The organism is Streptomyces sp. NPDC020917 (assembly GCF_044333795.1).
Classification (GTDB): Bacteria; Actinomycetota; Actinomycetes; order Streptomycetales; family Streptomycetaceae; genus Actinacidiphila.
In genome coordinates this window covers 1-56,487 of record NZ_JBIRRR010000004.1, presented here as the reverse complement: position 1 = coordinate 56,487, position 56,487 = coordinate 1, and the positions used below count along the sequence as shown (strand labels likewise).

Below are 56,487 nucleotides of genomic sequence, written 5' to 3'. Positions count from 1 at the left end.
CCGCCGCGTATCTCGTCCGACGTCCGGTTGCTCATGACGGTCACGTCGTACCCGTGGGCCTGGAGCCCCAAGGCGAGTTGGAGCCCGGCCTGGCCGGCTCCGACGATGAGGATCTTGCGCACGGCGGCTCGCTATCCGGAGGTACGTGAGGGCGGTGTGGAGTGGCCCCAACCTATCGCCCAACCACCGCCGCTACAGGGGTTGTTCACTCAACGCATGGGTCACGAGAGTGAGCATCGCCTCGATCACCGAGTGCCGCTTGCGGGCGTCGATGACCGTCACCGGGATGTGCGACGGCACCGCGAGCGCGTCCCGGACGTCGTCCGCCGAGTACTCCGCGGTGCCCTCGAACTGGTTGACCGCCACGGTGTAGGGCAGGCCGGTGCTCTCGAAGTAGTCCAGCGCGGGGAAGCAGTCGGCGAGCCGGCGGGTGTCGGCGAGCACGACCGCGCCGATCGCGCCGCGCACCAGGTCGTCCCACATGAACCAGAACCGCTGCTGGCCCGGCGTGCCGAACACGTAGAGGACCAGGTCGCTTTCGAGGGTGATGCGGCCGAAGTCCATGGCGACCGTGGTGGTCGTCTTGTCGGGGGTGGCTCCCAGGTCGTCCAGCGCCTCGCTGGCCTGCGTCATGACCGCCTCGGTGGTCAGCGGCGTGATCTCCGACACGGCGCCCACGAACGTGGTCTTGCCCACGCCGAAGCCGCCCGCGACGACGATCTTGGTGGAGACCGGCGCGGTCTCGCGCACGGTCTGCCACTCCTGCAGGCCCTCCTGCCGGTCAAAGCCTGCGAAGTCCACTGAGCACCCTTTCGAGCAGCGCGCGGTCAGGGCTCCCGGACCCGTGCCCGGTGCCGTACACGCGGATTCTCCCCTGGTCGGCCAGATCGCTGATCAGGACCCGGACGACACCGAGCGGCATCCGCAGCAGGGCGGAGATCTCGGCCACCGACCGCATCCTGCGGCACAGTTCGACGATCGCGCTCAGCTCCGGCATGACCCGCTCGGCCCAACCGCCCCTGGTCAGGGCAGGTGGTCGGTCCGAAGCGTCGATGGTAGCCACGAACGTCTCGACCAGCAGCACGTGCCCGTACCTGGTGCGGCCGCCGGTGAGCGCGTAGGGGCGGACCCGGGAGGTCCTGCGGTCGGCTCCGCGGTGGGGAAGAGCGGCCATCAGCGGCCACTCTCCATGGCCTGGCTCAGTTCACTGCGCAGCGCCGGAGTGAGCACATGGCCGGCCCGGCCCACGAACATCGCCATGTGGTAGGCCACGATGCTCATGTCGCAGTCGGCGGTGGCGTGCACGCCGAGCAGCGAGCCGTCGCTCACCGACATCACCAGGAGCATCCCCTCGTCCATGGCGACCGTGGTCTGCCGGACCCGGCCGCCGTCCATCAGCCGGGCGGCGCCGTCGGTCAGCGAGGCCAGGCCGGAGACGACGGCGGCCAGGTCCATCCGCGCCTCGGACGGCCGTGCGGCGGGCTCCCCCGCCGTGACGGGTCCCGGCTGCGAACTCAGCAGCAGCAGGCCGTCGGAGGAGACCACGGCGACCGAACGGACGCCCTGCACCTCGTCGATGAAGTTCTGCAGGAGCCACTGCAGGTTGCGGGCCTCCCGGCTGAGCCCGGTGGACCGCGGGTTCGGCTCGGGCGCCGGGGCCTGACCCGGGCGCGGGTCGAGTCCGGTGCCGATGTGCATGCGGACCGCGTTCAACGGGTCGCCTCCTCGGTTGCTGCTGGGCTTGCTACCACTTGACCCGGCTCCCCCGGGACTTGTGACGGACCGGACGCCGGTCCGGTCGTTCCGCCTGTCTCGCGCTCGGCGTCCCGGCGCCCGGCCTGCAGCCCCTGCTGCAGACCGCCCAGCCGCTGCCGCAGCCGGTCGGCGTCCACCGGCCCCCGCGCCACGCCTCCCACCGCCCTCTCGCCGCCACCTTCACCCGTCCCGCCCGACGTGCGGGTCCGCGGCACCCGTTGGGGCAGCCCCTTGGCCGTCACCCGCCCCCGAGCGGCGGGCCCGGCCGGGGCGGCCTGGGCATGCCCGGCCTCCGGCGCCACATCCTGCGTGCTGCCGGGAGCCGGAGCGGGACGCGCGGCACGCGCCACGTCCCGCGGACCGCCGGAAGCGTTCACGGCATCCTGCGCGCCTCCGCGGTCCTGCGCAACGTTGCGCGCTTCCTCGGACCCCGACGCCGGGCTCTGCGCGGCCGTTTGAGGCCGGGTCAGGTCGCGGACGGGAAGTGATCCCAACTCCGGTCCCTGCGTGCCCTCTTGGGGCCCTGAGGCGCCTTGACGGCCGCTTGGCCCCGATACCCGTCCCTGCGCGTCTTCGTGCACCTGTGAGGCGTCCGGGGCCCCCGCCGGGCGTCCCCTGCGGGACGGCAGCGGTGCGCGTCCATCCGCCGGGGCCGCGGCGGTTGCCGACTCCGCGGGTGCGGCGGTTGCCGGGTTCGCGGCCGAGCGGCGGGTGGGCAGGGGCGGCAGTCCGGCCGTGGATGCGGGCCGTGCGTCGGCACTCGGCGCGGGCGTTCCCGGTTCCGCCCCGGACCCGGCCCTCGCGTCGGCCGCAGGTGCAGATGCGGAGGGACGTCCGGGGCCGGCGAACGGCGCGGTCTCGGCGGACAGGCCGGGGCCACCGCCCGGTCCGGGCTGCGCGGCGGTGCCGAACGCGCCGCCCGCGCCCGGCCCGGCGAGCGGGCCGAAGTCACCGGTCGCCGCGGGATCGGAGAGCGGGCCGAAGTCGCCAGGTGCCGCCGGATCGGCGAGCAACTCGAAGTCGCCAGGTGCCGCGGATTCCGCGAGCAGGCCGAAGTCACCCGGCGCCGCGGGATCGGCGAGCCCGTCGAGGTCACCGGGTGCGGCGGCCCCGGCGGGCGCGCCGAACCCGACTCCCAGGCCCGGCTCGGAGAGCAGCCCGTACTCGTCGGACACCGCGGGGTGCGCGGGGCGGGCGCGCTCCGGGGCGGTGTCCGGGGTGCGCGGGGCGGGGATGCCCGGCAGCGGGAGGCCGGTCTCCGCGGAGGGCGCTGCGAAGGGGGCCGGCGTCACCGGGGTCACCGGCGGCGCCTGCGGGTCGAGTGAGGGCAGCAGCAACTGCGGCAGGACGACCACCGCGGCGGTCCCGCCCTGCGCGTGCGGCCGCAACTGCACGCGCACGCCGTGCCGGTGGGCCAGCCGCGCGACGACGTACAGGCCCATCCCGGAGGCCGCGCCGGGCGCCGCCGGGTCGGGATCGGCGAGCATCTCGTTGAGGTCGTCGAGGCGGCCGGCCGGGACCCCGATGCCGGTGTCCGACACCGAGAGCATCACCTCGCCGGTCTCCATCAGCCAGCCGGACAGCAGGATCTCGGCGGCCGGGTCGGAGAACGCCGTCGCGTTGTCGAGGAGTTCGGCGATCAGGTGGCTGACGTCGTCGGCCGCCCGCCCGGCCACCCCGGCGTCCGGGACGCTGTCGATCCGCACCCGCTCGTAGCGCTCGATCTCGGACACCGCGGCGCGGGCCACGTCGACCAGCGCGACCGGCCGCGCCGTCGCGCCGTGCGCGTGCTCGGTGCCGGTGAGGACCAGCAGGTTCTCGCTGTTGCGGCGCATCCGGGTGGCCAGGTGGTCCAGCTTGAACAGGCCCTCCAGCCGGTCCGGGTCCTGCTCCTGGTCCTCCATGCCCTCGATGAGGGTGAGTTGCCGCTCGACGAGGCCGAGGGTGCGCAGCGACAGGTTGACGAAGGTGATCTGCGCGGCGTTCTGCGCCGTCGCGGCGGTGAGCCGCCCGGCGAGTTCCTCGCGGCTGCGCAGCAGGTCCTCCTGGGTGCGCAGCAGGCCCTCGCGTTCGGCGGCGAGCGCGGTGCCGGCGTCGGCCGCCGCGGTCCGCGCGGCGGTGAGCTCCTGGGAGCGGGCGCGCAGCGCCTGCGCCTCGTGGGTCAGGGCGTTGACCCGGCGGGCGACGGCGGCGAACTCGTCGTTGCCGAGCACCTCCGCGCCCTCGCCGCTCTCCGCGTCGGAGCGCGACCAGCGGTGCAGCGCGGCCAGCGGCCGGGTGACGCTGCGGAAGAGGTTGACCAGCACGCCGACGAGCAGCAGCAGGCACAACAGGGCGAGCGCGATGCGCAGTTCGAGCACGGTGACCTGGTGCCCGCGGTGGCCCGCGGCGGAGTGCGCCTCGTCGGTGGCCGCGGACGCCTCGACGCTGCGCATCAGGCTCAGCCGCGCGGACAGCGCCGAGTTGACGCCCGGAGCGCCCAGCGCCCGTCCCGCGGGGGTCAGTTCGGTGCCGGCGAGCAGCACGGTCAGGTCGTGCTCCGCACGGTCGGCGTCGGGCCCGGTGACCGTCTGGTCGTAGCGGGCGCGCAGCGCGGCGGACGCGGTGGCGCGGAACTCGGCGACGGCGGCCCGCTCCTGGATCCTGGCGGCCTGGGCGGCGGTCACCAGCGTGCGCTGCGGGCCGCCCGCGGTGAGCGCGGAGACCAGCAGCGCGCGCTCGACGGAGGCCGCGTCCGCGGCCCGGCCCAGCGGCGCGGTGACCGGTCCGGTGACCTGTGCCAGCGCGTCGATCAGCGGCTGGTAGGCGGTGACGACGGCCTGGGCGCCGCCGTGGCCGGTCAGCGCCGTGCTGCGGACCGCGGGCAGCCCGGCGAGCGCGGTGCGCACGGCGGCGGGGGCGCCCGGGGTGACCTCGCCGGCCTGGCGGTCGGCGCGCTCGCGGTCGGCGGCGGCCAGGCCGGGGCCGTGCGCGGCGGGCCGGCCCGCCGCGGCGAACACCGCGAGGGTGTCCCGCTCGTCGGCGAGGGTCTGGGCGAGGACGGTGGCGCGGGTGGCGAGCCCGGCCGCATCGACGCGCCGGCGCGCGTCGGAGAGGTCACCCACGGCGAGGGCGATCCCGGGGGTCGCCGCCGCCAGCACGGTGGCGGCACACAGCAGCAGCGCGGCGAGCATGCGCGGTCTGGTCCGCTCGGTCTTCCTGCTCACTGCCTGCGCGGACGGCCTCGTACCTCCACCGGCCACTCCGCCAGCTCGGTCGTCAGCCCTGGGCCTGGCCCGCTGCTCGCGGCGCGGGTGACGTCGTTCACGCAATGTGGGTGCTCGCAATCACGTATCGCCCGGTCCCGGGGTTGCCGGTTGTCCCCCGGGAATATGCAGAAGTCCTTCCGACCCTTGCAGTCTTGACGGGAGGGGGGCCAGGCGTCCCTCCTGCGGACACTCGAACGAGTGAATCGCACTGGCAAGTTGACCGACAAGTCCGGTACGGAACGCCTGCTTCCGGGCAAGGTTGCCGTTGCTGGCGTCCCGCGCCGAGCTTTGGCAGGATGCCCGGCCGCATCCCGCCGCCGCGCGGTCCGGACCAATCCCCGTCAGACGCCGGCCCGGCACCCCCGGCGGCTGCGGCCCTGCTCAGCCCGGGTCGCGCCGGGTCCTGCACACTGGCCCCATGCGCATCGAGACGGCCAGCGAGCCCGGCACCAGGGACGTACCCAACGAGGACTTCGTGTCGGTGGCCCTTCCGGCGTCCGGCGCGGGCGGTGCACTGGTGCTGCTGGACGGCGTCACGCCGCCGCCGGACAACGGCGGTTGCGTCCACTCGGTGCCCTGGTTCACCGCCAGGCTCGGCGGGGCACTGCTCGAACTGTCCGTTTCACGGAGGGACATGACGCTTGCGGCCTGTCTGTCGGCGGCCATCTCCCGCACCGCTGACGCCCATCGCGAAACATGTGATCTTTCTCACCCACTCACCCCTCAGGCCACAGTGGTCACAGTGCGCTGGGACGACGCCTGGGTCGAGCACCTGGTGCTGTCCGACTCCGCGCTGCTGCTGGAGGCGCCCGACGGCACGCTGACGCCGGTCCTGGACGACCGGATCGAGCGGCTGCGGGCGGCCGGCGTGCGGGTCGCGCCGCTGCGCAACCTCGAAGGCGGCTTCTTCACCGCCGCGGCCGACCCGGCGGTGACCGCCCGCGCGGTCACCGGACGCACCCCGCGCGCGTCGGTGCGGGCCATGGCGGCGCTCACCGACGGCGCGGCGCGCGCCGTGGAGCGGTTCGGCGCGGACGACTGGCAGGGCACCTTCACGCTGCTGCGCAAGGCCGGCCCCGAGGCGCTGATCGCCCGCGTCCGGTCACTGGAGGACGCCGACCCCGCGGGCGACGAGTTCCCCCGCGGCAAGCCGTACGACGACGCGACGGCGGTGCTCGTCGAGCTGGAGCGCCAGGGCCAGAGCTGAACCCGGGGACGCGGCGCGGCGCCGGGCCGCCTCAGGGCTGGCTGTCGCCGAGCTGGAGGTCGTTGAGCCGGTGCAGCAGCCGCGCCAGTTCGGCGATCTCGGTGCGGTCCCAGGAGGCGAGTTGCTGGAGGTAGCGCTCGCGGCGGGCGGTGCGCACCCGGGAGAACCGCTCGCGGCCCTCGTCGGTGAGCCGCACCAGGAACGCCCGGCCGTCCGCCGGGTCGGGCTCGCGGGCGACCAGGCCGAGGTCCTCCAGCGCGCGCAACTGGCGGCTCATCGTGGCCTTGCCGACCCCGAAGTACGCCGCGAGGTCGGTGGCCCGCTCGGGCTCGGCCTCGGCGAGCCGGACCAGCAGCCCGTACGCGGACGACTCCAGCTCGGGATGGACGGCCCGCGCCAGTTCACCCGAGGCCGCGCGCGCCCGGCGCAGCAGCACGGTGATCTCCCGCTCCAGCGCGTCGGTGGTGCTGTCCCGCGCGGTGCCGGTCGCTTCGCTCACAGTGTTCCCGCTTTCAATGCAAGAAAGTTTTTTTCAGCCAGGGCGGTTCTCGCAGCACGTCAAGTATTTCGCAGGCGTAGACCAAAGGCGTTTTCAGGGGCTCTTTCCCGTCACTCCGGGCCACCCGTACCTTCGGACCTGTCATGGCCATTCCAAGGTCATGCCGAGTCACCCCCAGCGCCACCCCCACCCTGGAGGCAGCATGTCCCACGGAGGTCTCTCCGTCGTACACCGCACAGGCTCGGCCCGGACCAGAGTCGCACTGCTGGCCGGTCTCTTCATCGCCCTGCTCGCCCTGGTGATGGGCGCGCCCGGCACGGCGCACGCCGCCGGCAAGGGCCACGTGAGCCACCCCGAACTGGACTGGATGGGCTCCACCGTGCGGGCCCACGAGGGCTCCAGCTCGGCCGGGAACGTCGTCACCCCGATGGTGACGCAGACGGCCGGCATGGACGTCTCCGGCTACCAGGGCAACGTCGCGTGGTCGACGGCCTGGAGTAACGGCGCGCGGTTCGCCTACGTCAAGGCCACCGAGAGCACCACGTACACGAACCCGTACTTCGCGCAGCAGTACAACGGTTCGTACAACGTCGGCATGATCCGCGGCTCATACCACTTCGCGACCCCGGACACCTCAGGCGGCGCCACGCAGGCGGACTACTTCATCGCCCATGGCGGCGGCTGGTCGGCGGACGGCAAGACGCTGCCGGGCGCGCTCGACATCGAGTACAACCCCTACGGCGCGACCTGCTACGGCCTGAGCCAGGCGAGCATGGTCAGCTGGATCCACGCGTTCGCCAACGAGTACCACGCCAAGGAAGGCGTGTACCCGGTGATCTACTCGACCTACGACTGGTGGTCGACCTGCACCGGCAACAACAGCGGCTTCGCGACGACCAGCCCGTTCTGGATCGCCAAGTACGCGAGCAGCGCGGGGACCCTCCCGGCGGGTTACACGTACTACACGTTCTGGCAGCACGCGGACTCCGGCACCTTCCCCGGTGACCAGGACTACTTCAACGGGGACACGACCCGGCTGAAGGCCCTCGCCCTCGGCTGACGAAGTCCACCCACCCCACCGGGTGAACGCCACAGGGCGGGCCCTGACAGATGCAGGGCCCGCCCTGAGCGGTGCCGCTCACCGCGTGGTGGGCGTCAGGCGGCCAGCGGGACGGAGGGGGCCTCCGCCTCGGCGGGTTCGAGCGCCAGCTTGAGGACGTGGCGGACGTCGCTGACCGCGTGGACCTCGAGCACCTCGAGGACCTCGGCCGGGACGTCGTCCAGGTCCGGCTCGTTCCGCTTCGGGATCACCACCGTGGTGATCCCGGCCCGGTGCGCCGCCAGCAGCTTCTGCTTGACCCCGCCGATCGGCAGCACCCGGCCGGTCAGGGACACCTCGCCCGTCATCGCCACGTCGGTGCGGACCCGCCGCCCGGACAGCAGCGACGCCAGCGCCGTCGTCATGGTGACGCCCGCGCTCGGCCCGTCCTTCGGGACCGCCCCGGCGGGCACGTGCAGGTGCACGCCGCGGTCCTTCAGGTCGCCGACCGGCAGCTCCAGTTCGGCGCCGTGCGAGCGCAGGAAGGACAGCGCGATCCGCGCCGACTCCTTCATCACGTCGCCCAGTTGGCCGGTGAGCTGCAGGCCCGCGCCGCCGGTCTCCGGGTCGGCCAGCGACGCCTCGATGTAGAGCACGTCGCCGCCCGCGCCGGTGACCGCCAGGCCGGTGGCCACACCGGGCACCGCGGTCCGCCGCTCGTCCGGGTCCTGAGCGGACTCCGGGACGTGGTGCGGCCGGCCGATCAGGCCCCGCAGGTCGTCCGTGCCGACGCTGAACGGCAGCTCCTGGTCGCCCAGTTCGTGCCGTGCCGCGATCTTGCGCAGGATGCGGGCGATGGTCCGCTCCAGGGTGCGCACGCCGGCCTCCCGGGTGTACTCCCCGGCGAGCCTGCGCAGCGCGTCCTCGGACAGCGCGACCTCGTCCGTGCCCAGGCCGGCCCGCTCCAGCTGGCGCGGGAGCAGGTGGTCGCGGGCGATGACGACCTTCTCGTCCTCGGTGTAGCCGTCCAGCCTGACGAGCTCCATCCGGTCGAGCAGCGGCTCGGGGATGGCCTCCAGGACGTTGGCGGTGGCCAGGAACACCACGTCCGACAGGTCGAGTTCGACCTCCAGGTAGTGGTCGCGGAAGGTGTGGTTCTGCGCCGGGTCGAGGACCTCCAGCAGGGCGGCCGCCGGGTCGCCCCGGTAGTCCGAGCCGACCTTGTCGATCTCGTCGAGCAGCACCACCGGGTTCATCGACCCGGCCTCCTTGATGGCCCGGACGATCCGGCCGGGCAGCGCGCCCACGTACGTCCTGCGGTGGCCGCGGATCTCCGCCTCGTCGCGGACGCCGCCGAGCGCCACGCGGACGAACTTCCGGCCCATCGCGCGGGCCACGGACTCGCCCAGCGAGGTCTTGCCGACGCCGGGCGGGCCGACCAGGGCCAGCACCGCGCCGCCGCGCCGTCCGCCGACCACGCCGAGGCCGCGGTCGGCCCGGCGCTTGCGCACCGCCAGGTACTCGGTGATGCGCTCCTTGACGTCCTCCAGGCCGGCGTGGTCGGCGTCGAGCACCGCCCGCGCGCCGGACACGTCGTAGGTGTCCTGGGTCGTGGTGTTCCACGGCAGCTCCAGGACGGTGTCGAGCCAGGTGCGGATCCAGCTGCCCTCGGGCGAGGCGTCGGAGGACCGCTCCAGCTTCTCGACCTCCTTCAGCGCCGCCTCCCGGACGTTCTCCGGCAGGTCGGCGGCCTCGACGCGGGCGCGGTAGTCGTCGCTCTCGTTGTCCGGGTCGCCGTTCAGCTCGGCCAGTTCCTTGCGCACGGCCTCCAGCTGCTGCCGCAGCAGGAACTCCCGCTGCTGCTTCTCCATGCCTTCCTGGACGTCCTTGCGGATGGACTCCGCGACGTCCTGCTCGGCGAGGTGGTCGCGCAGCCACTGGGTGGCCAGCCGCAGGCGGGCCACCGGGTCGGCGGTCTCCAGCAGCTCGATGCGCTGCTCGGCGGTCAGGTACGGCGAGTATCCGGAGTTGTCGGCCAGCTGGCTCACGTCCTCGATCTGCTGGACGCGGTCCACGACCTGCCAGGCGCCGCGCTTGCGCAGCCAGCTGGTGGCCAGGGCCTTGTACTCCTTCATCAGCTCGGCGACGGTGCCGGGCGACTCGGCGGGCTCGGGCTCCTCGACCGAGGTGCCCTCGACCCACAGGGCCGCGCCGGGGCCGGTGGTGCCGGCGCCGATGCGGACGCGGGCGCGACCGCGGATGACCGCTCCGGGGTCGCCGTCGGACAGCCGGCCGACCTGCTCGACGGTGCCGAGCGTGCCGACCGCGGCGTACTTCCCGTCCACCCGCGGGACCAGGAGTACGCGGGGCTTCCCCGAATCGCTCCCGCGGTGGGCGGCCTGGGCCGCCTCCACCGCCGCGCGCACCTCGCCGTCGGTCAGGTCGAGGGGCACGACCATGCCCGGCAGGACGACTTCGTCGTCCAGGGGCAGGACGGGGAGCGTGAGAGTGGGGGTGCCGGGCTCAGAGGCCATGATCTCTCCCTAAGCAAGCAAATTGAGTACACCCGACTCAACCCATGCCCCCCGTCCGGTGTTCCCACCCCCTGTTCGCCCACAGCGATCGCCCCCTCGCGGCCCGCGCACGGCCCGCGTTTCCCGGCGGCCGGGGCGCCCGGGGCGCCGGGATAACCCCTTGCGGGGCCCCGTAGCGTGGGCCGGGTGACGCACGCGGGCCGACGGCCCGGCAGCCGAGGAACCGGGGGGACGCCATGACCGACACCGCAGCGCTGCTTGCGGCCTATGACGCACAACTGCGGGGAGCACCCGCCGTACTCCCGGCGGGCGTGGTCTGCGAGCAGGACGGGCCGCTGACCCGGATGGTGGGGCAGGTCCGCGGCTTCGTGCAGGCGCCCGCCGACCTCGGCCTGGAGGGCGCCGCGCTCGACGCCCTCATCGCCCGCCAGCGCGACTACTTCGCGGCCCGCGGCGAAGGCGTGGAGTGGAAGGTCCGCGGCCACGACCGCCCCGCCGCCCTCCCCGAGCGGCTGCACGCGGCCGGCTTCCGCCCCGAGGACCGGGAGACCGTGCTGATCGGCCGCGCCGACCGGCTGACCGGTGGGCCCGATCAGCACGCTCTCCCGCCCGGCATCACGATCCGCCGCACCTCGACCGACGCCGACTACACGGCGATCGCCGCGCTGCTGACCGACGTCTGGGACATGGACATGGCCTTCCTCGGCGAGGACCTGCGCAGCCGGGTGGCCACCGCGCCGGAGGACGTCGTGGTGTTCCTGGCCGAGGCGGAGGGCGTGCCGGTCTCGGCCGCCTGGATCGTGTTCCGGCCCGGCACCGACTTCGCCGGGCTGTGGGGCGGCTCCACCCTCGCCGCCTGGCGCGGGCGCGGCGTCTACCGCGCCCTGGTCGCCGCCCGGGCCCGCCTGGCCGCCGCCCGCGCGGTGCCGTACGTCCAGGTCGACGCCTCCGACGACAGCGCGCCCATCCTGCGCCGCCTCGGCTTCGAAGCGGTGACGACCACGACTCCCTACGTATGGACCCCGCCTGTTCCCCCGGGCACCCCCGCTTGACGGATCACCCCCCGCCCGATCCCTCGGGCACCCCGTCCTGACGGCCGATCCCCCCTCCAGCCGTTCGACGGCAACGCCCCCCAGCAGGGCAGGCGGTGCCCCGTAGGGGCGCGGGGTCCCCCAGTGCTGCGCCTGGGAGGTGCCCCCAGCGCGACCAGCCCCGCACCGGCCGTCCGACGGCAACGCCCCCTTGCGGGGCAGGAACGCGCCCCTGATGGTGGCCCCGCACCGTCAGGTGAACCCAAGCAAGGCCGCAGGCCAAAGGGTTGCCCCGCACCGCAAGGTGAACCCAGGCCGGGACGCAGTCCGGAGCGGAGGGGCTACCGGGTGGCGCGCAGAAAGGCCGAGGTGGCGACCCGGCCGATCAGCTCGAAGCGGCTGCCGCCGGCGCCCAAGTGGCGGTCGGCCGCCTCCTGGACGCCCAGCCAGCTCTCGTCGCCGTAGTCGTCGAGCACGACCACGCCGCCCGGCGCGGCGATCTCCTCGGCCCACTCCAGGTCGGCGGCGACGCCCTCCGCGGAGTGGTCGCCGTCGATCACGATGACGCCGTAGCGCCGGTCGGAGACCGCGGCGCGCACGTCCTCGTCGCCGGACAGGCCCTGCTGCACCCGGGCCTCCTCGCCGGCCCGGCCGCCGAGCGCCAGGTTGGCGCGGACCACGTCCATGCGCACCGGGGTGCCGGTCGGGTCGCCGCCCATCGTCGCACCGGGCTGCAACTGGCTGCCGGCCAGCGGGTCGACGATGGTCAGCCGCGGCTCCATGCCCGCGCGGTGCAGCATCCGCATCAACGTGGCGGCGAACAGCCCGTGCAGGGTGCCGATCTCCAGCACCTCGTTGTTGGGCGGGTCGAGCAGCGGGACGGTGGCGAGCTTGCCGCAGACGTTCTCGGTCGTCCCGGCCAGCCGGCCGACCGCCAGCGCCTCCAGGGCCACCACGTTGCGGAACGCCATGGTGACGTTGCGCCGGGCGAAGGCGGCGTCCTTGCCGGAGACCTCGGCGACCTGGGCCACCAGCGTGTCGATCTCGGCGGGCGTCGGGACGCGGTGGCCGCTGCGGCCGGTCCGCTCGAAGAGCAGTCCGACCGCGTACTGCCGTCCGCGCAGGTCCGCCACCTCGCGGCGCAGCGCCTCGAGTTCACCGCGCAGCGCCTCGCGGTCGCGCCTGGCGGAGTCCCGCTCGGCGCGGGCCGCCGAGTCGACGTCGCGCCGCAGCCGGGACACCGGCTTCTGGACGCGCGCGTCGACCAGGTCGGCGGCCGGGCGCAGGATGCGCCGGGCCAGGGGGTTCTTGAGAAGGGAGGACATGCCGCGGAACCTACGCCCGCCGCCACCATCCCTGAACGAGCTCCAGATGCCGGAATCGTGAACTCCTCGGGGGCATCGGATGGACATCCTGTGCACAGGCGGGCCCGCCTCCGCCGCGGACACCCCAAGGGGTCGGCAAAGATGGTCCCATGGCGCACCACGACCCCGCCGCGGCCCACACCGCGGATCCCGCCCCGGCACAGTTCCCCTCCGACGACGGCCCGGTGGTGCTGGACCGCCGCGACGGGCCCCACGGGGAGGTGGTGCTGCGGCGACACGCCGAACGCTACGAGATCATCGCCAACGGATGCTTCCTGATGGACACCTCCGACGGCCGCTCGGAGCGGCTGCTGATCGACGCGGCCCTGGACGCGCTGGACGCTCCCGGCGGTCCGCGCACCGGTCTGCGCCTGCTGATCGGCGGGCTCGGCGTCGGATTCTCGCTGGCCAGGGCGGCGGCGGAGCCGCGCTGGGGCGAGATCGCCGTGGTGGAACGGGAGGGCGCGGTGATCGACTGGCACCGCTCGGGACCGCTTGACGCGTACTCCGCACACGCGCTGGACGACCCCCGGGTACGGGTCGTCGAGGCCGATCTGGTGGGCTATGTACGGGACGCGGAGACCCGTTTTGACGCCCTCTGTCTGGACATCGACAACGGTCCCGACTGGACAGTAACCGAGAACAACGGCACTCTCTACAGTCCCAGCGGCCTTGTCGCATGCCGGGAGCGGCTCGAACCGGCCGGCGTGCTCGCCGTCTGGTCCGCGCAGCCCTCGGCCGGCTTCGAGGCAGCGCTGCGGGAAGCGGGGTTCACCGACGTGCGCACGCTTCAGGTGCCCGTCGCCCGCGGTGTGCCGGACGTGGTGCACATAGGCGTCAAGGCGTGAAGGCGTCATAGTCAACGCTTCGACCCGCCCCGTACGCTGCCCAGGGATCTCCCAGGTGGGCCGCGCTCGCTGATCCGTCCCGGGTCACCGGTGGGATCCGACAACTGAGACGACCTTGTGGGGCGGAAGTGGACAGCACGCAGACGGCCGGCGCTCAGCGCCGAGTGCTGGTCGTGGAGGACGACCAGACGATAACGCAGGCGATCGCCGCCAGGCTCCAGGCAGAGGGATTCCAGGTGAGGACCGCCGGCGACGGCCCCTCCGCGGTGGACACCGCCCACGCCTGGCAGCCCGACCTGCTGGTCCTCGACGTGATGCTGCCGGGGTACGACGGGCTGGAGGTCTGCCGCCGGGTGCAGGCGGACCGGCCGGTGCCGGTGCTCATGCTCACCGCCCGCGACGACGAGACCGACATGCTGGTCGGCCTGGGCGTCGGCGCCGACGACTACATGACCAAGCCGTTCTCCATGCGGGAGTTGGCGGCCCGGGTGCACGTGCTGCTGCGCCGGGTGGAGCGGGCGGCGGTCGCCGCGTCCAGCTCGCGCGGCGCCAGCATCCAGCTCGGCGACCTGGAGATCGACCACGCCCAGCGGCGGGTGCGGGTGCGCGGCTCCGACGTCCACCTGACGCCGACCGAGTTCGAGCTGCTGGTGTGCCTGGCCCAGCAGCCCCGCGCGGTGCTCTCCCGCGAGCAGCTGCTGGCCGAGGTGTGGGACTGGGCCGACGCGTCCGGCACCCGGACCGTCGACAGCCACGTCAAGGCGCTGCGGCGCAAGATCGGCGCCGAGCGGATCCGCACCGTGCACGGCGTCGGCTACGCACTGGAGAGCCCCGCGCCGTGATCGCCGCGGGGAGCGAGGCGCCGGCGGGCCGCGGCGCCCGGTCGGGACGCTGGCTGCGCCGGCAGCGGCGGCGGCTGTGGGCCGCGCTGCGCCCCTGGGACCCGTTCCGCTCGATCAAGGCCGCGCTGCAGGGCCTGGTGCTGCTGTCCGTGGGGATCACCACGCTGCTGGTGGTCGTCGCCATCCACTCGGCGACCGAGATCCGCGTGATCACCATCTTCTCGATCATCGCCTGCCTGCTGATCACCCAGATCATGGCCACCGGGCTGACCGCGCCGCTGCGCGAGATGACCGCGGTCGCGCGCGCCATGGTGGCCGGCGACTACAGCCGCCGGGTGACCCGGGTGCGCCGGGACGAGGTCGGCGAGCTGGCCGGCACCTTCAACCAGATGGCCGCCGACCTGGCCGCGGCCGACCGGCACCGCAAGGAACTCGTGGCGAATGTCTCACACGAGCTGAAAACGCCGATCGCGGCGCTGCGCGCGGTGCTGGAGAACGTGGTGGACGGGGTGTCCGCCGCCGACCCGGAGACCATGCGGCTGGCGCTGCAGCAGACCGAGCGGCTGGGCAAGCTGGTCAGCCAGCTGCTGGACCTGTCGCGGCTGGACAGCGGGGCGGTGCGGCTGGACGCCAAGCGGTTCGAGGTGTGGCCGTACCTGTCGGCGGTGCTGAAGACCGCGAGCCTGGGCATGGAGAGCTCCAAGGCCACCGGGTCGCGGTCCCGGCCGCGCGCCGACGTGCACCTGCACCTGGACGTGTCGCCGCCGGAGCTGGTCGCCTACGCCGACGGCGAGCGGCTGCACCAGGTGGTGGCGAACCTGGTGGACAACGCGGTCAAGCACAGCCCGCCCGGCGGCCGGGTCACGGTCAGGGCCCGCAGCGGGCCGCTGCCCGGCAGCCTGGACCTGGACGTGCGCGACGAGGGCCCCGGCATCCCCGAGGCCGACCGGAGCCGGGTCTTCGAGCGCTTCCACCGCGGCTCGCACCCCGGCGGCGACGGCGGCACCGGACTGGGCCTGGCGATCGCCCGCTGGGCGGTGGATCTCCACGGCGGCCGGATCGAGGTGGCTGAATCTCCACGGGGCTGCCGGATCCACGTCACCCTTCCGGGCGCACCCGTGGCCACCCGTTGACGCCCCGCCACCGTCCGCGGCGGGAGAGAGCGGGAAGTCAGGCCGGGCGGCCGCGTCCGGTGGCTGGAACAACCCTGAAGAGGGACCACTTTCCCGCCAGGAAAGGGCCGCAAACCCCGAATACGGTGTGACTTGCGCGACGACTGGGCCCCGGGCCTGCGGGAAGGGTCCCGGTAGGCGTAGCCTTTATTCCCGCTGTCCACCATCTTGTGAAGCGGAAGAGGGCGGTTCTCGCCGTGTCGCCACAGTCCCCCAATAGCTCGAGTGTCTCGACCGACCACGAAGGTCAGGGCGAGGGCCCTGCAGCGGGCTTCGGCCCGAACGAGTGGCTGGTCGATGAGATCTACCAGCAGTACCTCCAGGACCCGAACTCGGTAGACCGAGCCTGGTGGGACTTCTTTGCCGACTACAAGCCGGACGGCTCCGCCGCTCCGGCGGCCCCCGCGGGCCAGGGCGGGGCCTCCGGTGCCGCCGCCCGCGCGAAGGCGGAGCCCACCGCCGCCCCGGGCGTGCCCACCCCGCCGGCCGCAGGGTCGGATTCCGGCCAGTCCGCGCCGGCTGCCCCGGCTGCCCCGGCCGCCGCCGCGCCCGTCCCGGCGCCCGTCGCCCCGCCGGCTCCCGCCGCGCCCGCGGCCCCGGCTCCGGCCGCCCCGGCTCCGGCCGCCGCCGCGCCGGCCGCGCCCGCTCCGGTGACGCCGGCCGCGCCTGCTGCGCCCGCCGCGCCCGCCGCGCCCGCCGCCGTGAACGGTGCCGCCCCGGCCAAGGCCGCCAAGGCCGAGCAGCCCGCCGGCACCGAGTTCGTGACGCTGCGCGGCCCGGCCGCCGCGGTCGCCAAGAACATGAACGCCTCCCTGGAGCTGCCCACCGCCACGTCGGTGCGGGCCATCCCGGTGAAGCTGCTGTTCGACAACCGCATCGTCATCAACAACCACCTCAAGCGCGCCCGCGGCGGGAAGGTCTCCTTCACGCACCTGATCGGGTACGCGATGGTGCAGGCCCTCAAGGCCATGCCGTCGATGAACCACTCCTTCGCACAGAAGGACGGCAAGCCGACGCTGGTCAAGCCCGACCACGTGAACCTGGGCCTGGCCATCGACCTGGTGAAGCCCAACGGCGACCGCCAGCTGGTCGTCGCGGCCATCAAGAAGGCCGAGACGCTGAACTTCTTCGAGTTCTGGCAGGCCTACGAGGACATCGTCCGCCGCGCCCGCAGCGGCAAGCTGACGATGGACGACTTCACCGGCGTCACCGCCTCGCTGACCAACCCCGGCGGCCTGGGCACCGTGCACTCCGTGCCGCGGCTGATGCCCGGCCAGTCGATGATCCTCGGCGTCGGCTCGATGGACTACCCGGCCGAGTTCCAGGGCACCTCGCAGGACACCCTGAACCGCCTGGGCATCTCCAAGGTCATGACGCTGACCAGCACCTACGACCACCGGGTGATCCAGGGCGCCGCCTCCGGCGAGTTCCTGCGGATCATGAACCAGCTGCTGCTCGGCGAGAACGACTTCTTCGACGACATCTTCGCCGCGCTGCGCATCCCGTACGAGCCGGTCCGCTGGCGGACCGACATCGACACCGCGCACGAGGACGACGTCACCAAGGCCGCGCGGGTCTTCGAGCTGATCCACTCCTACCGGGTCCGCGGCCACGTGATGGCCGACACCGACCCGCTGGAGTACCGCCAGCGCAAGCACCCCGACCTGGACGTGCTGGAGCACGGCCTGACCCTGTGGGACCTGGAGCGCGAGTTCGCCGTCGGCGGCTTCGCCGGCAAGACGCTGATGAAGCTGCGCGACATCCTCGGCGTGCTGCGCGACTCGTACTGCCGCACCGTCGGCGTCGAGTACATGCACATCCAGGACCCCAAGCAGCGCAAGTGGATCCAGGACCGGATCGAGCGCCCGCACGCCAAGCCGGAGCGCGAGGAGCAGCTGCGCATCCTGCGCCGGCTGAACGCGGCCGAGGCGTTCGAGACCTTCCTGCAGACCAAGTACGTCGGCCAGAAGCGCTTCTCGCTGGAGGGCGGCGAGTCCGTCATCCCGCTGCTGGACGCGATCCTGGACGCGGCCGCCGAGTCGCGGCTGGACGAGGTCGTCATCGGCATGGCCCACCGCGGCCGGCTGAACGTGCTGGCCAACATCGTCGGCAAGTCGTACGCGCAGATCTTCCGCGAGTTCGAGGGCAACCTCGACCCGAAGTCGATGCACGGCTCCGGCGACGTGAAGTACCACCTGGGCGCCGAGGGCACCTTCACCGGGCTGGACGGCGAGCAGGTCAAGGTCTCGCTGGCCGCCAACCCCTCGCACCTGGAGACCGTCGACCCGGTCATCGAGGGCATCGCCCGCGCCCGGCAGGACGTCATCAACAAGGCCGGCACGGACTTCACGGTGCTGCCGGTGGCGCTGCACGGCGACGCGGCCTTCGCCGGCCAGGGCGTGGTGGCCGAGACGCTCAACATGTCGCAGCTGCGCGGCTACCGCACCGGCGGCACCGTGCACGTGGTCATCAACAACCAGGTCGGCTACACGGCGGCGCCCGAGGCGTCCCGCTCCTCGATGTACGCCACCGACGTGGCGCGCATGATCGAGGCGCCGATCATCCACGTCAACGGCGACGACCCGGAGGCCGTGGTCCGCGTGGGCCGGCTGGCCTTCGAGTTCCGCCAGGCGTTCAACAAGGACGTCGTCATCGACGTGATCTGCTACCGCCGCCGCGGCCACAACGAGGGCGACAACCCGCAGTTCACCAACCCGCTGATGTACAACCTGATCGACAAGAAGCGCTCGGTGCGCAAGCTCTACACCGAGTCGCTGATCGGCCGGGGCGACATCACGCTGGAAGAGGCCGAGCAGGCGCTGCAGGACTTCCAGGGCCAGCTGGAGAAGGTCTTCGCGGAGGTCCGCGAGGCGTCCGCCGCGCCGTCCCCCGCGGTGCCGGCGCTGGACCAGTCGGAGTTCCCGGTCACGGTGCCGACGGCGGTCTCCCCCGAGGTGATCAAGCGGATCGCCGAGTCGCAGGTCAACATCCCGGACAACATCACCGTGCACCCGCGGCTGATGCCGCAGCTGCAGCGCCGCGCGGCGTCGGTCAGCGACGGCACGATCGACTGGGGCATGGGCGAGACGCTCGCCATCGGCTCGCTGCTGATGGAGGGCACCACCGTCCGGCTGGCCGGCCAGGACTCCCGCCGCGGCACCTTCGGCCAGCGGCACGCGGTGCTGGTGGACCAGAACACCGGCGAGGAGTACACCCCGCTGCTGTACCTGTCCGAGGGCCAGGCGCGCTACAACGTCTACGACTCGCTGCTGAGCGAGTACGCGGCGATGGGCTTCGAGTACGGCTACTCGCTGGCCCGCCCGGACGCGCTGGTGATGTGGGAGGCCCAGTTCGGCGACTTCGTCAACGGCGCCTCCACGATCGTGGACGAGTACATCTCGGCGGCCGAGCAGAAGTGGGGCCAGACCTCCGGCGTCACGCTGCTGCTGCCGCACGGCTACGAGGGCCAGGGCCCGGACCACTCCTCGGCCCGCATCGAGCGGTTCCTGCAGCTGTGCGCGCAGAACAACATGACGGTGGCCTTCCCCACCACCCCGGCCAACTACTTCCACCTGCTGCGCTGGCAGGTGCACAACCCGCACCACAAGCCGCTGATCGTCTTCACCCCGAAGTCGATGCTCCGGCTCAAGGCGGCGGCGTCGAAGGCCGAGGACTTCACCAGCGGCCAGTTCCAGCCGGTGATCGGCGACACCACGGTGGACCCGGAGGCCGTGCGCAAGGTCGTCTTCTGCACCGGCAAGGTCTACTACGACCTGATCGCCGAGCGGGAGCGGCGGGGCGCCAACGACGTGGCCTTCCTGCGCATCGAGCGGCTGTACCCGCTGCCCGCGCTGGAGATCCAGGCCGCGGTGGCGCCGTACGCCAAGGCGCAGAAGTTCGTCTGGGCGCAGGAGGAGCCGGCCAACCAGGGTGCCTGGCCGTTCATCGCGCTCAACCTGATCGACCACCTGGACCTGCTGCTGGGCGCGGCCCCGGACAACGCGGACCGGCTGCGGCGGGTGTCCCGCCCGGCGTCGTCCTCGCCGGCCGTGGGCTCCGCCAAGCGGCACCAGGCCCAGCAGGAGCAGCTGGTGACGGAAGTCTTCGAGATCTGATCCGGCTTCCCGCCGCTCGCACCGGCACCCCGCCCGGGGCCCCGTACCGTCGCGGTACGGGGCCCCGGGCCGTACGGGCGCCCCGTCTCACCCCCATGTCCCCGTCCATCCCCCTATGACACCCCTCCGGAGCACACCGTGTACTTCACCGACCGCGGCATCGAGGAGCTGGCCGACCGGCGCGGCGAGGAGGAGGTCAGCCTCGAATGGCTCGCCGACCGGCTGCGCGAGTTCGTCGACCTCAACCCCGAGTTCGAGATCCCGGTGGAGCGGCTGGCCACCTGGCTGGCCCGGCTGGACGACGAGGACGAGGAGTGAGCGGCCGGCCCGTCGGGCGCCGCGGTGGGCGCGTCGGTGGGTGCGTCGGTGAGCGGCTCGACAGGCGGACGACCGCTTGACTTACGCGTCACGCGATATATCGTGTCTCCTTGGAGAACGCGATATGTTGCGTTCGCGAGCACCCGGAGGGGCAGTATGAGCGGCACGGCGGAGCGGACCGTCACCGGTCCCGAGACCTTCGTGTTCGACGAGACCGTGGACGCCCTCAACGTGAGGATCGTCAACGGCGCCGTCAACGTGGTCGGCACCGACTCGGGCCCGGCCCGGGTGGAGGTCACCGAGATCGAGGGCCCGCCGCTGAAGGTCCGGCTCAAGGGCTCGGAGCTCACCGTCACCTACGAGGACCTGCCGTGGAAGGGCCTGCTGAAGTGGCTCGACCGCAAGGGCTGGAAGCGGCATGCGGTGATCTCGCTGGCCGTCCCCGAGCACACCCGCGTCGAGGTGGGCGTGGTCGGCGCCAGTGCGGTGGTCTCCGGACTGTCCGGGTCCACCACCGTGCAGGGCGTCCACGGCGACAGCACCCTGGTCGGGCTCACCGGCCCGGTGCGGGCCAGCACGGTGTCCGGCAGCGTCGAGGCCCAGTCGCTCTCCGGTGAGCTGGTCTTCGGCACCGTCTCCGGCGACCTCACCGTGGTGGAGGGCAGCGGTCCCGAGGTCAAGGCCGACTCGGTGAGCGGCAACATGGTGCTGGACCTGGACCCCTCGGCCGGCGCGGACGTCCAGCTGACGACGGTCTCCGGCGAGATCGCCATCCGCATCCCCGAGCCGGGCGACGCCGACGTCGACGCCAGCACCACCAGCGGCCGCGTCTCCTGCGCCTTCGACGAACTCCAGGTGTCCGGCTGGGGCCCCAAGCGGATCAGCGGCCGGATCGGCCAGGGCAGCGCACGGCTGCGGGCCACCACCGTCTCCGGGGCGCTCGCCCTGCTGCGCAGGCCACCCCTGGAGGATCTCCCGGCCGACGGCCACTCGCTGCGGAAGGACGCCTGACATGGCCCCCGTCTTCGCCCACGGCCGGCTCCGGCTCTACCTGCTCAAGCTGCTCGACGAGTCGCCGCGCCACGGCTACGAGGTGATCCGGCTGCTGGAGGAGCGCTTCCAGGGCCTGTACGCGCCCTCGGCCGGCACGGTCTACCCGCGGCTGGCCAAGCTGGAGAAGGAGGGCCTGGTCACCCACTCCACCGAGGGCGGCCGCAAGGTCTACTCCCTCACCGACGCCGGCCGCGCCGAACTGGCCGAGCGCGCGGACGAGATCGCCGGGCTGGAGGCCGAGATCCGCGAGTCGGTGTCGGCGCTGGCCGCGGAGATCCGCGAGGACGTCCGCGGTGCCGCGGGCGACCTGCGCCGCGAGGTCCAGGCAGCCGCCCAGCAGGCCCACGCGGCCCAGGTCGGCGCCGATCGCGCCCAGCGGCAGCAGTGGAAGGAGCAGGCCCACCGGGCGAAGGAGGAGAGCCGCCGCGCCAAGGAGGAGGCCCGCGACGCCCGCCGCCAGGCCAAGGCGGCCCGCGACGCGATGGACAGCGCCCGCGAGGAGGTGCAGCGCATCGCCAAGCAGGTGCAGGAGCAGGTGCAGTCGCACAGCAGGGCCGGCGACTGGCAGGCGGGGCTGCGCGAGGGGCTGGCCGAACTCACCCGCGAGCTGGGCCAGTTCGGTGGCGGCCACGGCTGGGGCGGCGGCATGGGGGGCGGCATGAACGTGCCCACCACGCCGTGGGGCCAGGCGACCGGCCCGGTCCCCCCGGCGAAGGACGCCGGCGACACGTCCGGTGAGGCCCCTGCGGAGGCCGAGGCGGACGAGGACGCCGGCGAGGCCGTGGACGAGGCACCCGTCTCGGAGAACCCGCTGCGGGACCTGGAGCGGCTGCTGGACCGCTTCCGGGACGACGTCCGGGACACGGCCCGGGACCGCGGCGTCAGCGACGGGCAGCTGCGCGAGGTGCGCCGCCACCTGTCGTCGGCGGCGGCCCACATCACGGCGGCCCTGCACGGCGGCCGGCGCCCCGAGGGCTGAGCCCCGGGGCGCGGGGCTCCCCGCCGGCCCGCGCCCGCCTCAGGGCCGCGTCACGGCGTCACGGCGTCACGGCGTCACGGCGTCACGGCGTCACGGCGTCACGGCGTCAGCACGATCTTGCCGAACACCTCGCCCGCGGCGAGGTGTTCGAAGCCCTCGCGAGCCCGGTCCAGCGGCAGCACCGAGTCGATGACCGGGCGCACGCCGGTGACCGCGCAGAAGGACAGCAGGTCCTGCAGTTCGTCCTTGCCGCCCATGGTGGAGCCGACCACCTTGAGTTCGAGGAAGAAGATCCGGGTCAGCTCGGCGGAGCGCGGGTTGGGGCCGCTGGTCGCGCCGGAGATCACCAGGGTGCCGCCGGGCCGCAGCGACTTGACGGAGTGCGACCAGGTGGCCGCGCCCACCGTCTCGATCACCGCGTCCACCCGCTCGGGCAGCCGCGCGCCGGGCTCGAACACGCCGTGCGCGCCCAGCTCTTCGGCCCGCTTGCGCTTGGCCGCGTCGCGGCTGGTGGCGTAGACCCGCAGGCCGCCGGCCCGGGCGAGCACGATCGCGGCGGTGGCGACGCCCCCGCCCGCGCCCTGCACCAGCACCGAATCGCCGGGCCGCACACCGGCGTTGGTGAACAGCATCCGGTACGCGGTCAGCCACGCGGTGGGCAGGCAGGCCGCCTCCTCGAAGCTGAGCTCCTTCGGCTTGGGCAGCAGGTTCCAGGTGGGCACCGTCACCTGCTCGGCGAACGTGCCCTGGTAGAGCTCGGTCAGGATGGACCGCTTCTCGTCCGGCCCGACGCCGTGGCCGCTCTGGCCGATGACCGAGTGCAGCACCACCTCGTTGCCGTCCTCGTCGATCCCGGCCGCGTCGCAGCCCAGGATCATCGGCAGGCTCTCCTCGCCCAGGCCGACGCCCTTGAGGGACCACAGGTCGTGGTGGTTCAGCGAGGCCGCCTTCACCGTGACGGTGGACCAGCCGTCCCGGGCGCGCGGCGCCGGCCGCTCCCCCGACTCCAGCCCGTTCAGAGGTTGCTCGGCATCGATGCGCGCGGCGTAGACAGCAAACATGGCCCGACCCTACGACCGACGCGGCCCCCGCGAAACCGCCCCGTGATGTGACCCGCACCGCGCGTCACCCGCACCGGAACCACGAAGCCGCCCCCGGTGCGGTCGCACCGTGGGGCGGCTCGAGGACGGGTACAGGACCCGTGCAGGACCGGTTCAGGCCGGGTCAGGCCTTCTTGGTCTCCCAGAAGATCTTGTCGATCTCGGCGATCAGGTCCAGAGCCTTCTGACCGGTCGCCGGGTCGTTGGACGCCTTGGCGGCGCTGAGCGCCTTCAGGGTGTCGTTGACCAGCTGGTGCAGCTGCGGGTACTTCTCGAAGTGCGGGGCCTTGAAGTAGTCGCTCCACAGCACCGAGACGTGGTGCTTGGCCAGCTCCGCGCGCTGCTCCTTGATGAGCACGGCCCGGGTGCGGAAGTCCGCGTCCTCGTTGGCCTGGTACTTCTCCTGGACCGCCTTGACGGACTCGGCCTCGATGCGGGCCTGGGCCGGGTCGTACACGCCGCAGGGCAGGTCGCAGTGGGCGCTGACCTTGACCTTGGGCGCGAACAGGCGAGTGAACATGGCTGTCCTTCCTCGTGATCGTCTTTCAGGTGGGACATTACTCCCTGGAGGAGTCGTTTTCTCGGGTGCCCCAGGTGGCTTAGGCCAAAAGTCTGGTGTCACCCTGGGGGCGGTGGAGGAACGAGCCAGGAGGCGGAGGATGCGGGAGCAGGGGGCCGGCAGGCTGTCGTGGCAAGTTGTCGAGGTCACCGGTCCATCGATGGCACCCACGTTGCTGCACGGGGACTGGCTGCTGATCCAGAAGGTCAGCAGCGGTGCCGAGCTGGTACGCGAGGGAGATGTGGTGGTGCTGCGGCACCCGCTGCAGCAGGACCTGCTGATCGTCAAGCGCGCCGTGGAGCGGCGTGACGGCGGCTGGTGGGTGATGGGCGACAACGCGTTCGTGGAGAACGACAGCCGGGAGTTCGGCACGGTGCCGGACGACCTGGTGCTGGCGCGCGCCCGCGGCCGGTTCCGGCCGGCGCAGAAGGTTCAGCGCTCGCTGACCGGGGTGGCCTCGCTGGCCTCCTGGGCGGCGTCCTGCGTACGGCCGCTGCGCGCCGACCGTTCGTTCTCCAGGCGCTTGCGGGCCCGGTAGGCCGCGACGTTCGCGCGGGTCGCACAGCGGTCGGAGCAGTACCTGCGCGATCGGTTTGTCGATGTGTCGACGTAGGCGTTGCGGCACGGTGCCGCCTCACAGATGCCCAGCCGGTCCACGCCGAGCGTGGCGAGCTGGAAGGCCAGGCCCATGCAGGCGATGGCCGAGTAGGCGGCACCCGCGGTGGCCGAGTGGTCGGCCAGGTGCATGTGCCAGTCGGGGCGGCCGGTGGCGTCGTCCAGGTGGTCGTGCCCGGAGATCTGCGGGCTGACCGGGAACTCCAGCATCAGCGCGTTCAGCAGGTCCACCGCCCGGACCTCGTCGCCCTCGTCGGCGGCCTCGAAGACCCCGCGCAGCCGCGTGCGCACCGTGCGCAGCCGCGCGACGTCGGCCTCCGCCGCGCGGGCGGCCAGATGCGTGCTGGAGCCGAACAGCTCGCGCGCGGCCTCCAGCGAGGTCAGGGAATCGGTACCGCGCTCGGGCTCCTCGCTGTTGACGAGACGCACGGCGTAGTCCGCGTAATAGGCCAGTTCCACTTGCAGTCCTTACGACACACGGTCTAGGCTCGGTAATGACTGAACGTGCTTACAGGGTATTACAGATCGGAGCGTTCGATGGGATCGACGGTGCCCGCGACCGACTGGCGCGCCTGGCAGCGCAGCTGGGACCGCCAGCAGGAGTGGTACATGCCCGACCGGGAGGAGCGCTTCCGGGTGATGCTCGACATGGTCGAGGCCACCGCCGGCAGCGCGCCCAGGGTGCTGGACCTCGCCTGCGGTACCGGAAGTATCACCGACCGGCTGCTCGCCCGGCTCCCCGAGGCGGCCAGCACCGGCGTCGACCTCGACCCGGCGCTGCTCGCCATCGCCGGCGGGTACTTCGCGGACGATCCGCGGGTCGCCCTGGTCACCGCCGACCTCAAGGACCCCGGCTGGCCGGCCCTCCTGCCCCACGACGGCTACGACGCGGTGCTCACCGCCACCGCCCTGCACTGGCTGCACTCCGACGCGCTGCGGGCGCTGTACGGGCAGCTGGCCGCCCTGGTGCGCCCGGGCGGGGTGTTCCTCAACGCCGACCACATGCCGGACCCGTCCACCCCGCGGATCAACGCGGCCGAACGCGCCCTGCGGCACGCCCGGATGGACCGGGAGAAGGCCGCCGGCGTGCTCGACTGGGCGGCCTGGTGGCAGCTGGCCGCCGCCGACCCGGTCCTCGCCGAGCCGACCGCCGAGCGGTTCCGGATCTACGGCGAGCACGCCGACGGCGACACCCCGTCCGCGGCGTGGCACGCCGCCGCCCTGCGGGACGCCGGGTTCGCCGAGGCCCGCACGGTGTGGAGCTCCCCGTCCGACGCCATGGTCCTGGCGCTGCGCTGAGCGGGCCACCCGCACGGCACGGCAGGAGGGGGTACGGGCTCCGCGCCCGCACCCCCTTGTTACCTGACGACCTGTCACAGTACCTTTGATAGGAAGGACTTCGTGCGCTCGTGCTGCGGCTTGAGCAGGACGTCCCGCGGGTGCCCGGACTCCACGACCATGCCGTCGTCCATGAACACCAGTGCGTCGCCCACCTCGCGGGCGAACCCCATCTCGTGCGTCACGACGATCATCGTCATGCCGTCCTCGGCGAGACCGCGCATCACGTCCAGCACGTCGCCGACCAGCTCCGGGTCGAGCGCCGACGTCGGCTCGTCGAAGAGCATCAGCTTGGGCTCCATGGCCAGCGCACGGGCGATGGCCACCCGCTGCTGCTGGCCGCCGGACAGCTGGGACGGGTAGTTGTCCGCCTTGTCGGCCAGGCCGACCCGGTCCAGCAGGGCCTTCGCGCGCTCCCGGGCGACCGCCCTGGACTCCCGCTTGACCTGGACCGGGCCCTCCATGACGTTCTCCACCGCGGTCATGTGCGGGAAGAGGTTGAACCGCTGGAAGACCATCCCGATGTCGCGGCGCTTGGCCGCGACCTCGCGGTCCTTCAGCTCGTACAGCCGGTCGCCGCGCTGCCGGTAGCCGACCAGCTCGCCGTCGACCCACAGCCGGCCGGCGTTGATCTTCTCCAGGTGGTTGATGCAGCGCAGGAACGTGGACTTGCCCGACCCGGACGGGCCGATCAGGCAGAACACCTCGCGGGGCGCGACCTCCAGGTCGACGCCCTTGAGGATGTGCGCGGCCCCGAAGGACTTGTGAACGGCTTCCGCCTTCACCATCGGCTGGACACTCATCGGTTCAGGCCACCTTCGGTCGGCGCAGGGTGGTCAGGTTCGCCCGGACCTTCTGCCACGGGGTGAGCGGCAGCGACCGCTGCGAGCCGCGGGCGAAGCGGCGCTCCACGTAGTACTGGCCGATGCTGAACACGCTGGTCAGCACGAGGTACCAGATCGACGCCACGAAGTACATCTCCATGATCGCCGTGGTGTCGCTGCCGATGTTGGAGGTGGCCCGCAACAGCTCGGTGTACTGCACCACCGACACCAGCGACGAGGTCTTCAGCATGTTGATGAACTCGTTGCCGGTCGGCGGGATGATCACCCGCATCGCCTGCGGCAGCACGATCCGCCACATGGTGCGCGGCCCGGTCATGCCGAGTGCGTGCGCCGCCTCGGTCTGGCCGTAGTCCACCGACTGCACGCCGGCCCGGACGATCTCGGCCATGTAGGCGCCCTCGTTGAGGCCGAGGCCCAGCAGGGCGGCCACGAACGGCGTCATCACCGCGACGGTGTCGTTCTTGTACAGCGGCATCAGGTTGATCACCGGGAAGATCAACGAGAGGTTGAACCACATGAGCAGCTGCACGTACACCGGGGTGCCGCGGAAGAACCAGATGTACAGCCAGGACACCGCGCTGGTCACCGGGTTCTTCGACAGCCGCATGACCGCGAAGACCACCCCCAGGACCAGGCCCATGGCCATCGCGCAGACCGAGATCAGGATGGTGTGCCAGGCACCCTGCATCACGGTGCGGTCGAAGAGCTTGTCCCCGACCGTGCCCCACAGGATGTTGCCCTGCGAGAACGCGTAGCCGAGCCACACCAGCAGCGCCACCACCACGACCGCACTGATCCAGCGGCCGTAGTGGCGTACCGGCACGGCCCGGATCGCCTCGTAGGGGGACCCGGTGACGGCGGGTCCCTTGTCGAACGTGTCGGTCACTTCAGTCACGGCGACTGCCCTTCACCACTGCCGGCCGGTCAGGATCCGCCGTTGACGGTCACCGTCTTGATGGCCCCGCTGGAGGCGTTCCACTTCTGCAGGACCTGGGCGTACGACCCGTCGGCGATGATCGCGTCCATGGCGGCCTTCAGGGCGTCGCGCAGCTGGGAGTTGCTCTTGTCGGTGGCGATGCCGAACGGGCCGGCGTCGGCCGGGTCGCCGGCGATCTCGAAGTCGTTGCCGTTGCCGGACTTCTGCGCGATGTACGCGGCGACCGGCGTGTCGTTGAGGTCGGCGACCGCGCCGCCGGCCTTGACGCGGGTCTGCGCCTCGGAGTCGGTGTCGAACGCCTGGATGGTCAGGCCCTTCGAACCGCAGGCCGTCTTCTGCTTCTTGAAGGCGTCCTCGTAGATCGTGCCGCGCTGCACGGCGACCGTCTGGCCGCACAGGTCGGCGAGCGCCTTGACGCCCTTGGGGTTGCCCTTCTTCACCAGAAGGGAGGAACCGGACATGTAGTAGTCGACGAAGTCGACGCCCTTGCCGACCTTCTTGCCCTTGTCGTCCAGGCCCTGCTGACGCGCCTTGGTGTCGCTCATGGCCGACATCGCCACGTCCTCGCGGCCGGTGTACAGCGAGGTGATCAGGCCGTCGAACTGGCCGTTGGTGAACTGGAACTTCACGCCGAGCTGCTTGGACAGCGCCTGCGCGATGTCCGGGTCGATGCCGACGATCTGGCCGTTCTGGGTCTGCTCCATCGGAGCGTACGAGGCGTCGGTACCGACCTTGATCACACCGGAGTCCTGGTACTTCTTCGGCAGCTTGTCGAAGAGCGGGGCCTTGGCGCTGGTGGCGGAGGCGGAACCGCTCGGCGCCGCGCTGCTCCCCGTGTCGGAGCCGCTGTCCTTCTTCGTCTGGTCGCCGCACCCGGCGAGGACCAGGGTGCCGGCAACGGCAAGGGCGGCGACCGCGCTGAGACGGGAGAAGGCGGCGGATCGCCGGGGGGTACGTGCGGTCATCGCGGTGTCCTCCTGCGGAATGTGGGGTGGTGGGTGCAGGGGCCACGGCGCGCGACTTCGAGCACCGCCACCCTGTGTGATCTGTGCATCTTGCCATCCGGACAGCCGCAGTCAGGGTTCTGGTTGTGTCAAAATCGGATAACGGGCGATCCCCGGGCACCCATCGGGCCGGTACACCAAGGCCGGACCGCGATGGGGCCACCTTCGGATCGGTCTTCTCCGATCGCATTTCACTCGTCACCGGAATCCCCTTTCCGGTAGAACGGGTCCTTCACCCCTCATCCGGGGCCCACGGCGTGCGTGCGGCGCGCCCGGCTTCCGGCTTCCGCCACGGTCGATCGTTCCTGGCGGCACGGACGCCGAGCCCACCTCCTCCGCTCATCGCGAGGAGTATTCTCCCTCATCAATTCCGACAAAGGGGTCAAAAAGTGGCAGCGGAGATCGTCAATCCCCGGACCGACACCGAACAGCCGTCCCAGGGCGCGTTTCCCATCGATCCGGTCTTCGCCCTGCACCGCGGCGGCAAGATGGAGGTCGCGTCCACGGTTCCGGTGCGCAACGCCGACGACCTGTCGCTGGCGTACACGCCCGGGGTCGCCGAGGTGTGCACGGCCATCGCGAACAAGCCCGAACTGGTCCACGACTACACCTGGAAGTCGCAGGTGGTCGCGGTCGTCACGGACGGCACCGCGGTGCTGGGCCTGGGCGACATCGGCCCGGAGGCGTCGCTGCCGGTGATGGAGGGCAAGGCGATCCTGTTCAAGCAGTTCGGCGGGGTCGACGCGGTGCCCATCGCGCTCGCCTGCACCGAGGTCGACGAGATCGTGGAGACCGTGGTCCGGCTGGCGCCGTCCTTCGGCGGGGTGAACCTGGAGGACATCTCCGCGCCGCGCTGCTTCGAGATCGAGGAGCGGCTCAAGGAGCGGCTGGACATCCCGGTGTTCCACGACGACCAGCACGGCACGGCCGTGGTGACGCTCGCCGCGCTCCGCAACGCCTGCCTGCTGACCGGGCGCCGACTCGGCTCGCTGCGCGCGGTCATCTCCGGTGCCGGGGCGGCCGGGGTCGCCATCGCCAGGATCCTCGTCGAGGCCGGCATCGGCGACGTCGCGGTCAGCGACCGCAAGGGCGTGGTGCACGCCGGCCGCGACGACCTCAACCCGGTCAAGCGGGAACTGGCGTCGTTCACCAACTCCACCGGCCTGACCGGCTCCCTGGAGGACGCGCTGGCCGGCGCCGACGTCTTCATCGGCGTCTCCGGCGGGACGGTGGCCGAGGAGGCGGTGGCCGCTATGGCCGAGGGCGCCTTCGTCTTCGCGATGGCCAACCCCACCCCGGAGATCCACCCGGACGTGGCGCACAAGTACGCGGCGGTGGTCGCCACCGGCCGCAGCGACTTCCCCAACCAGATCAACAACGTGCTGGCCTTCCCGGGCATCTTCGCCGGCGCGCTCCAGGTCCGGGCCTCCGCCATCACCGAGGGCATGAAGCTGGCCGCCGCCGAGGCGCTCGCCGCGGTCGTCGCCGACGAGTTGTCGCCCACCTGCGTGATCCCGTCCCCGTTCGACCCGCGGGTGGCGCCCGCGGTCACCGCCGCGGTGGCCGCCGCGGCCCGCGCGGAGGGCGTCGCCAGGATCTGACCGGAGAGGTGTGACGCACGGCACACGCCGGTACATGTCACACCTGACCCCCCTCCGTCCCTCTTACATAGCGCCGGGTCCCCCGTCCGGCCGCAGAGGTCCCCGTCCACCGGTCCCCCCGTGCCGGTGGACGGGGACTCTTTCGTTCCGGACCCGGCCGGATCCCGGCACCGCGCCTTCCCGACCCGGGACGTTCCGGACCCTCACCTCCCGGCCCCTTGCTTCCGGTTGGCAAAAAGTTCCATGACTTACGTGCGAACGGTTGCTTTCTGCCAACACCAATCGCCAGGCTGCGGCCAGCACTTGTGCGCAACCGTGATCGAGGAACCGCACTGGCAACGCAAGGAGCCTGGATGCACCGCCCGTTCAGACATCGCAGAACCATGACCCTGGCCGCGGCCCTGTCGCTGCTGGCCGGGCTGTCGCTGACCGCCGCCGGGGCCGTCACCGCCCACGCCGACGATCCGCAGAGCACGCGGCAGGCCGAGTTCACCGCCGCCGCGAAGGAGTTCGGCGTCCCGCTGCCCGTCCTCGAGGCACTGTCGTACAACGAGACCCGCTGGGAAGCGCACGCCGGCCAGGAGAACGCCGAGGCGGGCTACGGCCCGATGAACCTCACCGACCTCACGGCGAAGGAACTCGACGCCGACGGCCTGACCACCCAGTCGCCGCGCTACGCCGACCTGTTGAAGGCCCCGGCCGAGCACACCGCGGCGGCCGCCGCGGCGCTGGCCGGCACCGACCTGACGGCGGTCACCACCGACGAGGCGCAGAACATCCGGGCCGGTGCCGCGCTCCTGGCCTCCTACGCCCGCGGCTACGGCCACGGCAAGCTGCCCAGGGACACCGACGGCTGGTACGCGGCCGTCGCCCGCTACGGCCAGCCCACCGAGGACAAGGTCGCCCAGGCCTTCGCCGACGTCGTGTGGGACACCCTGCGCACCGGCGCCTCCCGCACCACCCAGGACGGCCAGCGCATCACCCTCGCGCCCACCGCGGGCCTGCACCCGAACCGGAACGACGTCAGGAAGCTCGGCCTGAAGGACGTCACCCCGCCCGCGAGCAGCGCCAAGCCCGAGTGCCCCAAGTCGCTGGACTGCGACGTCGTCCCGGGCGCCTACACCCTGCTGGACCCGTCGGACCTCGCGGACTACGGCAGCCACGACCTGGCCGACCGCCCCAACGGCGGTCTGGACATCCGCTACATCACGCTGCACACCACCGACGAGACGTACGACGGCACGCTGGACCTGTTCCGCGACCCGACGTACGCGGCCGGCGCGCACTACGTGGTGCGCTCGCAGGACGGCCATGTCACCCAGATGATCCCGACCAAGGACATCGCCTGGGACAGCGGCAACCGGTCCTTCTACCAGCACTCCATCGGCATCGAGCAGGAGGCCTGGGCCACCCACGGCGCCAGCTGGTTCAGCGAGAACCTGTACCGCTCGACGGCCGCGCTGGTGAAGTACCTCTCCGCGAAGTACGACATCCCGCTGGACCGCGCCCACATCCTCGGCCACGACAACGTGCCCGGCACCACCGAGAGCGGCGTGGCCACCCAGCACTGGGACCCGGGACCGGGCTGGGACTGGGAGCACTTCTTCGACCTGCTCGGCGCCCCGATCCAGGCGAGCGCGCCGCAGGGCAGCGACGTCGTGGCCATCAAGCCGGGCTACCGGAACAACCTGCAGACCACGACGTACTGCGACGACGTCCAGGGCTACAAGCAGTTCCCCGGCCCCTACCGCAGCTTCGACTGCCCGGTCACCGCGCCCGCCGCGCCGGCGAGCTTCGTGCCGCTGTACACCGCGCCCAGCACCGGCGCCCCGCTGGTCTCCGACCCGTACCTGCACAAGGACGGCTCGGCCGGCACGAACGCCATGAACGACTGGGGCGACAAGGCGCCGGCCGGCGAGCAGTACGTGGTGGCCGAGCGCAAGCCGGGCTGGACCGCGATCTGGTGGGGCGGCAAGGAGGCGTGGCTGCAGGACTCGGCGCAGCACCCGGCGACCGTGCCGGTGAAGGCCGAGCGGATCGTGCCCAAGGCCGGCCGCACCTCGATCCCGGTGTACACCACCGCCTACCCGGAGGCGTCCGTCTATCCGCCGGACTTCGTGGCCTTCGAGGGCGGCGCGCCGCGCGCGCAGGTGGCCCGCACGCTCTACAGCATCCCGGCCGGGCAGTCGTACGTGGCCTCGGGTCCCGCGGTGAACACCGACTCGTACTTCGCGATCTACTACGACGGTTCCGCGCCGTACGACCAGCACGACTTCATCGGCAAGACCAAGGTCTACGAGATCGTCTACAACCACCGGATCGCGTTCGTGAACGCCGACGACGTGGACGTGGTCCAGCCCTGACCGCAGGCCGTTTCGGCCTAGTGCGCCCGGTCGCTCTCCAGCGCCTGGTGCGTGATGCGCAGCGCACGGCTCGACGTGTCGAACGTGCGCTGCGCCACGCATACGAACAGGCAGTCCACCACGACGAGCTGGCTGATCCGGCTGGCCATCGCGCCGGGCCGGAAGGTGGTCTCGCGGCCGGCCGACACCAGCACGAAGTCGGCGAGCTTGGCCGCCGTCGACAGCGGGTGGTTGGTGATCACCACCGTCGTCGCGCCCTCCGCGGCGGCCCGGCGCAGCGGTTCGAGCACGTCGCGGCTCTCGCCGGAGTGCGACACCGCGAGGAACACGTCGCCCTCGCCCAGCAGCACCGCGCTGGTCAGCGCCGACTGCGAGTCCCCGTGCGCGTGGCAGGGCCGGCCGATCCGCGCCAGCTTCTGCTGGAGGTCCTGGGCCACCAGGCCGGACGCGCCGACCCCCGCGATGTGCAGCTGCCCGCCCTCGCACACCGCCTTGACCGCGCCCGTCAGCTGCTCGGGATCGAGCTGCGTGGCCGTCTCCAGCACCGCCTGGGACTCGGTGTGCACCAGCTTGGCGATCACCTCGGCCGCCGAGTCCTCCGGCGTGATGCCGGAACTCAGCGTGGAGCGCGGCGCCTGCCGGGCGGCCGACGCGGCCAGCGCAAGCCGCAGTTCGGGGTAGCCGGCGAAGCCCAGCGCCCGCGCGGTGCGCACGATGGACGACTCGCTCGTGCCGGCCAGCGCGCTCAGCTCGGAGATCGTGCTGCGCGCGACCTGCGCCGGGTCGTCGACGATCAGCGAGGCGATCCTGGCCGCGGCCGGAGTGAGCGAGGGCAGCAGCCCGCGCACCGTCGCGGTGAGCGCGTCTCCCGCGTCACTGGCCGCAGTGGCGATCCGTGGTGTGGGCCCCGCAGGTCCCGGGACGTTTTCCTGCACGGGAGAAGGATGCACCGGGAAGGGCCCTCATGGGACCGGGTGCGACGAAATCCGGTCGCTCTGCGGTCATCCGCGGGCCTGAGGTCCTCCCGGCCGCACTGTCACCGGCACGGGTGACAATGAAGCCGTGGCCGCCGCTGACCCTCCCCCCGCCTCCGGCAGGGGCACCCCCGCGCCCTGCCCCGCCGTGGCGCCGCCGGCCGTCCGGCTGCCCTCGCCGCTGGTCGAGGTCGAGGACCCCGAGCTGGGCCGGTACGGCGTGCGGCTGCTGCTGAAGCGGGACGACCTCATCCATCCGCAGCTGGTCGGCAACAAGTACCGCAAGCTGCGGCTCAACCTGGACGCCGCGGCCGCGGCCGGCCACCGCACCCTGCTCACCTTCGGCGGCGCCTACTCCAACCACCTGCGGGCGACCGCCGCGGCCGGCCGGCTGTGCGGCTTCGCCACGGTCGGCGTCGTGCGCGGCGAGGAACTGGCCGGCCGCCCCCTCAACCCGTCGCTGGCCGCGGCCGCCGCCGACGGCATGCGGCTGGAGTTCACGGACCGCGCCACCTACCGCCGCAAGGCCGAGCCGGAGGTGCTGGCCGCGCTGCTCGACCGCCACGGCCCGGCGTACGTGCTGCCCGAAGGCGGCTCCAACGCGCTCGCCGCCCGCGGCTGCGCGGATCTCGGCCGGGAGCTGGCCGGCGCCGCGGACGTGGCGGCCGTGGCCTGCGGCACCGGCGGCACCCTCGCCGGCCTGGCCGCCGGGCTGCCGGCCGGCGCCGAGGCCCTCGGTGTCGCGGTGCTGCGCGGCGGCGCCTTCCTGGACGCGGAGGTCGCCCGGCTCCAGCACGCCGCGTTCGGCGGCCGCCGCGGCCGCTGGCGCGTCGAGGACCGCTTCCCTCACGGCGGCTACGCCCGCACCACTCCTGACCTGGAACGCTTCGCGGACGCCTTCACCGAGCGGCACGGCCTGCCGGTGGACCGGGTGTACGTGGCGAAGATGCTGTACGGCGTGGCGGCGCTGGCCCGGGAGGGCGCGTTCGCCCCCGGTACGCGGGTCGCCGCGGTCATCACCGGCTGAACCGACCGGCAGCTTTACGCACGTCACACCTGCCACCCGTAACCTGGGGGACATGATCCGCGCCGCGATCCCCGCCGACCTGCCGGTCATCCATGACCTGATCCGCCGACTCGCCGCCTACGAACGGGCGTTGGAGGAGGCCAGGGCCACGCCCGAGCAACTCCAGGAGGCGCTGTTCGGCGCCGACCCGGCGGCGCACGTGCTGATCGCGGAGGACGAGGAGAGCGGCGAGGCGGTGGGCTTCGCCCTGTGGTTCCGCAACTTCTCCACCTGGACCGGCACCCCCGGCCTCTACCTGGAGGACCTGTTCGTGCTGCCCGAGGCCCGCGGCGCGGGGCACGGCAAGGCGCTGCTGGCCGCCCTCGCGGCGATCTGCGTCGAGCGCGGCTGGTCCCGCTTCGAGTGGTCGGTACTGGACTGGAACGAGAAGGCGCTGGCCGTCTACCGGGCGATCGGCGCACGGCCGCAGGACGAGTGGACGGTGCAGCGGCTGGCCGGTCCCGCGCTGCAGGCGCTGGCCGCCCAGGCCGCCCCCCGCGCGGAGGCGGCCCCCCGTACGGGGGCCGGTCCGTACAACCGGGCGATTTCGCATGCGAATTGAGACCTGGGATCACTACCCACCGTCCGTACCCATGCGCTTACCATGGGTGACAGAAGCGGATGCCGCCCATGCTCCGTCCGGGCGACACCGATGGACCGAGCACGATAGCGTCACTGCGAACCAGAGCAATCACCGTGTGCCACCTTGGAGGTGTGGGTGTCCCAGATCGCAGGCGAGCCCGGGTCGAAGGACTTCGTCGAGGTCCGGCTGCCCGCGGCAGGGGCGTATCTGTCGGTGCTGCGTACGGCCACGGCCGGACTCGCGGCACGGCTGGACTTCACCCTCGACGAGATCGAGGACCTGCGGATCGCGGTCGACGAGGCCTGCGCGATCCTGCTGCAGCAGGCCGTTCCCGGATCCGTGCTGAGCTGCGTGTTCCGGCTGGTCGGCGACTCCCTGTGGGTCACCGTCTCGGCCCCGACCACCGACGGCCGGGCTCCGGAGCGGGACACCTTCGCCTGGACGGTGCTGTCCGCACTGGCCGGCGAGGTGGACTCCACCGTGGCCGAGGACAAGACGGTCAGCATCGCCCTGCACAAGAAGCGCGGCGCCGTACCAGGGCTGTCGTGAGGCCGTCGTGGTGAGGCCAGGAGACCCGGGTACGCCCGCGGAGCACCAGGCGCCCGCGGCACGCGGACGCGCCTCCGTGCCCGCTCAGCACCCGGACCCCGAGGGGCCCGGGCCGCGGCACGCGGCACTGCCGCACCCCGACCCGGGCGGGCAGGCCCGTGAACGCACTCGCGAGCAGGCCCGTGAGGACCGGATGGACGTGACGGACACGGCGGAGCAGGCAGGCCCGATGGATCAGCACGAGCACGTGAAGAGCACCGGTCAGGCCGGGGCGGGGGACCCGCACGACCCGCACGACCGGTCCGGTGCCCGCGCGCTGTTCGTCGAGCTGAGCAAGCTCCCCGAGGGCTCGCCGGAGCGCGCCGAGCTGCGCAACCAGCTGGTGCGGATGCACCTGCCGCTGGTCGAGCACCTCGCCCGGCGGTTCCGCAACCGCGGGGAGCCGCTGGACGACCTCACGCAGGTCGCCACCATCGGCCTGATCAAGTCCGTCGACCGTTTCGACGTCGAGCGCGGCGTGGAGTTCTCCACCTACGCCACGCCGACCGTGGTCGGCGAGATCAAGCGCCACTTCCGGGACAAGGGCTGGGCGGTGCGCGTCCCGCGCCGGCTCCAGGAGCTGCGGCTGGCGCTGACCACGGCCACCGGCGAGCTGTCCCAGCGGCACGGCCGGGCGCCGACCGTGCACGAGCTGGCCGAGCACCTGAAGATCTCCGAGGAGGAGGTGCTGGAGGGGCTGGAGTCCGCCAACGCCTACAGCACGCTCTCCCTCGACGTGCCCGACACCGACGACGAGTCGCCGGCCGTCGCCGACACCCTCGGCTCCGAGGACGAGGCGCTGGAGGGCGTGGAGTACCGGGAGTCGCTCAAGCCGCTGCTGGAGCAGCTGCCGCCGCGGGAGAAGACCATCCTGCTGCTGCGGTTCTTCGGCAACATGACCCAGTCGCAGATCGCGCAGGAGGTCGGCATCTCCCAGATGCACGTCTCCCGCCTGCTGGCGCGCACCCTGGCGCAGCTCCGGGACAAGCTGCTGATCGAGGAGTGAGCCGCCTCCCCGTGCGGGAGGCGTGAGGATCCCGTGCGCGGGGTGTGAGAACGTGCGGCCGGCCCGGCCCGCGGATCAGGCGGTGCGGCGGATGCCGAGGGCGTCGGTGGTCGCCGGGTGGACCAGCAGGACCAGCCCGGCGATCGCCAGCACGCCCAGCACCGCTCCGCCCGCGATCACCCCGCCGTCGCTCTTGAGCATCGTCCAGGCGACGGGCAGCGACAGCAGCTGCATGATGAGCGCGGGGCCGCGGCTCCACCTGCGGGCCTTGCGCAGGCCGTACGCGGCGCCCAGCGGCAGCGCCGCCAGCACCAGCACCAGCAGCCCGGCGAGCACCGCGTTGGCGCCGCCGGTGAAGCACATGATCACGCCCCAGGCGGCCACCGCGAGCCCCTCGACGCCGGCGATGGCGGCGGCCAGGGTCAGCCGCAGGGGCGGCGGGCCGGCGGGCTCGGCCTGCTGGGTGGTGCCGGGTGACGGGCGCTTCGGGGTCTGGCTCACACCGTTCAGCGTAGCCCGGCCGGAATCACGCTGGGTACGCTGTCGACCATGCGTGCTCTTCTCGTGGTCAACCCTGCCGCCACCACCACCAGCGCACGGGTCCGCGACGTGATCAGCACCGCGCTGTCCAGCGATCTGAAGCTGGACGTGGCCACCACCCAGTACCGGGGGCACGCGAGGGACCTGGCGCGGCGGGCGGTCGAGGGCGGCGAGACCGAGCTGGTGGTCTCGCTCGGCGGCGACGGCACGGTCAACGAGATCGTCAACGGGCTGCTGCACCACGGACCCGACCCGGACACACTGCCGCGGCTCGCGGTGGTCCCCGGCGGGTCCACCAATGTCTTCGCCCGGGCGCTCGGCCTGCCGAACGACGCGGTGGAGGCGACCGGCGCACTGCTGGACGCGCTCCGCGCCGGCTCCTCCCGGACCGTGGGGCTGGGGCTCGTCGAGGGCACCCCCGGCACCGAGGACGAGGGCGTCCCGGCGCGCTGGTTCACCTTCTGCGCGGGCCTGGGGTTCGACGCGGGGGTGGTCGGACGGGTCGAGCAGCAAAGGGAGTTGGGCAAGCGTTCGACGCACGCGCTGTACCTGCGCCAGGTCGCCCGCCAGTTCTTCGCCGACCCGCACCGCCGGCGCGGCCCGATAACCCTGCGGCGCCCGGACGACGAGGAGCTGCCCGGACTGACGACGGCGATAATCTGCAACACCTCCCCCTGGACCTACCTGGGCAACCGCCCGGTGTACGCCTCACCCGAAGCGTCGTTCGACACGGCACTCGATGTGCTGGGGATCACGCGAATGTCGGCGCTGACCGGCACCCGCTACGCGGCACAGTTGCTCCGGTCCACCCCGGAGCGGGGACCGCACGGGAAGCACACCCTGACGCTGCACGATCTGACCGACTTCACCTTGCAATCGCAGGCGCCGCTGCCCTTCCAGGTGGACGGTGACCATCTGGGACTGCGTACGAGTGCGACCTTCACAGGCGTACGCCGGGCACTGCGTGTGATTGTGTAAGTCGAAGAGCCTAAAGTCCTTTTACTCGAACGTTTAGGCTGGCCCGCACCCCTTGGAAGTAGGGCTGTGACCGAGGCGACACCGTGGATTCCAAAAAAAGTTGCCGGAAGGGGTTGTATCTCCAGCCGAGGTTTGCGAACCTCTAACTGGCGATCGGGACGGGCCGCACAGAGGCCCCCCTTGAGAGCCCGAATCCTCCACTTCACACCGCGGGACCGCACCGGCGAAGGCCGGGGGGCGTCCCGTTCCCTGTGAAGGGATTCGTGAAAGCGTTCACATTCACAAGCAACGTGCTTGTCACACAAGGAGTTGGAGCAGCCATGGACTGGCGTCACCGCGCCGTTTGCCGCGAGGAAGACCCCGAGCTCTTCTTCCCCATCGGCAACACCGGTCCTGCGCTGCTGCAGATCGAGGAAGCCAAGGCCGTCTGCCGCCGCTGCCCCGTCATGGACCAGTGCCTCCAGTGGGCGCTGGAAAGCGGCCAGGACGCCGGCGTCTGGGGTGGCCTCAGCGAGGACGAGCGCCGCGCAATGAAGCGCCGCGCCGCCCGCAACCGGGCCCGCAACGCCAGCGCCTGACACCAGGCTTCCCCCCGAGCCGCAGCGCGCAGCACCTGCCATACGCGCAGCAAGCAGCATCACGAGAAGCCCCCGCACCGGACGGTGCGGGGGCTCTTTGCTGCTTCTCCCCCGCCGGCGCCGCCCGGTTGGCGGTCCGCCGCGGCGGCGGCTCAGACCGGCAGTTCGAGGACCACGCGGGTGCCGCGCCCGGGCGCCGGCACCATGTCGAAGGTGCCGCCCAACTCCCCCACCACCAGCGTGCGCACGATCTGCAGGCCCAGGTTGCCGGCCTGCTGGGCGTCGAACCCCTCGGGCAGGCCGCGGCCGTCGTCCTGGACGGTGACCGTGACGCAGTCGCGGCCGCGCACCACGCCGACCTCCACGGTCCCCGACTCGTCCTGGCCGAAGCCGTGTTCGAGGGCGTTCTGCAGCAGCTCGGTGAGCACCATGGACAGCGGGGTCGCGACCTCCGCGGTGAGCACGCCGAACCGGCCCGAGCGGCGGGTGGCCACCCGGCCGGGTGAGATCTCCGCCACCATCGCCAGCACGCGGTCCGCGATCTCGTCGAACTCCACGCTCTCGTCCAGTGTTTGGGACAGCGTCTCGTGCACGATGGCGATCGAGCCGACCCGGCGGACCGCCTCCTCCAGCGCCTCCCTGGCCCGGTCGGAGTCCATCCGGCGGGCCTGCAGCCGCAGCAGCGCGGCGACGGTCTGCAGGTTGTTCTTCACCCGGTGGTGGATCTCCCGGATGGTGGCGTCCTTGGTGATCAACTCCCGCTCGCGGCGCCGCAGTTCGGTGACGTCCCGGAGCAGGACCAGCGAGCCGGTGCGGACGCCCTTGGGGCTGAGCGGGATCGCCCGCAGCTGGATGACGCCGTCGCCGCCCTCGACCTCGAACTCCCGCGGCGCCCAGCCGCTGGCCAGCTTCACCAGCGCCTCGTCCACCGGGCCGCGCTCCGGGGCGAGTTCGGCCGTGGTCTTGCCCAGCTGGTGGCCGACCAGGTCGGCGGCCAGGCCCAGCCGGTGGTAGGCGGAGAGCGCGTTGGGGCTCGCGTACTGGACGATGCCGTCCGCGTCCAGCCTGATCAGCCCGTCACCGGCGCGCGGCGAGGCGTCCATGTCGACCTGCTCGGCCGGGAACGGGAACGTGCCGGCGGCGATCATCTGCGCCAGGTCCGAGGCGCTCTGCAGATACGTGAGCTCCAGCCGGCTGGGGGTGCGGACGGTCAGCAGGTTGGTGTTGCGGGCGATCACGCCCAGCACCCGGCCCTCGCGCCGCACCGGGATCGACTCGACCCGCACCGGCACCTCCTCGCGCCACTCCGGGTCGCCCTCGCGCACGATCCGGCCCTCGTCCAGGGCGGCGTCCAGCAGCGGCCGCCGCCCGCGCGGCACCAGGTGGCCGACCATGTCGTCCTGGTACGAGGTCGGGCCGGTGTTCGGCCGCATCTGCGCGACCGAGACGTAGCGCGTGCCGTCCCGGGTCGGGACCCACAGCACCAGATCGGCGAAGGACAGGTCGGAGAGCAGCTGCCACTCCGAGACGAGCAGGTGCAACCATTCGAGGTCGGAGTCGTCGAGGGCCGTGTGCTCGCGTACGAGGTCGTTCATGGAGGGCACGCTGCGAGCGTACCGTCCGCCCCGACGCGGGTGCGGCGGGGCGTTTGGCGCCGGCCCGGCGCGGGGAATTCCCGGACGGAATCCGTGGCGAACCCATGGACAAGGGCGAATGGTCTAGTCCACAATCGCTAGTGAGACCTCCGCGCTCCCCGCACAGGAGCGCGGACCGAGGCAAGGCGTTCTCTGCCCTGACTACGCCGCGCCTCTCAGGTCGGCCCTATCGGGCCCGTGGGGACCGCACACCCCACCGGCCACGGCGCCGGCGGCAGCTCCGGGCTGCGGTGCTGGAGAGGTTGAGGGTCCTCTCCCGGCACCGCGGCCCGTAGTTTTTGCCCCCCCTTTTTTTGCCGCGCCCTCGCCTCCGGGCCCTTAGACCCACTGTCGACGGTCGATCGTGCTCGACCCGCTCGTACCTCGCGGGACTCCGCGCGTTCTCCCTTTCGACAGCGGCGGGCCCTTTGGCTCGGGCGCTACAAAAACGGGTGAGGCATCACACTCACTGATCCTCCCGGGTTCGCTGTCAGGGCGACCCTGGACCAGCTGTCTGGGGTGCCCCATGGGCCCGCAGTGGTTCTCCCGGGTACGCCGGTGTAGGCATCGAGCCAAAGGGCCCGCCGGTGTCTGGAGGAAGAACGCGCGCAGGCCCGTGAGGAACGAGCGGGCCGAGCACGATCGACCGGCAGACACCGGGTCTAAGGGCCCGGAGGCGAGAGGCCGGCAAAAAAATCAGTGCGTCTCCGTCACCTTTGACAGGGCCCGGGGGGCGTCAGGGTCCTGGCCGCGGGCGATGGCTACTTCGTAGGCGAGTTTTTGGAGGGGGAGGATCTCCAGGAGGGGCTGGAGGGATTCGGGGAGGCGGCCGGTGGGGAGGGCGAAGCCGCCGGAGGCGGTCTGGACCTGGGAGGCGGGGCCGACCACCACGAGGTCGGCGCCGCGCCCGCGCAGGCGGTCGAGGACGGGCTGCAGGGCCTGGCCGCCGCGGCCCTCGGTGACGATCGCGATGACCGGGGAGATGTTGTCGACCATGGCCAGCGGCCCGTGCAGAAGGTCCGCGCCGGAGTAGGCGAGCGCCGGGATGTAGCTGGTCTCCATCAGCTTGAGGGCGGCCTCCTTGGCGGTCGGGTAGCCGTAGCCGCGCGACGTGATCACCATGCGCTCGGCGAACCGGTAGCGGCCGGCCAGGTGCCGCACCTCGTCGCCGCGGTCCAGCACCTCGGCGGCCAGTTCGGGCACCACGGCCGCGGCCGAGCCGTCGTCGCCGCGCAGGCCCTGCACGAACAGGTAGAGCGCCATCAGCTCGGCGGTGTACGTCTTGGTGGCCGGCAGCGCCTTCTCGGGGCCTGCCAGCAGGTCGATGTGGAACTGCGCGATCTCCGCGAGCGGTGAGTCGGGGTTGTTGGTCACCGCCAGGGTGATCGCTCCCGCCTCGGCCGCGGCCGTGGCCGAAGCACCGAGGTCCGGCGAGCCCCCGGACTGGCTGACCGTGATGACCAGCACGTCCTCCAGGTGCGGCGTGGCGCCGTAGGCGGTGGTGGTGGACATCGAGGTGAGCCCGCACGGCAGGCCCAGCTCGACCTCGATCAGGTACTTGGCGTAGAGCGCCGCGTGGTCGGAGGTGCCGCGGGCGCTCAGCAGCACGAACCGCGGCTTCTTCTCGGCGATCCGCCGGGCGGTCTCGCGGATCCGCGGCGCCCCCTCGTCCAGCAGCCGGCGCAGCACCTCGGGCTGCTCGGCGATCTCGCCGGACATGATCCACCCCGGCTCGCCCCTGCGCGGTACGGCAGGCGTCACGGTGTGCGACACCTCCACCGCCTCCCTCCGGACGCCGACCTCCCAAGTCGACCACAGGAGGCGGCGGCCCGCACGACAAGCGGCGGCCCTGCTCTGCTAGATTGGTCTATACCACATGATCAGATGATCCAGGCATCGGACGCCACCCTCACCTCTCCAGAACGGCAGGCCCAGAGTGGAAGTTGTCATCGTCCCGGACGCCACCGCAGGCGGTGAACTCATCGCCGAGGCGATGGCCGCGCTGCTGCGCCGCAAGCCCGACGCCCTGCTGGGCGTGGCGACCGGTTCGACCCCGGTGCCCATCTACCAGGCGCTCGCCGCCAAGGTCGCGTCGGGCGCGGTGGACGCGTCCCGTGCCCGCGTGTGCCAGCTCGACGAGTACGTGGGCCTGCCCGGCGGGCACCCGGAGTCGTACCGCTCGGTGGTGCTGCGCCAGGTCGTCGAGCCGCTGGGGCTGTCCACGGACTCGTTCATGGGCCCGGACGGCACCGCCGAGGACCTGGTGGGCGCCTGCCAGGCGTACGACCGCGCGCTGGCCGAGGCCGGCGGGGTGGACATCCAGCTGCTCGGCATCGGCACCGACGGCCACATCGGGTTCAACGAGCCCTGCTCGTCGCTGGCCTCGCGGACCCGGATCAAGACGCTCACCGAGCAGACCCGGCTGGACAACGCCCGGTTCTTCGACGGCGACATCGACCAGGTCCCGCACCACGTGATCACGCAGGGCATCGGCACCATCCTGGAGGCCCGGCACCTGGTGCTGCTGGCGACCGGTGAGGGGAAGGCCGAGGCGGTCGCGCAGACCGTCGAGGGGCCGGTGGCCGCGGTGGTGCCCGCCTCCGCGCTGCAGCTGCACCCGCACGCCACGGTGGTCGTGGACGAGGCCGCGGCGTCCAAGCTCAAGCTCGCGCCGTACTTCCGCGCCACCTACGCGGCCAAGCCCGCCTGGCAGGGCCTGTAGCCGCCGCGCAGCGCCACGCACGCAAGGGGCGCGGGGAGCCGGTCGGCTCCCCGCGCCCCTTTCCGTTGTGCCGGCGCGTCAGCGGGCGGCCGCGATGGCCTCCGCGGCGGCCTCTCCGCAGACCCGTGCCGCGCCGTGGGTGGCGATGTGCAGCGCGCCGGCCGGCGGCGCCTGCGGGACGCCCATCTCGACCACCACGGTGTCCGGCCGGGCGGCCAGCACCGCGGCCAGCGCCTGCGCCATCCACGCGTGGCGGTGCACGTCCCGGACGACCGCGACGATCCGGCGGTCGCCGGCCGCGGCCAGCAGGCCGTCCACCTCGGGCACGCCGGCCGCGGCGTCAGCCGGCCGGTAGGTGCCGGTCTGCGTGCCGGGGAACAGCCGGGCCAGCTCCGCGGCCACACCCCACGGCGTCACGTCGCCGACCGCGATGTTCGCCACCGGGGTGAACGCCGCGACGTAGGGCGCGCCCTCCAGCGGCGTGAAGGCGCCGCCACGGGTGATCCGCAGCGCACGGCGGGCGGCCTCCAGCCCGACGTCGGAGCCGGGCGCGATCCCCTCCGCCGCGCCCTTGTTCTCCTGCGTCCAGGCCGCGAGCGCCCGCACGCGCGCCGCGGCGTCCGCGAGCCGCTCGGCCGGCAGTGAGCCGTCCCGCACGGCGTCCACGATGGCGTCGCGCAGCGCCACCACCGTCTCCTCGTCGCACAGCCCGCCGCCGACGCAGATGGCGTCGGCGCCGGCCGCGAGCGCCATCACGGTGCCGCGCTCGATGCCGTAGGTGGCCGCGACGGCCTGCATCTCGATGCCGTCGGTGACGATGAGCCCGTCGTAGCCGAGACCGCCCTGGGTGACCGGGGCGCGCAGCAGGCCGGTGAGCACGGCCTGGCTGAGCGTGCCGGGCAGATCAGGGTCGAGCGCCGGCACGAGGATGTGCGCGCTCATCACGGCCTTGGTGCCGGCGGCCAGCGCGGCCCGGAACGGGACGAGTTCGCGGGCGTGCAGCGTGGCCAGGTCGACGTCGATCCGCGGCATCGCGTGGTGCGAGTCGATGGCGGTGTCGCCGTGCCCGGGGAAGTGCTTGACGCAGGCGGCCACCCCGGCCGACTGCAACCCCTCCACGTAGGCGGCGGTGTTGCGGGCCACCAGGTCGGGGTCGGCGCCGAAGGAGCGCACGCCGATGACCGGGTTGCCCGGGTCGGAGTTGACGTCGGCGGACGGCGCCCAGTCGAAGTTGACGCCGCATTCCGCGAGCCGGCGGCCGAGTTCGGCGGCGACCGCGCGGGTCAGCTTGAGGTCGTCGACGGCGCCGAGCGCGAGGTTGCCGGGGAAGGACGAGCCGCCGCGGGCCTCCATGCGCGTGACGTCGCCGCCCTCCTCGTCGGCGGCGACGAGCACGTCGGGGCGGACCGCGCGCAGTTGGGCGGTGAGCCGCGCCACCTGCTCGGGCGTCTCGATGTTGCGCGAGAACAGCGCGACCGAGCCGAGCCCTTCGTCGAGCCGGCGCAGCAGCCAGTCCGGCGCGGTGGTGCCGGCGAACCCGGGCTGCAGGACGGTGAGCGCGTCCCGGGTGACGGTGCCCGGACGGGTGTCGGTGGTAATGACGGTCATCCCTTCACCGCGCCGGCCGTCAGACCGGCGGCCATCTTCCGCTGGACGAGCAGGAACAGAACCACGATGGGGATACCCATCATCGTCGAACCGGCCATCATCGGGGCGTACTCGGTGCCGTGCTGGGTGGTGAAGGTACTCAGCCAGACCGTGGCGGTCTGGTGCTCCTGGCTCATCACCAGCAGGGCGTAGAGGAACTCGTTCCACGCCTGGATGAAGCCGTAGATCGAGGTGGCCACCAGGCCGGGGGCCAGCAGCGGGAAGACCACCCGCAGGAAGGCGCCGGTGCGGGTGCAGCCGTCGACCATGGCCGCCTCCTCCAGCTCCTTGGGGATGTTGACCAGGAAGCCGCGCAACGTCCAGACCGTGAAGGGCAGGATGAAGGTCAGGTAGGTGAGGACCAGGCCGGACAGCTTGTCGATCTGGTGGATCTGGTTGAGCAGCAGGAAGACCGGGATGATCATCGCGACCAGCGGGACCATCTGCACCATCAGGATGCCGACGATGACCAGCTTGCGGCCGCGGAAGGCGAACCGGGAGATGGCCAGCGCCGCGAGCAGGCCGACCACCGCGCCGATCAGCACGGTCCCGGCGCTGACGATCAGGCTGCGCTCGACCGGTCCCCAGAAGTCGCTGATGTTCAGCGCCCGCCGGAAGTTCTCCAGCGACACCGGGAACGGGAAGAAGTGCGGGTTGGGGTCGATCGCGTCCTTGGCCGGCTTGAACGCCGTGTTGAGCATCCAGTAGACCGGGAAGGCGCTGAGGACGAAGACGATCAGGCCCAGCACGTTCCAGCCGACCCGGGTGCGGCGCCGGCGCGCGGCAGCCGCGGTGGCGGCCGGGGACATCGGCGGGGTGCTCACGCCGCTCATGGTGCTCATGCTGCTCATTCGACTTCCCCGATCTTCAGCATCTGCCGCATGTACACGGCGACCACACCGAGCAGCAGCACCACGGTGATGAGCGCGATCGCCGAACCCGTGGCGTAGTCGTTGACGCCGAACGCCTTGTCGTACGAGTACGTGGTCAGCACCTGGAACTCCGGCTCCGGGTGGCCGCCGCGCATCAGCCACACCTGCGGGAACACGCCCATGTCCCAGATCACCGACAGCGTGGTCATCATGACGACCAGCGGCTTGATGATGGGGAAGGTGACGTAGCGGAAGATGCCCAGCGCCCCGGCGCCGTCCAGCCGGGCGGCCTCCTCCAGCTCCTTGGGCACCTGGGTCAGGCCCGCGCCGAGGGTGATGGCGACGAACGGCACCGCGCCCCACACCACCAGCAGCATGATGACGGTCAGGCCCTCGGGCCCGGAGGCGAACCAGTTGTGCCCGTCGTAGTCGACGCCGGGCAGCTTGCTGAGCACCCAGTTGACCACGCCGTAGTCGGTGTCGAACATCCACTTGAAGATGGTGACCGCGACCACCACGGGCATCGCCCAGCTCGCCACCAGGGCGATGTTGATCAGGGTCTTGACCCAGCGCGACACGCGCTGCAGCAGCAGCGCGACGAGCATGCCGAGCACCATGGTGAGGACCACCGCGGAGCCGGCGAAGACGATCGTGCGGACGACGACGGACCAGAAGTCGTTGTCGGTGAGGATCGCCTTGTAGTTGTCGAAGCCCACCCAGGTGGCCGGCTTGAAGCCCCACAGCTGCGGCTTCTTGTAGTCCTGGAAGGACAGCGTGGCCAGCCGCACCAGGGGATAGCCCAGGACGAGGGCCAGGACCAGGATGCACGGCGCGAGCAGCAGCCACGGCGTGGCCACCTGCCCGAGCCGTGATGTCCCGCGCCTTCGCGCGGCCCGGGGTCTCCCGTGGCCTGCGGGAGGTGATGAGTGCCGCTCCGGCGGCACTTGGGTGGTGGTTGTCTCGGCGGCACTCATCACGTGCTCCTCAGGCGTCCCTGTCTACGAGGCGGGGCTGGTCAGGTCGGGCAGCGTCAGTTCTTGACGTTGATGACCTTGTCGATGGCGCTGTCCGCGTCCTTCGCCGCCTGCTCGACGGACTTCTTGCCGGTCGCGATGGCCTGCAGCATGTCCTGCAGGGTCTTCGCCTTCTCGACGGTTCCCCAGCCGGGCGCGGTGGGCACGAACCAGCTGAGCTTGGCCGCCTCGGCGGTCACCGCGGAGGCCGGGTCCGACTCCAGGGTGGCCAGCTGGGTGTTGTTGTTGGGCAGGTTGCCCTTGCCCATCAGGCCCTGCTGCGCCTTGGTGTTGGTGAAGTCGTTGATCCACTCGGCCGCCAGGTCCTGCGCCTTGGACTTGGTCGGGATCGCCAGGTCGGAACCGCCGAGGAAGACCGGCATGTTCTTGCCGGACGGGCCGGGCAGCACGAAGTTGACCAGGTTGTCCTTGAGCTTGCCGCCGGTCTTGTCGAACTTCGGGTCGGCGGCGGACGGCGCCTCCCAGCCGGGGGCGTAGATCATGGCCGACTTGCCCTGGCCGTAGACGATGTAGCGGTCGGACTCGTCCTTGGTGAGGTCGCCGTGCATGTACTTGCTCTCGACGTTCTTCCAGGCGTTCAGACCCTGGATCGCCTGCGGGCTCTCCAGCGCCGCCTTCCACTGGCCGCCGTCCTGCGTGGCGATGGCGCCGCCGGCGTCGTAGACGAAGGACATGGCGGCGTACCAGTCACGGCTGGGCTGGTACCAGGCGCTGAACTTCGCGCCCTCCTTGGCCTGGATCTTGTCCAGGGCACCCGTCAGATCGGACCAGTTCTTCGGCGCGGCGTTGACGCCGGCCGCGGAGGCGATGTCCTTGCGCCAGGTGGCGATGCGGGCGGCAGCGTAGTACGGGACGCCGTACGTCTTGCCGTCGTAGGTGACGGACTGCTTCAGGCCGTCCAGCCAGGCACCGGAGTTGTCGAACTTCGACGGGTCGACCTCGGCGAACGCGCCCTCGGCCATGTAGGGCACCATCTCGGTGTTGCCCATCTCCACCACGTCCGGCGCCTTGTCGGTGGCGAGCACCGCGTCGAGCTTGGCGTTCTTGTCCGGCCACGCGTAGTACTCGTGGTTGATCTTCAGGCCCGGGTGCTTGGCGACGAGCGCGTCGTCCGCGGCCTTCACCAGCTCCGGCCAGTTGTGCTGCGCGTCGACCGTCAGCCAGACGGTGATCGACGACGCGGTCGACTTGCCGGAGTCCCCGCCGGCCTTGTTGTCGTCCTTCTTGCTCGACCCACAGGCCGCCACGCCGGCGATCATGGTCGCGACGCCGATCGCCGCGATGAGCTTGCGCTTCACGCCACCCTCCTCAGGATGCCCGAAACTCCCCCCACCGCCCGAAATGCCGGCCGCAATGCGAACACACTGCGGCCACTCCTGCTCGTGGGTCTGGGATGTGGCCTTAATGGTTTAGACCAGTACCGGGAGCTTGGCCTAGACCTTTGGGGGTGTCAAGGGTGTATAAGAACACCCGTCGGCTCTGTTATCGGACCGACACCTGAGGGGGACAGCCAGCACCAGGCCAGCCCGTGCCACCATGTGAGCCGCGATAAACGGAGGAGCCGGTGACGGCAGCACGTCAGCAGTCGGGAGTAGACGTCATGCAGAGCGACGCGGGAACGGTGGAGTCCACGGGGAACGGCACCGCGGGCCGCACCGCCCGCGTGCCCAAGTACTACCGGCTCAAGCGCCACCTGCTGGACATCACCCAGACCATGCCGCCCGGTACGCCGGTGCCTCCGGAGCGCACGCTCGCCACGGAGTTCGACACCTCGCGCACCACCGTCCGGCAGGCGCTTCAGGAACTCGTCGTCGAGGGCCGGCTGGAGCGCATCCAGGGCAAGGGCACCTTCGTCGCCAAGCCCAAGGTCTCGCAGGCCCTGCAACTGACCTCGTACACCGAGGACATGCGCGCCCAGGGACTGGAACCGGCCTCCCAGCTGCTGGACATCGGCTACATCACCGCCGACGACCGGCTGGCCGGGCTGCTCGACATGAAGGCCGGCGGCCGGGTGCTGCGCATCGAGCGGCTGCGGCTGGCCAACAGCGAGCCGATGGCCATCGAGACCACCCACCTGTCCGCCAAGCGCTTCCCGGCGCTGCGCCGCAGCCTGGCCAAGTACACGTCGCTGTACACGGCGTTGGCCGAGGTCTACGACGTGCGGCTGGCCGAGGCCGAGGAGACCATCGAGACCTCGCTGGCCACCCCGCGCGAGGCCGGGCTGCTGGGCACCGACGTCGGGCTGCCGATGCTGATGCTCTCCCGGCACTCGATCGACACCACCGGCGAGCCGGTGGAGTGGGTGCGCTCGGTCTACCGCGGCGACCGCTACAAGTTCGTGGCGCGGCTGAGCCGTCCGACGGACTGATCGGCCGTCCGGCCTGCGGACATCGTGGCCACACCGTTGGCAGCACGGGTAGTGACTGCGGTCGGTCCCCTCCCCTAGGTTCGTGCGCACTGCACAGGTCGCTCTAGGGGACGGGAGCCACACACATGACAGCCACACCTCCGGACACCGCACCACCGGTGGTCACCCCCTCGCGGGTGATCGCCGGCCTCTGCCTGCTCGCGCCGTTCGTCGCCCTGCTGTGGGTGGACTCCTACTCGCGGGTGACTCCGCGGTTCATCGGCATCCCGTTCTTCTACTGGTACCAGATGGCCTGGGTGCCGGTGGCGGCCGCGCTGACGTACACCGCGTACGTCCTGGTCCGCCGCGAGGAGCGGGCGCGCAAGGGGGGTGCGGCCAAGTGAAGAACGACGTCAACGGCGTCGCCCTCGGCGTCTTCATCCTCTTCTTCCTCGCCGTCACCGTGGTGGGCTTCATGGCGGCCCGCTGGCGGCGCGCCGAGAACGCCCTGCACCTGGACGAATGGGGCCTGGGCGGCCGGAGCTTCGGCACCTGGGTCACCTGGTTCCTGCTCGGCGGCGACCTGTACACCGCGTACACCTTCGTCGCGGTCCCGGCCGCGATCTACGGCGCCGGCGCGGCCGGCTTCTTCGCGGTGCCGTACACGATCATCACGTACCCGCTGGTGTTCCTGTTCCTGCCGCGGCTGTGGTCGGTCTCGCACCGCCACGGCTATGTGACCTCCTCGGACTTCATCCGCGGGCGGTTCGGCTCCAAGAGCCTGTCGGTGGCCGTCGCGCTCACCGGCATCCTGGCCACCATGCCGTACATCGCCCTCCAACTCGTCGGCATCCAGGCGGTGCTGGACGTGATGGGGGTCGGCGGCAGCGACTCCACCAACTGGTTCGTCAAGGACCTGCCGCTGATGATCGCCTTCGCGGTGCTCGCGGCGTACACCTACTCCTCCGGCCTTAGGGCGCCGGCGCTGATCGCCTTCGTCAAGGACGCGCTGATCTACATCGTCATCGTGGTGGCGATCATCTACATCCCGTACAAGCTGGGCGGGTTCGGCGACATCTTCAGCAAGGCGTCCGACGCGTACTCGGTGAAGAGCCCGCAGACCGGGCTGCCGCGCGGCTCGCTGGTGACCGGGCCGAAGGCCCAATGGGCGTACGCCACACTGGCGATGGGCTCGGCCATGGCGCTCTTCCTGTACCCGCACTCGGTCACGGCCGTGCTGTCCGGCAAGAGCCGCGACACCATCCGCCGCAACACCACGATCCTGCCGCTGTACTCGCTCATGCTCGGCCTGCTGGCGATGCTCGGCTTCATGGCGATCGCCGACGGCGTCGGCAAGGGCATCAAGGGCTACAACGGCCAACTCGCCATCCCCCAGCTGTTCGAGAACATGTTCCCGTCGTGGTTCGCGGGCGTGGCCTTCGCGGCGATCGGCATCGGCGCGCTGGTGCCGGCGGCGATCATGTCGATCGCAGCGGCCAACCTGTTCACCCGCAACATCTACAAGGACCTGATCAAGCCGGACGCCACGCCCGAGCAGGAGACCAAGGTCTCCAAGGTCGCGTCGCTGGTGGTCAAGGTCGGCGCGCTGGTCTTCGTGCTCACCATGGACAAGACGGTCGCGATCAACTTCCAGCTGCTGGGCGGCATCTGGATCCTGCAGACGGTGCCGGCGATCGTCGGCGGCCTGTTCACCCGCTGGTTCCACCGCTGGGCGCTGCTGGCGGGCTGGGCGGCCGGCATGGCCTACGGCACGTGGAAGGCGTACGAGCAGTCCAGCCCGAGCCAGGCGCACTTCGGCGGGAACTCCGACATGATCCCGTGGATCGGCGAGAAGGGGTACATCGGGCTGACGGCGTTCGTGATCAACGTGGCCCTCGTGCTCGTGCTCACCCTGGTCCTCAACGCGGTCAAGGCGCCTGCCGGCGCGGACGAGACGGTGGCCTCCGACTACCTGGCCGAGTCCGAGCCGTCCGGCTCCTCCGGCGCCGAGCAGCCCGGTGAGCCCGGGGTCTCCCCCGGCCTCCCCGAACCCGCCGGAGCCTAGCCCTTCGCCGGGCAGCGTCCCCCGCCAACGGGTGGCCCTCCACCCTCCCCCCGGGGGGCGTTCACCCTCCCCCGGGGGGGCGTTCACCTGGCGGTGTGGGTCACCCCTCAGGGGCGCGGGGTCCCCCAGGGCTGCGCCTGGGAGGTGCCCCCAGCGCGAGCAACCGGCCACCGGCCGGTGGTCCGGAGCGGACCGAACTGCCCCTTCGGGACGGTGGCGGAGTGCGGCGCCGCGCTGGCTGGTCGCGCAGTTCCCCGCGCCCCTGCGGGGCACGTTCTGCCCCGCGAGGGGACGTTGCCGGCGGACGGCCCGTGCGGGGCTGAGCGCGCAGTTCCCCGCGCACCTGACGGGGCACCGCCTGCCCCGCGGAGGGGACGTTGCCGGCGGACGGCGGGTGGTGGGGGGTCAGGGGCGCTGGCCGAAGGTGCGGCGGTAGGTGAGGGGCGTCGTGCCGGTCCACCGAGCAAAATGGTGCCGCAGCGTCGCCGCGTTACCGAACCCCGTCCGCACCGCGATCGCATCGACCGTCTGCCCGGTCGACTCCAGCAACTCGCGTGCGAGCAGAACCCGTTGGCCCAGCAGCCAGCGATACGGCGTGGTGCCCGTCTCCTGCTGGAAGCGCCGCGCGAACGTCCGCGGCGACATGTGGGCCCGCGCGGCCAGCTCGTCGACCGTGACCTCGCGGTCGAGGTTCCGCTCCATCCACGCCAGCACGCCGGTGACCGTGTCGCTGGTGGCCCGCGGCAGCGGCCGGTCCACGTACTGGGCCTGGCCGCCTTCGCGGTGCGGCGGCACCACCATGCGGCGCGCGATGGCGTTCGCCACCGCCGACCCCTGCTCCTTGCGCACCAGATGCAGGCACGCGTCGATGCCGGCGGCCGTACCGGCCGAGGTGACCACCCCCGCGTCGTCCACGTAGAGCACGTCGGGCTCGACCATGGCCGCCGGGTAGCGGGCGGAGAGCCGTTCCGCGTGCCGCCAGTGCGCGGCGCAGCGCCGGCCGTCCAGCAGGCCCGCCGCCCCCAGCATGAACACCCCTGAGCAGACGCTGAGCACCGTCGCGCCGCGCTCCACCGCCCTCACCAGCGCGCGCAGCGCGTCCGGCGGGAACGCGCGGTCGTTGAAGGTGTCCCCGGCCGGCACGGCGACCAGGTCCGCCTCCTCCACCCGGTCCAGGTCGTCCGGCACGGACATGCTGAACCCGGCGTGGGTGCCGAGCACCGGCCCCTCGCCGGAGACCACCGCGAAGTCGTACACGGGCAGGCCCTCGTCGCTGCGGTCGAGCCCGAAGATCTCGCAGACCACGCCGAGTTCGAAAGGGTGCACGCCGTCGAGCGCCAGGACGGCCACGTTCTGCAGCATGCTGTCGAGCATGCCACTTGGCAGGATGTTGCGGTAGTACGACAGTCCTGCCACTGGTCCCGGGTAATGCGCGCGAGCACGATTGACTCATGACACTCCTCCTCGACATCGCCGCCCTCCTCGCCCTCGCCGCCTCCCTCACCGCCGCCCCGCTCAGCGGTGCACGGCACGACGCCCGCATCGACCGGCAGATCCGCCGGGCCCAGCAGGGCCCGTCGCGGACCTGAGCACGCCGCGCGACACGCCGCGCCGACACCACTACATGTGGGGTCGGCGCGTTCCGCTGTCCACAAGATGTATGCTCAACTCCGCTGCCCGCAGGGGAAGCCGGTGCGAATCCGGCGCTGCCCCGCAACGGTGAGCGGCGGCGCCCGCGCGCGCCCCCGCACAGCCCGATCGCCTGCCGGCGCCGCGCCCGACGAGCGGGCGCGCTGTGTCCGGGCCTCGCGGATTGGGCTCGCGGACGCTGCTCCGACCTGCCCTCCCCGGGCTCTGCGGTGCTGCCTTCCGTCCCTCTCCGCCGGCCGCCGCCGCGAAACGAGGGAGAGCACCGAACGTGACCATCGCGCCTGACGCACCCGCTGCCGAAGCCGCCGCACCACCCGCAGAGACCACCGACGCCGCCGGCGCCGCGCTGCTCCGCGACCTCGTGACGCTGACCGCCGACCTCCCCGACACCGACCCCGGCCGGGTCGCGGCCGCCGCCCTGCGCGGGCGCAGCGCCACGGCGGACCGGGCCGAGCTGCGCGAGCTGGCCACCGAGGCCGCCGCCGGCCTGATCGCCGAGGACCCCGGGTACTCGCGGCTGGCCGCCCGGCTGCTGACCGCCACGATCGCCGAAGAGGCCGCGGGCCAGGGGGCGGTGTCCTTCTCGTCCTCGGTCGCCGTGGGCCACCGCGAGGGCCTGATCGGCGACCGCACCGCCGACTTCGTGACGCTGCACGCCACGCGGCTGGACGCGCTGGTCGAGCAGGCGCTCGCCGAGGGCGCCGACGACCGCTTCGGCTACTTCGGGCTGCGTACGCTGTACAGCCGCTACCTGCTGCGGCACCCGATCACCCGCCAGGTCGTCGAGACCCCGCAGCACTTCATGCTGCGCGTCGCCTGCGGCCTGGCCGAGGACGACACCGTCCGCGCCGCGCAGGACGTGGCCGCGCTGTACCGGCTGATGAACCGGCTGGAGTACCTGCCGAGTTCACCGACCCTGTTCAACTCCGGCACCCGCCACCCGCAGATGTCCTCGTGCTACCTGCTGGACTCCCCGCAGGACGAGCTGGGCTCGATCTACGACGGCTACGCGCAGATCGCCCGGCTGTCCAAGCACGCGGGCGGCATCGGCCTGTCGTACTCCCGGGTCCGCGCCCGCGGCGCGCTGATCCGCGGCACCAACGGCCACTCCAACGGCATCGTGCCGTTCCTCAAGACGCTCGACGCCTCGGTGGCCGCGGTCAACCAGGGCGGGCGCCGCAAGGGCGCGGCGGCGGTGTACCTGGAGACGTGGCACGCCGACATCGAGGAGTTCCTGGAGCTGCGGGACAACACCGGTGAGGACGCCCGCCGCACCCACAACCTCAACCTGGCGCACTGGGTGCCGGACGAGTTCATGCGCCGCGTCGACGCCGACGGCACGTGGTCGCTGTTCTCCCCCTCCGACGTGCCGCAGCTGGTCGACCTGTGGGGCGCGGACTTCGACGCCGCCTACCGGGCCGCGGAGGCCGCGGGCCTGGCCCGCAAGACCCTGCCCGCCCGGGAGCTGTACGGCCGGATGATGCGCACCCTCGCGCAGACCGGCAACGGCTGGATGACGTTCAAGGACGCCGCGAACCGCACCGCCAACCAGACCGCGGAGCCCGGCCGCACCGTCCACTCCTCCAACCTGTGCACCGAGATCCTGGAGGTCAGCGACGGCTCGGAGACCGCGGTGTGCAACCTCGGCTCGGTCAACCTGGGCGCGTTCGTCACCCCGGACGGCGACCTGGACTGGACGCGGCTGGACGAGACCGTCCGCACCGCCGTGACGTTCCTGGACCGCGTGGTGGACATCAACTTCTACCCGACCGAGCAGGCCGGCCGCTCCAACGCCCGCTGGCGTCCGGTGGGCCTGGGCGTGATGGGCCTGCAGGACGTGTTCTTCCGGCTGCGGCTGCCCTTCGACTCCGCCGGGGCGAGGGAGCTGTCCACCCGGATCGCCGAGCGGATCATGCTGGCCGCCTACGAGGCGTCCTGCGACCTGGCCGAGCGCAGCGGACCGCTGCCGGCCTGGGAGAAGACCCGCACCGCGGCCGGCGTGCTGCACCCCGACCACTACGGCGTCTCCCTCAACTGGCCCGAGCGGTGGGCCGCGTTGCGCACCCGGATGGCCGCCACCGGGCTGCGCAACTCCCTGCTGCTGGCCATCGCGCCGACCGCCACGATCGCCTCGATCGCCGGCGCCTACGAGTGCATCGAGCCGCAGGTCTCCAACCTGTTCAAGCGCGAGACGCTCTCCGGCGAGTTCCTCCAGGTCAACTCCTACCTGGTGGCGGACCTGAAGCGGCTCGGGGTGTGGGACGACCAGACCCGCGAGGCGCTCCGCGAGGCCAACGGCAGCGTGCAGGGCCTGCGGTGGATCCCGGAGGAGGTGCGGTCGCTGTACCGCACGGCGTGGGAGATCCCGCAGCGCGGGCTGATCGACATGGCCGCGGCCCGCACGCCGTTCCTGGACCAGAGCCAGTCGCTGAACCTGTTCATGGAGACGCCGACCATCGGCAAGCTCAGCTCGATGTACGCCTACGCCTGGAAGCAGGGCCTGAAGACCACGTACTACCTGCGCTCGCGCCCGGCCACCCGGATCGCCCGGGCCGCGCAGGCACAGGCCCCGGCGCGGGTCCCCGTGCCGGCCCCGGCCGCCCCCGGCGACGCCGACGCGGTCGCCTGCTCCCTGGAGAACCCCGAGTCCTGCGAGGCATGCCAGTGATGACCACCGAGAAGAACCTGCTCGACCCCGGGTTCGAGCTGACCCTGCGCCCGATGCGCTACCCCGACTTCTACGAGCGCTACCGCGACGCGATCAAGAACACCTGGACGGTGGAGGAGGTCGACCTCCACTCCGACGTGGCCGACCTGGCCAAGCTCAGCGCCGCCGAACAGCACCTGATCGGCCGCCTGGTGGCGTTCTTCGCCACCGGCGACTCGATCGTCGCCAACAACCTGGTGCTCACCCTCTACAAGCACATCAACTCCCCCGAGGCGCGGCTGTACCTGAGCCGGCAGCTGTTCGAGGAGGCCGTGCACGTCCAGTTCTATCTGACGCTGCTCGACACCTACCTGCCCGACCCGGAGGACCGCACGGCGGCGTTCGCGGCGGTGGAGAACATCCCGTCGATCCGCGAGAAGGCGCAGTTCTGCTTCCGCTGGATGGACTCGGTGGAGTCCATCGACCGGCTGGAGTCCCGCGCCGACCGCCGCCGGTTCCTGCTGAACCTGATCTGCTTCGCGGCCTGCATCGAGGGCCTGTTCTTCTACGGGGCCTTCGCGTACGTGTACTGGTTCCGCTCGCGCGGGCTGCTGCACGGCCTGGCGACCGGCACCAACTGGGTGTTCCGCGACGAGACGATGCACATGAGCTTCGCCTTCGACGTGGTCGACACCGTCCGCAAGGAGGAGCCGGAGCTGTTCGACGAGCAGCTGCGCGAGCAGGTCACCGCGATGCTCGGGGAGGCGGTCGAGGCCGAGCTGCAGTTCGCCCGGGACCTGTGCGGGGACGGCCTGCCCGGCATGAACACCGAGTCGATGCGCGCCTATCTGGAGTGCGTGGCCGACCAGCGGCTGGTCCGGCTGGGCTTCGCGCCGGTGTACGGGTCGCAGAACCCGTTCGCGTTCATGGAGTTGCAGGGGGTGCAGGAGCTGACCAACTTCTTCGAGCGCCGGCCCTCCGCCTACCAGGTCGCCGTCGAGGGCTCGGTCGCCCTGGACGAGGACTTCTGATCGCCCTGCCGCCCGGCGGCACCCGCGGGGGCCCCCCCCCCCCCGCGGGGCCCCCCCCCCCCCCCGGGGGGGGGGGGGGGTGGGGGGTGGGGGGGGGGGGGGCCCCCCGCCCGCCCCCCCCCCCGGGGGGCCCCCGGGGGCCGCCCGGGGGGTTTGTAC

At 72.1% G+C, this 56,487-nt stretch carries 50 protein-coding genes and 1 riboswitch (1 of these 51 only partly in view); of the genes, 27 read left to right on the top strand and 23 right to left on the bottom strand.

The features are described from left to right. From ACH4TG_RS10210 to ACH4TG_RS10190, 5 genes are all read right to left on the bottom strand, one after another. Positions 1–122: the 5' portion of a styrene monooxygenase/indole monooxygenase family protein gene (locus ACH4TG_RS10210; protein WP_398241736.1), read on the bottom strand. The gene continues 1,144 nt to the left of window position 1, outside the view; 122 of the gene's 1,266 nt are visible here — the first part of the coding sequence; it begins with the start codon at positions 120–122; the stop codon falls past the left edge of the window. A gap of 70 nt (positions 123–192) precedes the next feature. Next, a complete protein-coding gene (locus ACH4TG_RS10205) occupies positions 193–801 on the bottom strand; it encodes a GTP-binding protein (protein ID WP_398241735.1) in 609 nt (202 codons plus the stop codon). Next, positions 782–1,174: a DUF742 domain-containing protein gene (locus tag ACH4TG_RS10200; RefSeq protein ID WP_398241734.1), complete on the bottom strand. Its 393-nt coding sequence runs from the start codon at positions 1,172–1,174 to the stop codon at positions 782–784. Before ACH4TG_RS10200 ends, ACH4TG_RS10205 begins: the two co-directional genes overlap by 20 nt. Further along, positions 1,174–1,698, bottom strand: a complete 525-nt coding sequence (locus ACH4TG_RS10195; RefSeq protein ID WP_398242118.1) for a roadblock/LC7 domain-containing protein — start codon at positions 1,696–1,698, stop codon at positions 1,174–1,176. The genes ACH4TG_RS10200 and ACH4TG_RS10195 overlap by 1 nt, the downstream gene beginning before the upstream one ends. A gap of 11 nt (positions 1,699–1,709) precedes the next feature. Continuing rightward, positions 1,710–4,961 (bottom strand): nitrate- and nitrite sensing domain-containing protein, encoded by a 3,252-nt coding sequence (locus tag ACH4TG_RS10190; protein WP_398241733.1) that lies wholly within the window; start codon positions 4,959–4,961, stop codon positions 1,710–1,712. 460 nt (positions 4,962–5,421) lie between these two features. Between ACH4TG_RS10190 and ACH4TG_RS10185 the strand changes: the two genes are divergently transcribed. Continuing rightward, positions 5,422–6,210 (top strand): hypothetical protein, encoded by a 789-nt coding sequence (locus ACH4TG_RS10185; protein WP_398241732.1) that lies wholly within the window; start codon positions 5,422–5,424, stop codon positions 6,208–6,210. 31 nt (positions 6,211–6,241) lie between these two features. Here the strand turns inward: ACH4TG_RS10185 and ACH4TG_RS10180 are convergent, their stop codons facing one another. Next, a complete protein-coding gene (locus ACH4TG_RS10180; protein WP_398241731.1) occupies positions 6,242–6,709 on the bottom strand; it encodes a MarR family winged helix-turn-helix transcriptional regulator in 468 nt (155 codons plus the stop codon). Between the two features lie 202 nt (positions 6,710–6,911). On the opposite strand from ACH4TG_RS10180, the gene ACH4TG_RS10175 reads away from it, so the two are divergent. Continuing rightward, a complete protein-coding gene (locus ACH4TG_RS10175) occupies positions 6,912–7,769 on the top strand; it encodes a lysozyme (RefSeq protein WP_398241730.1) in 858 nt (285 codons plus the stop codon). Between the two features lie 95 nt (positions 7,770–7,864). Here ACH4TG_RS10175 and lon read toward each other — a convergent pair whose 3' ends face one another. After that, complete coding sequence (gene lon, locus ACH4TG_RS10170) at positions 7,865–10,282, bottom strand: endopeptidase La (RefSeq protein WP_398241729.1); 2,418 nt, start codon at positions 10,280–10,282, stop codon at positions 7,865–7,867. Between the two features lie 236 nt (positions 10,283–10,518). Between lon and ACH4TG_RS10165 the strand changes: the two genes are divergently transcribed. After that, entirely contained in the window at positions 10,519–11,334 is an 816-nt protein-coding gene (locus ACH4TG_RS10165; RefSeq protein ID WP_398241728.1) for a GNAT family N-acetyltransferase, read from the top strand. 320 nt (positions 11,335–11,654) lie between these two features. On the opposite strand, the gene ACH4TG_RS10160 is transcribed toward ACH4TG_RS10165, so the two are convergent. Beyond that, complete coding sequence (locus tag ACH4TG_RS10160) at positions 11,655–12,638, bottom strand: class I SAM-dependent methyltransferase (RefSeq protein ID WP_398241727.1); 984 nt, start codon at positions 12,636–12,638, stop codon at positions 11,655–11,657. A 149-nt stretch (positions 12,639–12,787) separates the two neighbouring features. On the opposite strand from ACH4TG_RS10160, the gene ACH4TG_RS10155 reads away from it, so the two are divergent. The 7 genes from ACH4TG_RS10155 to ACH4TG_RS10125 all read left to right on the top strand — a co-directional run bounded on the left by ACH4TG_RS10155 (position 12,788) and on the right by ACH4TG_RS10125 (position 22,004). Continuing rightward, positions 12,788–13,525: a spermidine synthase gene (locus ACH4TG_RS10155; RefSeq protein WP_398241726.1), complete on the top strand. Its 738-nt coding sequence runs from the start codon at positions 12,788–12,790 to the stop codon at positions 13,523–13,525. Between the two features lie 128 nt (positions 13,526–13,653). Beyond that, a complete protein-coding gene (locus ACH4TG_RS10150) occupies positions 13,654–14,367 on the top strand; it encodes a response regulator transcription factor (protein ID WP_398241725.1) in 714 nt (237 codons plus the stop codon). 53 nt (positions 14,368–14,420) lie between these two features. Next, positions 14,421–15,500 (top strand): ATP-binding protein, encoded by a 1,080-nt coding sequence (locus ACH4TG_RS10145; RefSeq protein ID WP_398242117.1) that lies wholly within the window; start codon positions 14,421–14,423, stop codon positions 15,498–15,500. A gap of 236 nt (positions 15,501–15,736) precedes the next feature. After that, positions 15,737–19,654, top strand: a complete 3,918-nt coding sequence (locus ACH4TG_RS10140) for a multifunctional oxoglutarate decarboxylase/oxoglutarate dehydrogenase thiamine pyrophosphate-binding subunit/dihydrolipoyllysine-residue succinyltransferase subunit (RefSeq protein ID WP_398241724.1) — start codon at positions 15,737–15,739, stop codon at positions 19,652–19,654. A gap of 138 nt (positions 19,655–19,792) precedes the next feature. Next, a complete protein-coding gene (locus tag ACH4TG_RS10135) occupies positions 19,793–19,972 on the top strand; it encodes a DUF6104 family protein (protein WP_398241723.1) in 180 nt (59 codons plus the stop codon). Positions 19,973–20,128: 156 nt separating this feature from the next. Then, positions 20,129–20,983, top strand: a complete 855-nt coding sequence (locus ACH4TG_RS10130; protein WP_398241722.1) for a DUF4097 family beta strand repeat-containing protein — start codon at positions 20,129–20,131, stop codon at positions 20,981–20,983. A gap of 1 nt (position 20,984) precedes the next feature. Beyond that, positions 20,985–22,004 (top strand): helix-turn-helix transcriptional regulator, encoded by a 1,020-nt coding sequence (locus ACH4TG_RS10125; protein WP_398241721.1) that lies wholly within the window; start codon positions 20,985–20,987, stop codon positions 22,002–22,004. Positions 22,005–22,102: 98 nt separating this feature from the next. On the opposite strand, the gene ACH4TG_RS10120 is transcribed toward ACH4TG_RS10125, so the two are convergent. Together ACH4TG_RS10120 and sodN are read right to left on the bottom strand one after the other, a co-directional pair. After that, positions 22,103–23,065, bottom strand: coding sequence for a zinc-binding dehydrogenase (locus ACH4TG_RS10120; protein WP_398241720.1), 963 nt, complete (start codon positions 23,063–23,065; stop codon positions 22,103–22,105). 163 nt (positions 23,066–23,228) lie between these two features. Next, positions 23,229–23,624, bottom strand: coding sequence for a superoxide dismutase, Ni (sodN, locus tag ACH4TG_RS10115; RefSeq protein WP_069465350.1), 396 nt, complete (start codon positions 23,622–23,624; stop codon positions 23,229–23,231). Between the two features lie 139 nt (positions 23,625–23,763). On the opposite strand from sodN, the gene sodX reads away from it, so the two are divergent. Beyond that, positions 23,764–24,201: a nickel-type superoxide dismutase maturation protease gene (gene sodX, locus ACH4TG_RS10110; protein ID WP_398241719.1), complete on the top strand. Its 438-nt coding sequence runs from the start codon at positions 23,764–23,766 to the stop codon at positions 24,199–24,201. Here sodX and ACH4TG_RS10105 read toward each other — a convergent pair. Then, positions 24,096–24,737, bottom strand: a complete 642-nt coding sequence (locus ACH4TG_RS10105; protein ID WP_398241718.1) for a CGNR zinc finger domain-containing protein — start codon at positions 24,735–24,737, stop codon at positions 24,096–24,098. The genes sodX and ACH4TG_RS10105 overlap by 106 nt on opposite strands. Before the next feature lie 78 nt (positions 24,738–24,815). Between ACH4TG_RS10105 and ACH4TG_RS10100 the strand changes: the two genes are divergently transcribed. Next, positions 24,816–25,577 carry a class I SAM-dependent methyltransferase gene (locus ACH4TG_RS10100; RefSeq protein ID WP_398241717.1) on the top strand — a complete coding sequence of 254 codons (762 nt, stop codon included), beginning with the start codon at positions 24,816–24,818 and terminating at the stop codon, positions 25,575–25,577. A gap of 74 nt (positions 25,578–25,651) precedes the next feature. Here the strand turns inward: ACH4TG_RS10100 and ACH4TG_RS10095 are convergent, their stop codons facing one another. The 3 genes from ACH4TG_RS10095 to ACH4TG_RS10085 are packed head-to-tail and all read right to left on the bottom strand — an operon-like array spanning position 25,652 to position 28,363. Further along, positions 25,652–26,404 (bottom strand): amino acid ABC transporter ATP-binding protein, encoded by a 753-nt coding sequence (locus tag ACH4TG_RS10095; protein ID WP_398242116.1) that lies wholly within the window; start codon positions 26,402–26,404, stop codon positions 25,652–25,654. Positions 26,405–26,423: 19 nt separating this feature from the next. After that, positions 26,424–27,347, bottom strand: coding sequence for an amino acid ABC transporter permease (locus tag ACH4TG_RS10090; protein WP_398242115.1), 924 nt, complete (start codon positions 27,345–27,347; stop codon positions 26,424–26,426). A gap of 38 nt (positions 27,348–27,385) precedes the next feature. Then, the gene (locus ACH4TG_RS10085) at positions 27,386–28,363 is read right to left on the bottom strand and encodes an ABC transporter substrate-binding protein (protein ID WP_398241716.1); all 978 of its coding nucleotides are present in this window, start codon (positions 28,361–28,363) and stop codon (positions 27,386–27,388) included. Positions 28,364–28,791: 428 nt separating this feature from the next. On the opposite strand from ACH4TG_RS10085, the gene ACH4TG_RS10080 reads away from it, so the two are divergent. Both ACH4TG_RS10080 and ACH4TG_RS10075 read left to right on the top strand, forming a co-directional pair. Continuing rightward, positions 28,792–30,003: an NADP-dependent malic enzyme gene (locus tag ACH4TG_RS10080; protein WP_398241715.1), complete on the top strand. Its 1,212-nt coding sequence runs from the start codon at positions 28,792–28,794 to the stop codon at positions 30,001–30,003. 383 nt (positions 30,004–30,386) lie between these two features. After that, on the top strand, positions 30,387–32,366 hold the full coding sequence (locus ACH4TG_RS10075; protein WP_398241714.1) for an N-acetylmuramoyl-L-alanine amidase: 1,980 nt from the start codon (positions 30,387–30,389) through the stop codon (positions 32,364–32,366). A 17-nt stretch (positions 32,367–32,383) separates the two neighbouring features. Here ACH4TG_RS10075 and ACH4TG_RS10070 read toward each other — a convergent pair whose 3' ends face one another. Beyond that, positions 32,384–33,301, bottom strand: coding sequence for a MurR/RpiR family transcriptional regulator (locus tag ACH4TG_RS10070; RefSeq protein WP_398241713.1), 918 nt, complete (start codon positions 33,299–33,301; stop codon positions 32,384–32,386). A 187-nt stretch (positions 33,302–33,488) separates the two neighbouring features. Here ACH4TG_RS10070 and ACH4TG_RS10065 point away from each other — a divergent pair, with 187 nt between their 5' ends. From ACH4TG_RS10065 to ACH4TG_RS10050, 4 genes are all read left to right on the top strand, one after another. Then, a complete protein-coding gene (locus tag ACH4TG_RS10065) occupies positions 33,489–34,367 on the top strand; it encodes a 1-aminocyclopropane-1-carboxylate deaminase/D-cysteine desulfhydrase (protein ID WP_398242114.1) in 879 nt (292 codons plus the stop codon). A 52-nt stretch (positions 34,368–34,419) separates the two neighbouring features. After that, positions 34,420–34,968 carry a GNAT family N-acetyltransferase gene (locus ACH4TG_RS10060; protein ID WP_398241712.1) on the top strand — a complete coding sequence of 183 codons (549 nt, stop codon included), beginning with the start codon at positions 34,420–34,422 and terminating at the stop codon, positions 34,966–34,968. 156 nt (positions 34,969–35,124) lie between these two features. Further along, on the top strand, positions 35,125–35,538 hold the full coding sequence (locus ACH4TG_RS10055) for an anti-sigma regulatory factor (RefSeq protein WP_222967773.1): 414 nt from the start codon (positions 35,125–35,127) through the stop codon (positions 35,536–35,538). A gap of 7 nt (positions 35,539–35,545) precedes the next feature. After that, positions 35,546–36,583, top strand: a complete 1,038-nt coding sequence (locus ACH4TG_RS10050) for an RNA polymerase sigma factor SigF (RefSeq protein ID WP_398241711.1) — start codon at positions 35,546–35,548, stop codon at positions 36,581–36,583. A gap of 75 nt (positions 36,584–36,658) precedes the next feature. On the opposite strand, the gene ACH4TG_RS10045 is transcribed toward ACH4TG_RS10050, so the two are convergent. Beyond that, positions 36,659–37,084, bottom strand: a complete 426-nt coding sequence (locus ACH4TG_RS10045) for a hypothetical protein (RefSeq protein WP_398241710.1) — start codon at positions 37,082–37,084, stop codon at positions 36,659–36,661. Positions 37,085–37,132: 48 nt separating this feature from the next. Between ACH4TG_RS10045 and ACH4TG_RS10040 the strand changes: the two genes are divergently transcribed. Then, entirely contained in the window at positions 37,133–38,101 is a 969-nt protein-coding gene (locus ACH4TG_RS10040) for a diacylglycerol/lipid kinase family protein (RefSeq protein ID WP_398241709.1), read from the top strand. 320 nt (positions 38,102–38,421) lie between these two features. Further along, on the top strand, positions 38,422–38,679 hold the full coding sequence (locus ACH4TG_RS10035) for a WhiB family transcriptional regulator (protein ID WP_037913060.1): 258 nt from the start codon (positions 38,422–38,424) through the stop codon (positions 38,677–38,679). A gap of 152 nt (positions 38,680–38,831) precedes the next feature. Here ACH4TG_RS10035 and ACH4TG_RS10030 read toward each other — a convergent pair whose 3' ends face one another. Further along, entirely contained in the window at positions 38,832–40,274 is a 1,443-nt protein-coding gene (locus ACH4TG_RS10030; RefSeq protein ID WP_398241708.1) for a sensor histidine kinase, read from the bottom strand. Positions 40,275–41,009: 735 nt separating this feature from the next. Next, on the bottom strand, positions 41,010–42,032 hold the full coding sequence (locus tag ACH4TG_RS10025) for an SIS domain-containing protein (RefSeq protein ID WP_398242113.1): 1,023 nt from the start codon (positions 42,030–42,032) through the stop codon (positions 41,010–41,012). A gap of 217 nt (positions 42,033–42,249) precedes the next feature. On the opposite strand from ACH4TG_RS10025, the gene nagB reads away from it, so the two are divergent. Beyond that, positions 42,250–43,035, top strand: a complete 786-nt coding sequence (gene nagB, locus ACH4TG_RS10020; RefSeq protein ID WP_398241707.1) for a glucosamine-6-phosphate deaminase — start codon at positions 42,250–42,252, stop codon at positions 43,033–43,035. Positions 43,036–43,113: 78 nt separating this feature from the next. Here the strand turns inward: nagB and ACH4TG_RS10015 are convergent, their stop codons facing one another. Genes ACH4TG_RS10015 through ACH4TG_RS10000 form a run of 4 tightly spaced genes read right to left on the bottom strand, consistent with a single transcriptional unit; the run spans position 43,114 to position 47,886 of the window. Beyond that, a complete protein-coding gene (locus ACH4TG_RS10015) occupies positions 43,114–44,643 on the bottom strand; it encodes a glycoside hydrolase family 3 protein (RefSeq protein WP_398241706.1) in 1,530 nt (509 codons plus the stop codon). Continuing rightward, complete coding sequence (locus ACH4TG_RS10010) at positions 44,640–45,491, bottom strand: carbohydrate ABC transporter permease (protein WP_398242112.1); 852 nt, start codon at positions 45,489–45,491, stop codon at positions 44,640–44,642. Before ACH4TG_RS10010 ends, ACH4TG_RS10015 begins: the two co-directional genes overlap by 4 nt. A 38-nt stretch (positions 45,492–45,529) precedes the next feature. Next, positions 45,530–46,528 carry a carbohydrate ABC transporter permease gene (locus tag ACH4TG_RS10005; RefSeq protein ID WP_398241705.1) on the bottom strand — a complete coding sequence of 333 codons (999 nt, stop codon included), beginning with the start codon at positions 46,526–46,528 and terminating at the stop codon, positions 45,530–45,532. A 56-nt stretch (positions 46,529–46,584) separates the two neighbouring features. Beyond that, positions 46,585–47,886 carry an extracellular solute-binding protein gene (locus ACH4TG_RS10000; protein WP_398241704.1) on the bottom strand — a complete coding sequence of 434 codons (1,302 nt, stop codon included), beginning with the start codon at positions 47,884–47,886 and terminating at the stop codon, positions 46,585–46,587. 302 nt (positions 47,887–48,188) lie between these two features. Between ACH4TG_RS10000 and ACH4TG_RS09995 the strand changes: the two genes are divergently transcribed. The 3 genes from ACH4TG_RS09995 (at position 48,189) to mctP (ending at position 51,000) form a co-directional block, all read left to right on the top strand. Further along, on the top strand, positions 48,189–48,956 hold the full coding sequence (locus tag ACH4TG_RS09995; protein ID WP_398242111.1) for a GntR family transcriptional regulator: 768 nt from the start codon (positions 48,189–48,191) through the stop codon (positions 48,954–48,956). A gap of 125 nt (positions 48,957–49,081) precedes the next feature. Continuing rightward, positions 49,082–49,339 (top strand): DUF3311 domain-containing protein, encoded by a 258-nt coding sequence (locus ACH4TG_RS09990; RefSeq protein WP_398241703.1) that lies wholly within the window; start codon positions 49,082–49,084, stop codon positions 49,337–49,339. Next, positions 49,336–51,000, top strand: coding sequence for a monocarboxylate uptake permease MctP (mctP, locus tag ACH4TG_RS09985; protein ID WP_398241702.1), 1,665 nt, complete (start codon positions 49,336–49,338; stop codon positions 50,998–51,000). The genes ACH4TG_RS09990 and mctP overlap by 4 nt, the downstream gene beginning before the upstream one ends. Positions 51,001–51,405: 405 nt before the next feature. Here the strand turns inward: mctP and ACH4TG_RS09980 are convergent, their stop codons facing one another. Further along, entirely contained in the window at positions 51,406–52,362 is a 957-nt protein-coding gene (locus ACH4TG_RS09980) for a helix-turn-helix domain-containing protein (protein WP_398242110.1), read from the bottom strand. Between the two features lie 89 nt (positions 52,363–52,451). Here ACH4TG_RS09980 and ACH4TG_RS09975 point away from each other — a divergent pair, with 89 nt between their 5' ends. The 3 genes from ACH4TG_RS09975 to ACH4TG_RS09965 all read left to right on the top strand — a co-directional run bounded on the left by ACH4TG_RS09975 (position 52,452) and on the right by ACH4TG_RS09965 (position 56,328). Then, on the top strand, positions 52,452–52,589 hold the full coding sequence (locus ACH4TG_RS09975; RefSeq protein WP_398241701.1) for a hypothetical protein: 138 nt from the start codon (positions 52,452–52,454) through the stop codon (positions 52,587–52,589). A gap of 27 nt (positions 52,590–52,616) precedes the next feature. Further along, positions 52,617–52,785: riboswitch (cobalamin riboswitch) on the top strand. 133 nt (positions 52,786–52,918) lie between these two features. Next, positions 52,919–55,318, top strand: a complete 2,400-nt coding sequence (locus ACH4TG_RS09970) for a ribonucleoside-diphosphate reductase subunit alpha (protein ID WP_398241700.1) — start codon at positions 52,919–52,921, stop codon at positions 55,316–55,318. Further along, complete coding sequence (locus ACH4TG_RS09965; protein WP_398241699.1) at positions 55,309–56,328, top strand: ribonucleotide-diphosphate reductase subunit beta; 1,020 nt, start codon at positions 55,309–55,311, stop codon at positions 56,326–56,328. The genes ACH4TG_RS09970 and ACH4TG_RS09965 overlap by 10 nt, the downstream gene beginning before the upstream one ends. The last annotated feature ends 159 nt before the right edge of the window (positions 56,329–56,487 follow it).

What these genes read in the sequence shown, in the direction of transcription:
- ACH4TG_RS10060 (WP_398241712.1), top strand. Translation starts at nt 34,420, where the DNA reads ATGATCCGCGCCGCGATCCCCGCCGACCTGCCGGTCATCCATGACCTG.
- ACH4TG_RS10035 (WP_037913060.1), top strand. Translation starts at nt 38,422, where the DNA reads ATGGACTGGCGTCACCGCGCCGTTTGCCGCGAGGAAGACCCCGAGCTC.
- ACH4TG_RS10085 (WP_398241716.1), bottom strand. Translation starts at nt 28,363, where the DNA reads ATGACCGCACGTACCCCCCGGCGATCCGCCGCCTTCTCCCGTCTCAGC.
- sodN (WP_069465350.1), bottom strand. Translation starts at nt 23,624, where the DNA reads ATGTTCACTCGCCTGTTCGCGCCCAAGGTCAAGGTCAGCGCCCACTGC.
- ACH4TG_RS10195 (WP_398242118.1), bottom strand. Translation starts at nt 1,698, where the DNA reads ATGCACATCGGCACCGGACTCGACCCGCGCCCGGGTCAGGCCCCGGCG.
- ACH4TG_RS10200 (WP_398241734.1), bottom strand. Translation starts at nt 1,174, where the DNA reads ATGGCCGCTCTTCCCCACCGCGGAGCCGACCGCAGGACCTCCCGGGTC.
- ACH4TG_RS10120 (WP_398241720.1), bottom strand. Translation starts at nt 23,065, where the DNA reads ATGTTTGCTGTCTACGCCGCGCGCATCGATGCCGAGCAACCTCTGAAC.
- ACH4TG_RS10030 (WP_398241708.1), bottom strand. Translation starts at nt 40,274, where the DNA reads ATGAACGACCTCGTACGCGAGCACACGGCCCTCGACGACTCCGACCTC.
- ACH4TG_RS09995 (WP_398242111.1), top strand. Translation starts at nt 48,189, where the DNA reads ATGCAGAGCGACGCGGGAACGGTGGAGTCCACGGGGAACGGCACCGCG.
- ACH4TG_RS10160 (WP_398241727.1), bottom strand. Translation starts at nt 12,638, where the DNA reads ATGTCCTCCCTTCTCAAGAACCCCCTGGCCCGGCGCATCCTGCGCCCG.
- ACH4TG_RS10165 (WP_398241728.1), top strand. Translation starts at nt 10,519, where the DNA reads ATGACCGACACCGCAGCGCTGCTTGCGGCCTATGACGCACAACTGCGG.
- ACH4TG_RS10185 (WP_398241732.1), top strand. Translation starts at nt 5,422, where the DNA reads ATGCGCATCGAGACGGCCAGCGAGCCCGGCACCAGGGACGTACCCAAC.
- ACH4TG_RS10075 (WP_398241714.1), top strand. Translation starts at nt 30,387, where the DNA reads ATGACCCTGGCCGCGGCCCTGTCGCTGCTGGCCGGGCTGTCGCTGACC.
- sodX (WP_398241719.1), top strand. Translation starts at nt 23,764, where the DNA reads ATGCGGGAGCAGGGGGCCGGCAGGCTGTCGTGGCAAGTTGTCGAGGTC.
- lon (WP_398241729.1), bottom strand. Translation starts at nt 10,282, where the DNA reads ATGGCCTCTGAGCCCGGCACCCCCACTCTCACGCTCCCCGTCCTGCCC.
- ACH4TG_RS09975 (WP_398241701.1), top strand. Translation starts at nt 52,452, where the DNA reads ATGACACTCCTCCTCGACATCGCCGCCCTCCTCGCCCTCGCCGCCTCC.
- ACH4TG_RS10100 (WP_398241717.1), top strand. Translation starts at nt 24,816, where the DNA reads ATGGGATCGACGGTGCCCGCGACCGACTGGCGCGCCTGGCAGCGCAGC.
- ACH4TG_RS09980 (WP_398242110.1), bottom strand. Translation starts at nt 52,362, where the DNA reads ATGCTGCAGAACGTGGCCGTCCTGGCGCTCGACGGCGTGCACCCTTTC.
- ACH4TG_RS09990 (WP_398241703.1), top strand. Translation starts at nt 49,082, where the DNA reads ATGACAGCCACACCTCCGGACACCGCACCACCGGTGGTCACCCCCTCG.
- ACH4TG_RS10005 (WP_398241705.1), bottom strand. Translation starts at nt 46,528, where the DNA reads ATGAGTGCCGCCGAGACAACCACCACCCAAGTGCCGCCGGAGCGGCAC.
- ACH4TG_RS10010 (WP_398242112.1), bottom strand. Translation starts at nt 45,491, where the DNA reads ATGTCCCCGGCCGCCACCGCGGCTGCCGCGCGCCGGCGCCGCACCCGG.
- ACH4TG_RS10175 (WP_398241730.1), top strand. Translation starts at nt 6,912, where the DNA reads ATGTCCCACGGAGGTCTCTCCGTCGTACACCGCACAGGCTCGGCCCGG.
- ACH4TG_RS10155 (WP_398241726.1), top strand. Translation starts at nt 12,788, where the DNA reads ATGGCGCACCACGACCCCGCCGCGGCCCACACCGCGGATCCCGCCCCG.
- ACH4TG_RS09965 (WP_398241699.1), top strand. Translation starts at nt 55,309, where the DNA reads ATGCCAGTGATGACCACCGAGAAGAACCTGCTCGACCCCGGGTTCGAG.
- ACH4TG_RS10040 (WP_398241709.1), top strand. Translation starts at nt 37,133, where the DNA reads ATGCGTGCTCTTCTCGTGGTCAACCCTGCCGCCACCACCACCAGCGCA.
- ACH4TG_RS10125 (WP_398241721.1), top strand. Translation starts at nt 20,985, where the DNA reads ATGGCCCCCGTCTTCGCCCACGGCCGGCTCCGGCTCTACCTGCTCAAG.
- ACH4TG_RS10130 (WP_398241722.1), top strand. Translation starts at nt 20,129, where the DNA reads ATGAGCGGCACGGCGGAGCGGACCGTCACCGGTCCCGAGACCTTCGTG.
- ACH4TG_RS10015 (WP_398241706.1), bottom strand. Translation starts at nt 44,643, where the DNA reads ATGACCGTCATTACCACCGACACCCGTCCGGGCACCGTCACCCGGGAC.
- ACH4TG_RS10095 (WP_398242116.1), bottom strand. Translation starts at nt 26,404, where the DNA reads ATGGTGAAGGCGGAAGCCGTTCACAAGTCCTTCGGGGCCGCGCACATC.
- ACH4TG_RS10025 (WP_398242113.1), bottom strand. Translation starts at nt 42,032, where the DNA reads ATGTCCGGCGAGATCGCCGAGCAGCCCGAGGTGCTGCGCCGGCTGCTG.